At 40.0% G+C, this 50,628-nt stretch carries 42 protein-coding genes, 1 tRNA gene and 1 pseudogene (1 of these 44 cut by a window edge); 19 read left to right on the plus strand and 25 right to left on the minus strand.

From position 1 onward, the window contains the following. A protein-coding gene (gene porU2, locus AC04NP_RS22500; protein WP_482862207.1) for a putative type IX secretion system sortase PorU2 crosses the window boundary here: on the plus strand, window positions 1–4,504 show its 3' portion. It extends 611 nt beyond the left edge of the window; 4,504 of the gene's 5,115 nt are visible here — the last part of the coding sequence; its start codon lies beyond the left edge, outside the window; the stop codon is at window positions 4,502–4,504. Window positions 4,505–4,677: 173 nt separating this feature from the next. Here porU2 and AC04NP_RS22505 read toward each other — a convergent pair whose 3' ends face one another. The 9 genes from AC04NP_RS22505 to pdxA all read right to left on the minus strand — a co-directional run bounded on the left by AC04NP_RS22505 (window position 4,678) and on the right by pdxA (window position 12,372). Beyond that, window positions 4,678–5,400, minus strand: coding sequence for a head GIN domain-containing protein (locus AC04NP_RS22505; RefSeq protein ID WP_482862208.1), 723 nt, complete (start codon window positions 5,398–5,400; stop codon window positions 4,678–4,680). Window positions 5,401–5,771: 371 nt separating this feature from the next. Further along, a complete protein-coding gene (gene accC / locus AC04NP_RS22510; protein ID WP_482862209.1) occupies window positions 5,772–7,121 on the minus strand; it encodes an acetyl-CoA carboxylase biotin carboxylase subunit in 1,350 nt (449 codons plus the stop codon). Window positions 7,122–7,195: 74 nt separating this feature from the next. Next, on the minus strand, window positions 7,196–7,690 hold the full coding sequence (gene accB, locus AC04NP_RS22515; RefSeq protein WP_482862210.1) for an acetyl-CoA carboxylase biotin carboxyl carrier protein: 495 nt from the start codon (window positions 7,688–7,690) through the stop codon (window positions 7,196–7,198). A gap of 5 nt (window positions 7,691–7,695) precedes the next feature. Beyond that, on the minus strand, window positions 7,696–8,259 hold the full coding sequence (gene efp, locus AC04NP_RS22520; protein WP_482862211.1) for an elongation factor P: 564 nt from the start codon (window positions 8,257–8,259) through the stop codon (window positions 7,696–7,698). A gap of 154 nt (window positions 8,260–8,413) precedes the next feature. Beyond that, window positions 8,414–9,409 (minus strand): beta-ketoacyl-ACP synthase III, encoded by a 996-nt coding sequence (locus AC04NP_RS22525; protein ID WP_482862212.1) that lies wholly within the window; start codon window positions 9,407–9,409, stop codon window positions 8,414–8,416. A 127-nt stretch (window positions 9,410–9,536) separates the two neighbouring features. Then, window positions 9,537–10,478, minus strand: coding sequence for a phosphate acyltransferase PlsX (plsX, locus tag AC04NP_RS22530; RefSeq protein WP_482862213.1), 942 nt, complete (start codon window positions 10,476–10,478; stop codon window positions 9,537–9,539). A 4-nt stretch (window positions 10,479–10,482) separates the two neighbouring features. After that, window positions 10,483–10,674, minus strand: a complete 192-nt coding sequence (gene rpmF, locus AC04NP_RS22535) for a 50S ribosomal protein L32 (RefSeq protein ID WP_482862214.1) — start codon at window positions 10,672–10,674, stop codon at window positions 10,483–10,485. Between the two features lie 12 nt (window positions 10,675–10,686). Beyond that, window positions 10,687–11,250 (minus strand): YceD family protein, encoded by a 564-nt coding sequence (locus tag AC04NP_RS22540; RefSeq protein WP_482862215.1) that lies wholly within the window; start codon window positions 11,248–11,250, stop codon window positions 10,687–10,689. A 75-nt stretch (window positions 11,251–11,325) separates the two neighbouring features. Further along, window positions 11,326–12,372 (minus strand): 4-hydroxythreonine-4-phosphate dehydrogenase PdxA, encoded by a 1,047-nt coding sequence (gene pdxA, locus AC04NP_RS22545; RefSeq protein ID WP_482862216.1) that lies wholly within the window; start codon window positions 12,370–12,372, stop codon window positions 11,326–11,328. A gap of 83 nt (window positions 12,373–12,455) precedes the next feature. Between pdxA and rsmA the strand changes: the two genes are divergently transcribed. The 5 genes from rsmA (at window position 12,456) to AC04NP_RS22570 (ending at window position 18,587) form a co-directional block, all read left to right on the plus strand. Next, window positions 12,456–13,232 (plus strand): 16S rRNA (adenine(1518)-N(6)/adenine(1519)-N(6))-dimethyltransferase RsmA, encoded by a 777-nt coding sequence (gene rsmA / locus AC04NP_RS22550; RefSeq protein ID WP_482862217.1) that lies wholly within the window; start codon window positions 12,456–12,458, stop codon window positions 13,230–13,232. Further along, window positions 13,229–14,599: a magnesium transporter gene (mgtE, locus tag AC04NP_RS22555; RefSeq protein WP_482862218.1), complete on the plus strand. Its 1,371-nt coding sequence runs from the start codon at window positions 13,229–13,231 to the stop codon at window positions 14,597–14,599. Before rsmA ends, mgtE begins: the two co-directional genes overlap by 4 nt. Before the next feature lie 18 nt (window positions 14,600–14,617). Continuing rightward, entirely contained in the window at window positions 14,618–15,568 is a 951-nt protein-coding gene (locus tag AC04NP_RS22560) for an NAD(P)-dependent oxidoreductase (protein WP_482862219.1), read from the plus strand. Between the two features lie 188 nt (window positions 15,569–15,756). Then, entirely contained in the window at window positions 15,757–16,581 is an 825-nt protein-coding gene (locus tag AC04NP_RS22565; protein ID WP_482862220.1) for a pentapeptide repeat-containing protein, read from the plus strand. 602 nt (window positions 16,582–17,183) lie between these two features. Then, a complete protein-coding gene (locus AC04NP_RS22570; protein ID WP_482862221.1) occupies window positions 17,184–18,587 on the plus strand; it encodes an MBL fold metallo-hydrolase in 1,404 nt (467 codons plus the stop codon). A gap of 11 nt (window positions 18,588–18,598) precedes the next feature. On the opposite strand, the gene AC04NP_RS22575 is transcribed toward AC04NP_RS22570, so the two are convergent. Beyond that, a complete protein-coding gene (locus tag AC04NP_RS22575; RefSeq protein ID WP_482862222.1) occupies window positions 18,599–20,158 on the minus strand; it encodes a hypothetical protein in 1,560 nt (519 codons plus the stop codon). A 166-nt stretch (window positions 20,159–20,324) separates the two neighbouring features. Here AC04NP_RS22575 and AC04NP_RS22580 point away from each other — a divergent pair, with 166 nt between their 5' ends. From AC04NP_RS22580 to AC04NP_RS22615, 8 genes are all read left to right on the plus strand, one after another. Then, entirely contained in the window at window positions 20,325–21,488 is a 1,164-nt protein-coding gene (locus AC04NP_RS22580; RefSeq protein WP_482862223.1) for a 2-isopropylmalate synthase, read from the plus strand. A 170-nt stretch (window positions 21,489–21,658) separates the two neighbouring features. Then, complete coding sequence (gene leuC / locus AC04NP_RS22585) at window positions 21,659–23,056, plus strand: 3-isopropylmalate dehydratase large subunit (RefSeq protein WP_482862224.1); 1,398 nt, start codon at window positions 21,659–21,661, stop codon at window positions 23,054–23,056. Between the two features lie 18 nt (window positions 23,057–23,074). Next, window positions 23,075–23,668 carry a 3-isopropylmalate dehydratase small subunit gene (gene leuD / locus AC04NP_RS22590; protein ID WP_482862225.1) on the plus strand — a complete coding sequence of 198 codons (594 nt, stop codon included), beginning with the start codon at window positions 23,075–23,077 and terminating at the stop codon, window positions 23,666–23,668. 14 nt (window positions 23,669–23,682) lie between these two features. Beyond that, window positions 23,683–25,203 (plus strand): alpha-isopropylmalate synthase regulatory domain-containing protein, encoded by a 1,521-nt coding sequence (locus tag AC04NP_RS22595; RefSeq protein WP_482862226.1) that lies wholly within the window; start codon window positions 23,683–23,685, stop codon window positions 25,201–25,203. Window positions 25,204–25,211: 8 nt separating this feature from the next. Continuing rightward, window positions 25,212–26,294 (plus strand): 3-isopropylmalate dehydrogenase, encoded by a 1,083-nt coding sequence (gene leuB / locus AC04NP_RS22600; RefSeq protein WP_482862227.1) that lies wholly within the window; start codon window positions 25,212–25,214, stop codon window positions 26,292–26,294. 270 nt (window positions 26,295–26,564) lie between these two features. Beyond that, complete coding sequence (locus AC04NP_RS22605; RefSeq protein WP_482862228.1) at window positions 26,565–27,467, plus strand: DMT family transporter; 903 nt, start codon at window positions 26,565–26,567, stop codon at window positions 27,465–27,467. Window positions 27,468–27,590: 123 nt separating this feature from the next. Then, on the plus strand, window positions 27,591–28,037 hold the full coding sequence (locus AC04NP_RS22610) for an SRPBCC domain-containing protein (RefSeq protein WP_482862229.1): 447 nt from the start codon (window positions 27,591–27,593) through the stop codon (window positions 28,035–28,037). Between the two features lie 60 nt (window positions 28,038–28,097). Next, window positions 28,098–28,481 (plus strand): hypothetical protein, encoded by a 384-nt coding sequence (locus AC04NP_RS22615; RefSeq protein WP_482862230.1) that lies wholly within the window; start codon window positions 28,098–28,100, stop codon window positions 28,479–28,481. 36 nt (window positions 28,482–28,517) lie between these two features. On the opposite strand, the gene AC04NP_RS22620 is transcribed toward AC04NP_RS22615, so the two are convergent. The 3 genes from AC04NP_RS22620 to AC04NP_RS22630 all read right to left on the minus strand — a co-directional run bounded on the left by AC04NP_RS22620 (window position 28,518) and on the right by AC04NP_RS22630 (window position 32,597). Beyond that, entirely contained in the window at window positions 28,518–31,061 is a 2,544-nt protein-coding gene (locus AC04NP_RS22620; RefSeq protein WP_482862231.1) for an ATP-dependent Clp protease ATP-binding subunit, read from the minus strand. 109 nt (window positions 31,062–31,170) lie between these two features. Continuing rightward, the gene (locus tag AC04NP_RS22625; RefSeq protein ID WP_482862232.1) at window positions 31,171–31,836 is read right to left on the minus strand and encodes a WbqC family protein; all 666 of its coding nucleotides are present in this window, start codon (window positions 31,834–31,836) and stop codon (window positions 31,171–31,173) included. A gap of 131 nt (window positions 31,837–31,967) precedes the next feature. Beyond that, window positions 31,968–32,597, minus strand: coding sequence for an L-threonylcarbamoyladenylate synthase (locus tag AC04NP_RS22630; RefSeq protein ID WP_482862233.1), 630 nt, complete (start codon window positions 32,595–32,597; stop codon window positions 31,968–31,970). 159 nt (window positions 32,598–32,756) lie between these two features. Between AC04NP_RS22630 and mltG the strand changes: the two genes are divergently transcribed. The 4 genes from mltG to AC04NP_RS22650 all read left to right on the plus strand — a co-directional run bounded on the left by mltG (window position 32,757) and on the right by AC04NP_RS22650 (window position 35,385). After that, entirely contained in the window at window positions 32,757–33,791 is a 1,035-nt protein-coding gene (gene mltG / locus AC04NP_RS22635) for an endolytic transglycosylase MltG (RefSeq protein WP_482862235.1), read from the plus strand. 3 nt (window positions 33,792–33,794) lie between these two features. Beyond that, window positions 33,795–34,205 carry an acyl-CoA thioesterase gene (locus AC04NP_RS22640; RefSeq protein ID WP_482862236.1) on the plus strand — a complete coding sequence of 137 codons (411 nt, stop codon included), beginning with the start codon at window positions 33,795–33,797 and terminating at the stop codon, window positions 34,203–34,205. Window positions 34,206–34,220: 15 nt separating this feature from the next. Beyond that, window positions 34,221–35,189 carry a YihY/virulence factor BrkB family protein gene (locus AC04NP_RS22645; RefSeq protein WP_482862237.1) on the plus strand — a complete coding sequence of 323 codons (969 nt, stop codon included), beginning with the start codon at window positions 34,221–34,223 and terminating at the stop codon, window positions 35,187–35,189. A 111-nt stretch (window positions 35,190–35,300) separates the two neighbouring features. Then, window positions 35,301–35,385, plus strand: a tRNA-Ser gene (locus tag AC04NP_RS22650). 739 nt (window positions 35,386–36,124) lie between these two features. Here the strand turns inward: AC04NP_RS22650 and AC04NP_RS22655 are convergent. From AC04NP_RS22655 to AC04NP_RS22665, 3 genes and pseudogenes are all read right to left on the minus strand, one after another. Further along, a pseudogene (locus AC04NP_RS22655) lies at window positions 36,125–36,970 on the minus strand (recombinase family protein); the annotation flags it as partial. Continuing rightward, on the minus strand, window positions 36,963–37,151 hold the full coding sequence (locus tag AC04NP_RS22660) for a hypothetical protein (RefSeq protein WP_482862238.1): 189 nt from the start codon (window positions 37,149–37,151) through the stop codon (window positions 36,963–36,965). The pseudogene AC04NP_RS22655 and the gene AC04NP_RS22660, both read right to left, overlap by 8 nt. An 81-nt stretch (window positions 37,152–37,232) precedes the next feature. Then, a complete protein-coding gene (locus AC04NP_RS22665; protein ID WP_482862239.1) occupies window positions 37,233–38,126 on the minus strand; it encodes a MerR family transcriptional regulator in 894 nt (297 codons plus the stop codon). Window positions 38,127–38,848: 722 nt separating this feature from the next. On the opposite strand from AC04NP_RS22665, the gene AC04NP_RS22670 reads away from it, so the two are divergent. Beyond that, window positions 38,849–39,013 carry a hypothetical protein gene (locus tag AC04NP_RS22670; protein WP_482862241.1) on the plus strand — a complete coding sequence of 55 codons (165 nt, stop codon included), beginning with the start codon at window positions 38,849–38,851 and terminating at the stop codon, window positions 39,011–39,013. A gap of 196 nt (window positions 39,014–39,209) precedes the next feature. Here the strand turns inward: AC04NP_RS22670 and AC04NP_RS22675 are convergent, their stop codons facing one another. The 9 genes from AC04NP_RS22675 to AC04NP_RS22715 form a co-directional block, all read right to left on the minus strand. Continuing rightward, window positions 39,210–39,473: a hypothetical protein gene (locus tag AC04NP_RS22675; protein ID WP_482862243.1), complete on the minus strand. Its 264-nt coding sequence runs from the start codon at window positions 39,471–39,473 to the stop codon at window positions 39,210–39,212. Window positions 39,474–39,512: 39 nt separating this feature from the next. Further along, on the minus strand, window positions 39,513–40,013 hold the full coding sequence (locus AC04NP_RS22680; RefSeq protein ID WP_482862244.1) for a hypothetical protein: 501 nt from the start codon (window positions 40,011–40,013) through the stop codon (window positions 39,513–39,515). Window positions 40,014–40,110: 97 nt separating this feature from the next. After that, on the minus strand, window positions 40,111–42,195 hold the full coding sequence (locus AC04NP_RS22685) for a DEAD/DEAH box helicase (protein ID WP_482862245.1): 2,085 nt from the start codon (window positions 42,193–42,195) through the stop codon (window positions 40,111–40,113). A 47-nt stretch (window positions 42,196–42,242) separates the two neighbouring features. Beyond that, window positions 42,243–43,556: an ATP-binding protein gene (locus AC04NP_RS22690; protein ID WP_482862246.1), complete on the minus strand. Its 1,314-nt coding sequence runs from the start codon at window positions 43,554–43,556 to the stop codon at window positions 42,243–42,245. A gap of 12 nt (window positions 43,557–43,568) precedes the next feature. Next, the gene (locus AC04NP_RS22695) at window positions 43,569–46,226 is read right to left on the minus strand and encodes a tellurite resistance TerB C-terminal domain-containing protein (RefSeq protein WP_482862247.1); all 2,658 of its coding nucleotides are present in this window, start codon (window positions 46,224–46,226) and stop codon (window positions 43,569–43,571) included. Between the two features lie 277 nt (window positions 46,227–46,503). Further along, window positions 46,504–47,232, minus strand: a complete 729-nt coding sequence (locus AC04NP_RS22700) for a hypothetical protein (protein ID WP_482862248.1) — start codon at window positions 47,230–47,232, stop codon at window positions 46,504–46,506. 164 nt (window positions 47,233–47,396) lie between these two features. Further along, window positions 47,397–48,155 carry a DUF2971 domain-containing protein gene (locus AC04NP_RS22705; RefSeq protein ID WP_482862249.1) on the minus strand — a complete coding sequence of 253 codons (759 nt, stop codon included), beginning with the start codon at window positions 48,153–48,155 and terminating at the stop codon, window positions 47,397–47,399. 217 nt (window positions 48,156–48,372) lie between these two features. After that, entirely contained in the window at window positions 48,373–49,248 is an 876-nt protein-coding gene (locus AC04NP_RS22710; protein WP_482862250.1) for a TIR domain-containing protein, read from the minus strand. Window positions 49,249–49,757: 509 nt separating this feature from the next. Further along, window positions 49,758–50,171 (minus strand): helix-turn-helix domain-containing protein, encoded by a 414-nt coding sequence (locus AC04NP_RS22715; RefSeq protein ID WP_482862251.1) that lies wholly within the window; start codon window positions 50,169–50,171, stop codon window positions 49,758–49,760. Window positions 50,172–50,628 lie beyond the last annotated feature (457 nt).

Here is a 50,628-nt window from a genome sequence, read left to right on the forward strand (position 1 = left end):
TGATATGGGAGAGGGATGGATCGGACCGAACATACAACTCGGTCAATTCCGGGATTTTTCCTTTAATCTTACCAACAGTAATCAGGCCGGGTCCAAACCGAAGTTAAATTTACTACTGGTGGGTAATAACAACCGGGAGCATCATGTGAGTATATTGGTCGGGCCTAACGCCGGGTCCATGAGAACCTTAACAACTGCCGAATTTAATTTTTATCGCAAATATTTATTACTGGAGGAGCTGGCATGGTCTGATGTAGGCGCTGATGGCGCGTTGATTGTGAGGGTTTCAGTTTCTCCGGAGGGCGGCCCGGATGTTGTCGCTCCCGGCTTTATTAAGATAACCTATCCTCAGAATTTTGACATGGCGGGAGAAAATACCAAAATTTTGAACCTGGCAAACAATCCTTCCGGAAAGTCTTATGTGGAAGTGACCGGCGCACCGGCACAGGTCGATCTTTATGACATTACCGGTTTAAGCGATATCAGGAGAATTGGATTCAATAATCAGTCAGGTCTTTTGGATTTTGTGGTGGATAACAGCGTCTCAGGCAGAAAAATTCTCGTCAATGCCAACGGATTTTTATCCCCCAACATCCAAAAAATAAATTTTCGCGCCATTGATCCCTCCGATCATGATTACATCATCATTTCTCATCAGGACTTGCGCCAACCAACATCAGCGGTAGACGATCCGGTTGAGAACTATGCAGCATACAGGGCCTCGCTGGCAGGAGGGGAATTCGATACATTACTGGTTAACATTGATCAGCTTTACAACCAGTTCAGCTATGGCGAGCAAACACCATTGGCCATCCGGCGATTTGCAAATTTTATGTTGCAGTCGGGAAATCTCCGGTACATATTTTTAATTGGTAAGGCTTTATCGCTGGAAACCAGGATCAGGCGTACCAATGTTTACTACCGAAAGTCTCCTCAATCATTTTCGTTGAGTAACCTGGTGCCCACCAGCGGTGTGCCTGGTTCAGATGCAGCGCTTATTGCCGGGCTTGGTGGTAACGTCGACCTGGCGCCTGTGCCTATCGGCCGTTTAAATGCGCGTGAACCTGAGGAAGTATTGGTATATCTTAACAAAGTCATTGAGATGGAAGCAGTTCCTTTTGATGATCTCTGGAGGAAAAACATCATTCACTTAAGCGGTGGACAAACCGCATCGGAGCTGGTATTGTTTGCCGGTTTTGTAGATAGGTTTAAAAATATAGCCGAGGATGTTTATTTGGGAGGGAAAGTATCGACAATCAACAAAAGCGATAATAGTGTAGTGCAGCTTTTTAATATTTCCGAGCAAGTCAATAAAGGAGTTTCTTTGATCACATTTTATGGGCACTCGTCCGCATCGGTCACTGATATTGAAATCGGAAATGTGTCTAACGAATTGATGGGCTATAATAACAAAGCAAGATACCCTGCCATCCTGGTGAATGGTTGTGATGCGGGGGACATCTTTAACACTTTTTTTACCTTTGGCGAGGATTGGATATTCACCCCTGGAAAAGGTGCATTGAATTTTATGGCCCATAGCACCACTGGTTTTGTTAGCCAGCTTAAAAATCACACTAATATATTTTACAGCACTGCCTATGGCGATTCGACCTTTTTCGGTCAGTCCATCGGAAATATTATCGTTGAAACCAATAAAAGGTTTTTGGAGAACTTTGGTAACTCCAAGGCAAATATTACACAATCGCAGGAGGTTATTCTACAGGGTGACCCGGCCATAAAGCTTTTTGGGGCAAGTCAGCCGGATTTTTCTGTAAAAAAGGAGGATGTCTTTTTCCAATCTGTGGATGGGGGAGAAGTTACGGCGGCAGATGAAACGCTTCGCATAGGTATTATTGTGGAAAACTATGGACGGGTCAGCACTGATTCCATCGCCATTAATGTAAACAGAACCTTGAGTAACGGTGTCAATTTTAACTATGATACTTTAAAATTTGCACCGGTTTTTTATCAGGATACAATTTTTTATGATGTTCCAATGGGTGGTAACGCATTTGGCGATAACTCCTTTGAGATACAGATAGACGCAAGGAATCTTGTGCCGGAAATGAATGAGGGTAATAATACTGCTTTTACTACGTTTTTTATTCCTTTATCCGGTACGGCCAATATATTGCCGCACAATTATGGCGTCATTAATTCACAGCCTGTTATGCTTATTGCGCAGTCGACAGATCCCTTTTCTGAAACCAGGTTGTTTTTGTTTGAAATTGACACAGTAAGTACCTTCGATAGTCCCTTTAAAAAGACCCACTCGGTAGAAGCCAGGGTAGTTGCCCGTTGGCAGACTGATTTGCTGGGAGATGTTCCGGCCCATGATAGCACAGTATATTATTGGCGCACCAAATTTGCCAACCCTCAGCCGGGTGAAGAGGATAGCTGGTCGGAGAGCTCCTTTATTTATATAAAAGATAGCCCCGAAGGGTGGTCTCAGACAAGGTTTGATCAGTTTTCAGAGGCTGTGGTTACCGGTCTGGACAGCAATGAAACCACCCAATCCTGGCAATTTAAGGAAAGCCAAACCAGTCTTGAGGCGGTTACCTATGGTGAACTTCACCCTGATAGTAATCCTGTCAATATAAAATTAACCGTACAGAATATTCCCTTTATTATCAGCAGTCCTGGCAATAGAATTTGCAGGAATAACAGTATGAATGCCCTGGCTTTTGACCATCAGACCGGATTGCCCTATGTGGTGTTATCGTTTACCAACAGGGATGTATCGGATTTAAGGCGTTGTGGCCGGTTACCACAATTGATTAATAATTTCACCAACTCCGATATAGTCAATAACCTTTTCATGGATCAATATATAGACGGCGTATCGACTGATGACTATGTGTTGATGATGTCTCTGGGTTCCGTATCTTACAACACCTGGCCAGCTACTACCATAGCAAAAATGGAAGAAATAGGTGTTGCCAGCGCTACCATTTCGGCCATGCAGGCCGGAGAGCCCCTAATCATTTTAGGCAAAAAAGGAGCCGCACCGGGTACAGCCACTGTAATTACTGCCGACGGCGCGTCTGCTATACCTGCCAACGAACAGCAGATTTCCCTGAATGAGATGCTTCTTTCAAAATTCAAGCAGGGGTCTATCGGCTCTACCCTAATCGGCCCTGCATTAAGCTGGAATAACTTTGTGAACAAAGTCAAGATTTCAGAGCAGCCACAAACGGACCTTTTTGATTTTGACATATATGGGATTGACTTATCGGGTAATGAGACCAAACTGTTTGACAATATACAGGCTGATGAAATAGACATGACCGGAATAGATGCGACAGCCTACCCCTTCCTGAAAATAAGATATGATATCAAAGATGAAGTAAACCTTACCCCCTCTCAGTTAAAATCCTGGCAGGTATTTTATGAGCCGACTCCCGAAGGAATCCTGTACCTAACGGAGGAAGCTATGGAAAACTTTGACAGCGACAGGCAGGAAGGGGAGTCGGTTGAGACGGATTTCATCTTTGAGAACATCTCCACCAGGCAGTTTACCGACTCATTGACAGTGAGCTATTCTTTGTTTAATCAAAGTAATAGATCCGCCACCGAGTCAAGCTTTAAAATAAATGAACCGGCGCCGGGACAGGCGACCCCATTTCGACTATCTCTCGACACGAATGATAAGGCAGGAAAAAATAATCTGAATGTATTTGTCAACCCCAGGTTGGAAGTAGAGCAAAGCTATAACAACAACATTATTGACATCACCAATGCGTTGATTGTTAATAAAGATACGATTAATCCTATCATTGATGTGGTTTTCGACGGAATTTACATTTTAGACGGTGAGATAGTTTCTCCCAGTCCGCTTATATCCATTTCTTTGAAAGATGAGAACAAAACCTTGCTGAAAAAAGATACGGTGGGTATAGCCGTTTTTCTGGGTGTTCCATGCCAGGATTGTACGCCGGATGATGGTTGTCAGAATTGTGAATTCACTAAAATAAATTTTTCTGATCCGACTGTGCGCTACTTTGAAGCTACTGAAAATTCGGACTTTAAAGTTGAATATCAGCCGGAACAACTGGAGGATGGCCTGTATACCCTCCTGGTTCAGGCAGCCGATGCCAGCGGAAATCAGTCTGGAATAGAACCCTACAAAATCAGGTTTGAGGTGATCAATGAGTCAAGTATTACCAATTTTTACCCCTATCCAAACCCATTTTCTACCAGTACCAGGTTTGTATTTACGCTAACCGGAAGCGAGATTCCGGATCAGATTAAAATTCAGATCATGACGGTTACCGGCAAAATTGTCAGGGAAATTACGCAAAATGAGTTGGGGGCCATAAGGGTGGGAAACAATATTTCAGACTTTGCGTGGGATGGAAGGGATGAGTTTGGTGATCAACTGGCCAACGGTGTGTACTTGTACCGGGTAATCATGGGTGGGAATGCCGCTGACATAAAAAAACGTGAAACTGCTGCCGACAAGGCCTTTAAAAAAGGTTTCGGTAAGTTATACCTGCTTAGGTAAAATCCGTTACTTTCCCATCTGGCGCATGCGTCCCGTGGCTGTTGCACAACTTAAGACGGTGCTTGTATTTTTATTTTACAGGCGAAAATCTCCGTGTCTCTTTGTGTCTTGGTGCCTCCGTGGTGAAAAGTGGTTAACCACCAAGACACACAAAGGGGACTCGGTGGTGGTGGTCAGTTGTCTTCAAATATCCTTCCTGACCCGGAGATGGCGGAGCTGACTGAAGGGTTGCCCCTGTAGAAAACAGATCCGCTTCCGGAGATTTTTACATCCAGTTTTTGTTCCACAGTCACCTCACACCGGCCCGAGCCGGAAATGCTGACGTAGGCTTCATCACTCCTCAGGCCAAAACTATTCACCCGGCCCGACCCTGAAATCCGGATATCCTGAAAGGTGCGCTTACCCGTTAACCTGACGTTCCCCGATCCTGTGATTTTGTATTCAAGATTACCCACCTCCATATCGGCTTTGATATCCCCGGAACCTGTAATGGACATATTCAGGTCATCACTTTCCCAGATGTTGTCACTAAAAATACCACCTGATCCCAAATTGGCAATACTTCTGATAGCCGGCATGGTGATAAATATATCTACATCCCCACCTTTCAAACAATACCGGCTTTCTATACTCAATGCATCGCCGTCAACTGTTGTACGGATTTCATCTACCACATCTTCTCTACCTTCTATGGTCACTTGGTAAGGTTCGCCTTGAGCAATGTGCACATTGGCACTGATGCCATTGTATACACTGTTAAAACCGGTGACGTTTCTTTCTACCCGGACGTTAGGACCGTTTCCACGGATACAATCATGGAAATGGTTGTCGCAAGCGGTAATCAGAAAAAATAATCCTGTCAGGGTTAGGTAATAGTTTCTGTTTTGCGTTTTCATGCAACTTACATTGGTTAGTAAATAACTGTATTTTACTACCAAAGACAACCTGATACCCGGAAGGTTACCATTGGTTGGCTTTTTAAAATTGGGGCGCTTCTGAGGGCTAAATACGTTTTAAATGGAAGGTATAAACGGAGCTGGACGAAAAACTTAATGTCCATGCCATAAAATATATATGGATTCATGGCTGGCAGTTACTGAGAACTGTCAACACACGCTTAGCATTTCCGTTCATCTCAACTACCGGTAAGTTCCTGTCTTCCGGCTACGCACAACGGGCATGATTGGATGTAGGATCCGGGGAAAGCCCCATCCTTTTTACAAAGCACGAGGATAGATCTTAAATCCTGATTTATTCTTCTCCTGATTTATTCTTCGATCTGGCTCAGGTCGAAAGTATTCATAAAGGCGGTGGTAAACTTGCCTGATTGAAATTGTGGGTCTTCCATCAGTTTAATGTGAAATGGGATGGTGGTTTTAATACCCTCGATAACAAACTCTTCCAGGGCCCTCTTCATCCTTACAATAACTTCTTCTCTTGTTTGTGCGGAGACAATCAATTTCGCAATCATAGAGTCATAATTCGGTGGAATGGTGTAGCCAGCATATACGTGGCTGTCTACTCTCACTCCCTGACCTCCCGGAAGATGCAGGTTGGTGATTTTCCCCGGGCTTGGCCTGAAATCCCTGGCAGGGTCTTCTGCGTTGATGCGGCACTCCATGGAGTAGAGATGTGGATAATAATTTTTACCAGAGATTTCAATACCGGCGGCCACTTTAATCTGCTCTTTGATAAGATCAAAGTCGGTTACCTGCTCGGTAATAGGGTGCTCCACCTGAATCCTGGTGTTCATTTCCATAAAGTAAAAATCCTTGTTTTTGTCGACCAAAAACTCAACAGTTCCGGCACCCTCATAGTTGATAGCTTCGGCCGCTTTAACAGCGGCCTTGCCCATTTGATCGCGCAGCTTTTTGGTCATAGCAGGCGAGGGAGTCTCTTCCACCAGCTTTTGGTGCCTCCTTTGTATGGAGCAGTCTCTTTCCGAAAGATGGCAGGCCTTACCGGTTTTATCACCTACTACCTGGATTTCGATATGCCTCGGTTCAACAATAAACTTTTCAAGATATAAGCCATCGTTGCCAAAGGCCGCCCCTGCTTCCATCCGGGCATCGTCCCATGCTTTTTTAAATGCTGTTTCATCCTTAACGATGCGCATTCCTTTTCCGCCGCCACCTGCGGTGGCTTTAAGCATTACCGGATATTTGATTTTTTTGGCGATCGCCATGCCTTCTTCCACTGTTTCCAACAATCCGTCCGAACCCGGTATGGTAGGAACACCTGCTTTTTTCATGGTTTCTATGGCGGTAGCCTTATCGCCCATTTGGTTGATCATTTCTGGCGATGCGCCGATAAACTTGATATTGTGTTCCTGACAAACCCTTGAAAACTCGGCATTTTCAGCCAAAAAACCATATCCCGGATGAATGGCATCGGCATTGGTAATTTCTGCCGCTGCGATGATCTGAGGGATGTTCAAATAGGAAAGGTTGCTCGGAGGAGGGCCTATACACACGGCCTCGTTGGCAAATCTCACATGCAAACTATCTTTGTCCGCCGTTGAGTAGATGGCCACCGTATCGATTCCCATTTCTTTACAGGTTCTGATGATTCGAAGGGCTATTTCTCCTCTGTTGGCAATTAGTATTTTTTTAAACACCTTATAATTCTTTTTACAATTACACTACGGCCAATGCATTGAACCGGCCTATAAACTGATAAAGGCTTCTTGATTTAAGAAGGGTCGATAAGGAAAAGCGGTTGATCATATTCTACCGGAGAGGCATTTTCAATCAAAATTTTAACTACGGTTCCCGATACTTCCGATTCAATTTCATTAAAAAGCTTCATGGCCTCCACGATGCACACCGTCTGTCCGGTAGCTACTTTATCACCTACGTTGACAAAAGCGTCGGAGTCAGGATTTGCGGACCGGTAAAATGTACCGATCATGGGTGATTTTATAGTGATATAATTACTTTGGCCCCCTTGTTCAACAGCCTCCGGCGTTGGTGCGGCTGGTTGAGTCTCACTTTCCGGAGCAGGGGCCACATGGTTTTGTGCAGGCGGTACCGAAGTGATTGCTGCTGCGCTGGTTTCTATAATTCTTGTTTTGGGTTCTGCGGTTTTTCTGACTTTGATCTTGTATTCTTCAGTTTCTATATTTACCTCATCAAGCCCGGACTTTGCAATGAAATCTAATAGGTCTTGTAATTCTTTCGCTTTCATAATACTTATTTTACGCGTTCCGAGTAGGAACCTGTTCTTGTATCTACTTTAATAACCTCGTCCTGATCTATAAAAAGTGGTACCTGGATTTCTGCACCGGTTTCGAGTGTCGCGGGCTTGGTGGCATTGGTGGCGGTGTCTCCTTTCAGCCCTGGTTCCGTATAGGTGATTTTCAACGTTACAAATGGTGGTAAATCACAGTTAAGCGGACTCTCCGTTTCCGCGTGGAATAGTATTTCCACTTCCTGTCCATCTTTCATCAATTCATGGGCACTAATCAACTCTTTTTGAAGTGTGACCTGTTCAAAGGTGCTACTATCCATGAAGTGAAATCCGAGATCGTCTTTGTACAGAAATTGATGTGGCCTGCGTTCAATCCTGGCGGTGGTAACTTTTACCCCGGCGTTAAAGGTATTTTCTATAACTTTTCCGGTATTCAGACTTTTCAGCTTTGTTCTGACAAAAGCCGGTCCCTTTCCTGGTTTTACGTGTTGAAATTCGACAATCGTATATAAATCCTGATTGAATTCAATACACAAACCATTCCTAAAATCTGCAGTTGTTGCCATTTAAAATAAATTTAAGCTAAGTTACAAATCAAATAGACAAATGAAACATCCCTATCCATTTTTTCAGAAATTCTATCAAAAGAAATAAAGTAATATTTAAGAAATGTTAAAAATATTTTACAAGGTAATTTTCTTTGATTTGTTAGGTGATCAATTAAGTGTCATAGCCCCATTTTAAGTATACTGAGCCCCATGTGAAGCCGCCACCAAAGGCTGAAAGTATTAGATTATCCCCTTTTTTAAGATTGGATTCATAGTCAAAGAGGCAAAGTGGTATGGTACCACTGGTGGTGTTTCCATATCTGTGGATGTTTAACATTACTTTTCCATTGGTAATGCCCATTCTATTGGCAGTTGCATCGATGATTCGCTTGTTGGCCTGATGTGGTACCAACCAGGAAACATCTTCGGGTTTCAGGTTATTTTTTTCCATGATTTCGGCCGAAACGTCTGCCATGTTGATCACAGCAAATTTAAAAACTGCCGCGCCTTCCTGATATACGAAATGCTGCTTTTCTTCAATCGTCCGATGGGTTGCCGGTCTTCTGCTGCCTCCGGCTTTCATGTGCAGATGTGGCTCCCCTGACCCGTCGGATCGCAGGATAGAATCCAGCACACCATAACCTTCTTTGCTTGGTTCCAACAGTACAGCCCCTCCACCATCTCCGAAGATGATACAGGTAGTTCTGTCTTCGTAATCTATGATCGAGGACATTTTATCAGCGCCTACTACTATTATTTTCTGGTATTTTCCTGTTTCAATAAACTGCGCACCGGTACTTAATGCATACAGAAATCCTGAGCACGCTGCCTGCAAATCGTAGCTGAAGGCATTCACCGCCCCCACCTGATTAGCTATGATATTGGCAGTGGCTGGAAAAAGCATGTCAGGTGTAGTCGTGGCGCAAATGATGAGATCAATATCTTCAGCCCTGGTACCGGTTTTTTCCAATAAACCCTTTACAGCATGTACCCCTATCACCGATGTCCCCTGGTCCTGTCCCTTCAGGATTCTTCTTTCCTTGATTCCGGTTCTTGTGGTAATCCATTCGTCACTGGTATCGACCATGGTCGTTAATTCCTCATTGGTCAAAACGTAGTCAGGGACCCAGCCGTGAATACCTTTGATAGCGGCAGTAATTTTACTCATTCCTAAATTTTTAAAATTAAACCTCTCAGAATTTTTGCATTTAAAAGGTAAACTAAAAATATTTTTACAATAATAAAATTAATGAGGGTGCCAGCATAAGGCCTTCAGGCTTTAAGTTCTACAGGTTTTAGGCTCCCAAACTCTCTTTAATTTTAAGGTGTATATTGGATTTTGCCATTTTATGAGCCTGTAACAGCATGTTTTTAATGGCCGTGGGACTAGACACTCCATGACCTATGATTACGTTACCATTGACACCCAATATAGGACTGCCACCAATCGCTTCGTAGTTAAATTTGTCGAAAAAAGGATCCAGTAAATTTCTTTTTTTCAGTAAGTCATAAATTGACTCTGCAAATTTCAGAATAACATTTCCGGTGAAACCATCACAAACGATGACATCCGTTTTATCATTAAAAACGTCTCTTCCCTCGATGTTGCCGATGAAGTTCACCTTTTTGTCAAGTTTAAAAAGCTGAAATGCAGCCTGGGTAAGCAAGGTGCCTTTTTGTTCTTCTTCGCCCAGATTCATCAACCCCACTTTGGGGTTGTCAATGTGAAAAACGTGCTTTGCGTATATGGAACCCATTTCACCAAACTGCACCAGCACGTCAGGCTTGCAGTCGGCGTTGGCACCTACATCCATGAGGACACCATAGTCACCGTTTTCCTTAGGTACAAAACCCGCTATTCCGGGACGAATAATGCCCTCGATTGTTTTGATAGTAAACATAGCGCCAACATGCATGGCTCCGGTATTTCCGGCACTGCAAAAGGCATTTACTGCTTTTTCTTTCAGCAACCCAAAACCTACGGCAATACTTGACTCCGGTTTTTGTGTCAGTGCCCTGGTCGGATGTTCGCCCATGTGAATTACATCGTTGGCGTTGAACACCTCGAGTAAGGAGTCATCTATGCCCTTCTCTCTAATTAAAGGATTGATGATGTCCTTTTTACCAATCACGACAATACGGGAATCGGGCGGCATTTCATCAATGGCTAACCTTACCCCCTCCAGGGTTGCTTCAGGGGCAAAATCTCCACCCATTGCATCTAAGGCAATCCTCATATATCTATACCAATACCTCTTTTTCCATTACCACTTTTCCTTTGTAATAGAGCTTACCTTCGTACCAATGAGCTCTGTGAGGCAAATGCATTTCTCCGGTGGCAGGACAAATCACAAGGTTTTTTTCTGTAGCCTTGTAGTGTGTTCTACGCTTGTCCCTTCTGGCTTTTGACGTTTTTCTTTTAGGATGCGCCATTGTTTCTTAATTTTATCGTTTAATATTTTTTAATTCAATTAGTTTTTTCCATCGTGGATCGATATCGTCCTCATTCATTTGCTCCGGATCGACGATACCTTCGCCTGCAGATTCACTGGCTTCGGACGAATAAACCAGGCTATCCCCATCTTCCTCCGCATCCATAAATCGGGGATGCAGTTTTTTCATGGGTAGGGCCAGGCTAATGAATTCGTAAATATATTGCCCCAAATCAATCCTTTCGGTTTGCCTGGTAATTTGTATCATAAAATCATCCAGTTCCTTTTCCTCATGGCCAAATTTGAAAATCAGCTTAGGATCGAGTGCCACCGGATAATCAAATTTTTCCAGGCTCCGGTCGCAGGTCAGCTCTACGATGCCATCAATATGTATACTGACCTCAATAAAAGTCTCTGATTTGCTGAGAGAAACCTTGATTGTAGCCCTACCTTTGTTGATAAAACTATCTTCAAAGCTTTGAAAGAATCGATCGTCTATTGCAAAATCATAATCATAGGATTTGTTTTGCAAATTAAATATGTCAATGTACAATTTCTTTACTTCATACGCTCCCATACCCTTAGAAATTAAGACCGCAAATTTAAAAAGATAATTATAATTTTAAAAAAATAATGTGAGCTACCTGGCAACTCAATTAACCGTTGCAGCACCTTCCATTCTTTTTTTGGTAATGTCAAGTGCCAAAAACAAGGCGTGTAACATAGAGTCTTCACTGGCTTTATTTTTTCCGGCAATACTATAGGCGGTTCCGTGGTCAGGCGAGGTTCTTACCACCGGGAGTCCGGCTGTATAATTTACACCCTCATCAAAGGCCAGTGTCTTAAATGGGATCAGACCCTGGTCATGGTACATGGCCATGACCGCATCGTACTTTTTATGCTCCATTTTTCCGAAAAACCCGTCGGCCGGAAATGGTCCGAAGACAAGGCTCCCCTTCTTTTTGCACGCATTGATAGCCGGGATGATGATCTCTCCCTCTTCACCCCCCAGCAGTCCGTCTTCTCCCGCATGGGGATTGAGACCCAGCACGGCAATCTTGGGTTTCGAGATGCCAAAATCCTTTTTCAGGCTTTTATGCAGGAGGTTGATTTTACTGTCAACCACCTCTTTGGTAAGGTTTTTTTTGACATCACCCAGGGGAATATGACTGGTCACCACGCCGATTCTTAATTGATCACTCACCAGTAACATCAGACTGTCTTCGTTGTCAGTATTGAATTTACTGGTAAGGTATTCGGTATGTCCGACAAAATTAAAACTTTCACTCTGAATGTTCTTTTTATTGATGGGCGCCGTCACTAGAGCTTGTATTTTTCCTTCTTTCAGGTCATTAGTGGCGGCTTCAAGGGCCAGATAGGCGTATTTTCCACCTTCGGAAGTAACCTGGCCGGGTTTTAGCTCAACGGTTTCCTGCCAGCAATTTTTCACATTGATTTTTTTTGTGTGTATGTCAAAATTATTGTTGACAGGATGGTGATTAAATGGCTCGAGGCCCATTATTTTCCTGTAATAAGATAAAACTTTTGTCGAGCCATAAACAACAGGTGTTACCATTTTCAGCAACCTGTTATCAGCCAGGGATTTAATGATTATCTCCGCGCCGATGCCATTGAGGTCACCTATGGTAATGCCAATTACAGGCTTGTTTTTATTGACTGTTTGTGCAGTTTTATCCATTTTATCAAAATTGAAAGTTAAACCGTCTATTGAAATATTATTACCTTAGAATTTGGTTTGCAATTTATAGAGATTTGAATAATATGACTAAAGTGAGGCCGAAAAAGTATTTAGGGCAACATTTTTTAAAGGACTTGCAGGTAGCGGAAAACATCGTCAATGCCCTTACTTTTTCGCCACCTTATCAGGATATCCTGGAAATTGGGCCTGGTATGGGTGTTTTAACTGGTTTTCTTCTAAAAAGGGCGGAGGTGAATACCTATGTAATCGATATAGACAGGGATTCTGTCAAATACCTCGAACAAAACTTTCCAGGGTTGAAGGAACGGGTCATTCAGGGGGATTTTTTGAAATGGAATCCAGCGACCGTTTTTCAAAATAAATTTGGGATCATTGGAAACTTCCCCTATAATATTTCGTCCCAGATTTTTTTCAGGATTCTGGCGTTCAAAAACCAAATTCCGGAAGTGGTTTGTATGGTGCAACATGAAGTGGCCAAAAGAATTGCTTCTCCACCTGGCAGTAAGGCGTATGGCATTCTCAGTGTGTTGCTTCAGGCTTTTTATCATGTAGACTATTTATTTGTTGTGGAGCCCGATGTATTCCAACCCCCACCGAAAGTCCGGTCGTCCGTATTGCGTTTTCAAAGAAACGAGGTGGTGCAATTACCATGTGATGAGGATCTCTTTAAAAAGCTGGTAAAAGCAGGATTTCAAAATCGGCGAAAAACATTGCGGAACGCTTTAAAAAGGATAAATTTGCCGGAGAAAATTCGTGACCTTTCTATTTTGGATAAAAGGGCCGAGCAACTTTCTGTTGATCAATTTATTTCCCTAACTCAAAAAATCGAGGAATCTTGAGCCTATCTGTGCAATTTGAACTTTCTAAGGAATATCTCGAGAAATTAAAGCTGGCTATTGAACAAGATGATGGAGCCTTTGTCCGGGAAACTATGGAAGGTGTAAATCCCGCCGATATATCGGCAGTTTTGGAAGAATTTAATGCTGAAGAGTCCAAATATGTACTGGATCAGCTAGATACCGGGGTAGGCGCCCAGATTATCAGCGATCTTGACAATGACACAAGAAAGGAGTTTTTAAAAGTTTTCGGGCCGGAAGAAATCGCAAAATACATTGCCATCATAGATTCTGACGATGGGGCAGACATTCTCAATGAGCTTCCTGTCAAAGACCGGGAAAAGATCATTGCCGGCCTTGATCATGAAGAAAAAGTGTCCTACCTGTTGGATTTACTAAGGTATGAAGAAGATACGGCGGGAGGATTGATGGCCAAGGAACTGATCAAAGCCAATATTAACTGGACAGTGATCCAATGTATCGATGAAATAAGGCGCCAGGCGGGAAATGTGGAAAAGATTTATTCAATGTACGTGGTGGACGACCGGGATAAGCTGTTGGGCAGGGTTTCTTTGAAAAAGATTATACTCTCCGACGATGCAACCAGAATAGCTGATATATATTCCGATGACATTATTTCGGTACAGACCTTTATGGAAGATACCGAGGTAGCGTCCTTGATGCAAAAATATGATCTGGTTGCTGTTCCTGTGGTCAACCTGCAGGGCAAGCTGGTAGGGAGGATTACCATCGACGATATTGTAGACGTTATTACGGAAAGCGCTGAACAGGAGCGGCAAATCATGTCGGGTATATCTGAAGACGTGGAAGAGGATGATAATCTTTGGGTGTTAACCCGCGCACGGCTACCCTGGCTGATTTTTGGGTTGTTCGGGGGATTACTGGGGGCTAAAGTGATCGGTTTTTTTGAAGCAGATATCAGAAGGATTACTGAAATTGCTCTTTTTATACCGCTCATCATGGCCACAGGGGGTAATGTTGGTATTCAGTCTTCATCCATTATTGTACAAAGCCTTGCCAGCCGCTCAGTGTTTGAGGAAACTACACTGAGGAGGCTTTTTAAAGTGCTGATAGTTGCTTTGGTCAATGGCCTCGTGCTTGGCATTGTGGTATTGGGCATCAGTTACTGGATCCTGGAATGGGAGAATCTGAAATTTGCGGTAGTCGTTTCCATAGCCCTTTTTTGTGTGGTATTGCTGGCCTCTTTTATGGGCACTGCCACTCCGTTGCTGTTAAATAGGTTTAATATCAATCCAGCCCTTGCTTCCGGCCCTTTCATCACTACCGCCAATGACATTCTGGGGTTAGGGGTATATTTAGTTGTTGTACGTTTGTTTTATACCATTTAACGCTGCCAATCAGGATTTATGAAATCAGTAAGTATGAAAAGGGCATGCCTTATAATAGATGACATCCATACCGCTATCATTCCGGAGCTGCAGGATCTGGGATATTCGGTAGATTACAGGCCCGACATCAGAAGGGAGGAGATCCTGGCGACAATAGGCAAATACGATGGTATTATTGTCCGTAGTAAAACCCATCTGGATGAAGCTTTTTTTGATGCTGCCACAAGGTTAAAATTTATTGCGAGGGCAGGTGCTGGCCTGGATCAAATCAATGTGGAACAGGCCACTGAACGAAACATTGTCATCATCAATGCACCGGAGGGTAACAGAGATGCCCTGGCTGAACATTGCCTTGGGCTGTTGCTGTGCCTGTTAAACAAAATCCATATAGCCCATCGGCAAATACGCGGCGGGGTCTGGAACAGGGAAATCAACAGGGGGGTGGAGATAGCCGGTAAAACATTAGGCCTCATAGGCTTTGGTTATATGGGACAGGCTTTTGCGAAAAGGTTAAGGGGTTTTGGCTGTAAGGTTCTGGCCTATGATAAATATAAAACCGGCTTTTCTAATGAACTTGTCAGGGAGGCTTCTTTACAAAATATTTTTGATGAATGTGACATTCTGAGCCTTCATGTGCCTTTAACGGAGGAGACAAATGCTATGGTGAATGCGGAGTTTATCTCGGGTTTCAAGAAGAATATTTATATTATAAATACTGCCAGAGGCGAAATTTTGCCCCTTGATAACCTGAAAATACAATTGTTAGGGGGCAAAATCCTGGGAGCTGCCCTTGATGTGCATGAATTTGAAAAGAGAAAATCGCTCAGCGCCAGAGAAGAAGATTTACTGGATTTTTTTAAAAATGCTGAAAATGTGTTGCTTACCCCTCATGTCGGAGGTTGGACCTATGAATCATATATGAAGATAAGCCAGGTGTTATTTGAAAAAATCAGGAAGCTTTCTTTCTAAAAGCAAACACCTTCACAATTGCTGACCTGCACAAATCACCCATCGATATCCGGTGTTATCTGAAAATATCCCGGATACGTTGTTAATGTAATTTTATACCGGTTATTGAATATTAATTGCCTTTTCATTCTTCTAATTTTAGGTGCTTGATTGGGATTATATATCTGAAAGAATGTCTTAGCTTATATATGGGTAAAATAAGGAGAGTTTTCGAGAGCATAATTGAGAAGCCAATACTCACCTCCTTCCTGGTTTTTCTGCTGTTGACCTTATTGGTCATAGGGCTGAGTCTGCGTTTTTATATTCACGATTTTGAGGAATTTTATCTGAACGTATTGGCTGAGGCCCATGGTATGCTGTTCGATATCCTGGTGATCGGTATATTGATTTTCTGGTTAAACAAAAGTGGTGAAAAGCGGTTGAGAATCAGAACGTATAAAGATGAGATCGATGACTTCAGACTGTGGGAATCCGATGAAGCAGCTTTCAGAAATGTGGGTAATATCAAGCGGTTGAACAGACATCATATATATAATATCAACCTGGTTAACTGCTATCTTGCAAGAACCAATCTGAATTATGTAATTTTAAAAGGATCCAACTTAAACTCCGCCAATCTCAACGGCGCTAACCTCATTGAAGCTAATCTCGAGGAAGCCAGGCTTAACCAGACCAATCTCGAAGCAGCAACGCTCAATCAAAGCAAGCTGAACAGCGCTTATGCCAGCGGTGCCAAGTTTACCGATGCATTTTTGATCAAGGCCAGTCTTACCAACGCATTTTTGATAAAAGCAGATTTCAGGAGTGCTTTTATGATGGAAGCGGATTTAAAGGGTGCTTATCTTACCGGTGCTGATTTTACTGATGCCAATTTGTACCGCGCCGATTTAAGAAATACCACAGGGATTACCCTTGAGCAACTCCGCAAAGTGAAAACGCTGTATTTGGCTAAGTTTGATGAAGACATGCAGGAACTGGTCAACCGGGAATGTCCCGATCTTGTCAGGCAGTAGGTCTTTTAATAAACAAATTTCCAGGGACCTCTTCAACATGCTGGCTTTTTGCTTTCTGCTAAAATTTATATCTTGCTCATTGTTGCAATACGACTGATGCAATTGGTAATGGACAGTTGACAATGAACAATTGACAATTATTTTATGGTATGCACCCTTGGGACGACGATTATGAAATCATCGCATCCTCTTATCATTAAGGCCATCGGATAGGGCAAGCGTCTTTTGCTCTCCTGTCGTTAAAAGGCACAAGCGCCCCGTGGGTGTTGCACAACATTTTGGACAAAATTCTTTGTGCCTCTTTGTGCCTCTTTGTGTCTTGGTGCCTCCGTGGTGAAAAATGGTTAACCACCAAGGCACCAAGACACAAAGAGACACGGAGGTTTTTGCCTGTAAAATAAAAATACAAGCACCGTCTTAAGTTGTGCAACACCCCTGCCGGATGAAACACCGGAGATCACCAGTCAGTCATAGTATGACTTTGAGTCATACTATGACTAAAACGAAAATAAATGCGGCACCTGTAATGAGTTGTACAACACCCACAGGACGCTTGTACCAGTTGTTTTTTTATGATTAATCGATGATTAAAATCTTATTAAATGAAAATAAAATTTTGTGGGGCCGCCCGAACCGTAACCGGAAGCAGCCATCTTTTAACCCTTGATAACGGTTATAAAATATTGTTGGATTGCGGGCTGTATCAGGGGCGTGAAGAAGGTTACGAAGATTTTAACAGAAAGTGGCTGTTCGATCCCCGGGAAATAGACTGTGTGATTGTATCACACGCCCATATTGATCACATTGGGCGGGTGCCAGCACTGGTAAGGGACGGTTTTGAAGGAAATATTTTCTGTACAAGTGCTACTCGCGATTTGGCAGCCATTATGCTTCTCGACAGTGCGTATATTCAGGAAAAGGATGCAGAATACACTAACAAAAGAAGGGCCAGGGAAGGCAAAGCCCCGGTGGAACCTTTGTATACAGCCTTGGATGCCAGTAAATGCCTCGACAGTTTTGTGGGTATTGGCTACAACCGGTGGCTCCGGATCAATGGTAATGTTTCGGTAATTTTCAGGGATGCAGGCCATATTCTGGGCAGCTCCAATATAGTGTTGAAAATCAAAGTGGATGATTATCACGAAAAATTTATTGGATTTACCGGCGACATAGGCCGGCCAAACCGTCCGATTTTAAGAGATCCTGTCCCCATGCCGGACTGTGATTACATTATCTGCGAGTCGACCTACGGTGGTCAGTCCCACAAGTCCGAACCCGAGGACGAACATGAACTGCTTAAAATTATTGATCAGACCTGTATTAAAAACAAGGGGAAGTTATTGATTCCGGCTTTCAGCGTGGGAAGAACCCAGGAGTTGGTGTATATAATGGACAAACTGGAGTCCAGTGGCAAATTGCCGATGATACCCGTGTTTGTCGATAGTCCGTTGGCGGTAAATGCCACCGATATTTTCGTGATGCACCCGGAGTGTTATGATGAGGCTTTGCTTGAATACATGGATACAGACCCCGACCCCTTTGGGTTTGGCCATCTGAGCTATGTGCGTAAGGTTGAAGACTCTAAAAAAATCAACGACCTGCAAGGGCCGGCAATCATCATCAGTGCTTCAGGTATGATGACGGCCGGCAGGATAAGACATCACCTGTTTAACCACATGGAAAACCGCCGGAATACTATTTTAATTGTCGGTTTTTGCGCACCTGGAACGCTTGAGGAAAGGATCCGGAACCGTCCTGAAACGGTCAGGCTGTTTGGTGTGGAAAAAAAACTAAAAGCCCGGGTAGAAATCATGGACTCTTTAAGTGCGCATGGCGATCACCGGGAAATGCTGGATTTTCTGAAAAATCAGGACCAGAAAAAATTAAAAAAGATATTTTTAGTTCACGGAGCAATTAGCCGGCAGGAGTTGTTCAGGGCGTCGTTGTTGGAAGAAGGTTTCAGGGAGGTGGTGATTCCAGGGCTGGGGGAGGAGGTGGGAGTGTGATGCCTGCGGGTTCAAACCACCTGCGGCTCATTTCTTTTCAAAGCCTTTTCCCGGATAACTTTCCCTACAGGGCGGTTTTCGATTTTACTTTCCAGCCAGGAAACAATGTCAAAATACAAAAATGCCCGTTTTTCATAGGGACTGCTTTTCAGAGACAACATCTGCTTGCGCAACTTTTTAAAGGCATCCATGAGCTGATTTGGTTTAATGCTGTTCAGATCCTTCAAAAATTTCATGATATATTTTTGAAACATATATAAGTCATCCTTTTTGATTAAAAATCGGTAGGTTGAAAGGATGTAATAATCTACCAGGTCGGTGTTTTCAAGCTCATAATGACTGATCAGGTTTAATATCCTGGCAAAACACTGAATATCGGAGCGCAGGTCGACATTGGTAGCGTTGATAATTTTATTAAGCCAAAACACGGCATCCTGCCATTGGTTGTTACCAAAATACATGCAGGCAAACTTATAATAAAATATCAGGATGTGGTGCATATCCAGCTTATCCATAAATTTGTTCAAACCACTGGCAATCTCAGGTACAATTTTGACCCCTTCATCAAAGGCACCCAGTAAAAAAAAGTGGTTAACCCGGTGGGTGGACAGGTATTTAAACAATTGCAGTTTTATGTTATCGGTTAAGTGAAGGTTTTTGATTTTGTGGATGTTATCCAATTTTTTAAAAGTGGTGACAAACTCCTCAAACTTTCCGAGCTTATTTTGTGCAATCAGCAGATTGTTGAAGGCCTTTATGTATAACTCGATTTTAGGGGCGATTAAAGAAGGATTGTCGTTAAACAATTGCACCCATTTTTTGGCGTACTCATAAGCGCGGTTATCGTCCTGGATAAAAAAGTAATAACCTACCATGGAATTAAACAGGTAGTTTTTTTCATTAAAAGATAAACGCTCTTCCTTAAATGCGGGTATGCTGGAGAAATAAAAGCTGTTAACAATTTCGAAGTCTTTATGATCCCTGATAAAACCTATATTCATGTAAAATGAATACAACTTTAGCGAGAGGTTGGAGAAGGTATGGAGGCTTTTCAACTGCTCTCCGATTGCTTCCGACTCCTTCATCAGTTCATTCACCCTGCCTTCTACTCGTGGGTCAGCCAGTTTGGTAACCAGTCTTTTCCCGAATTCAACGATTTCCAGCAACAACAAAGGAAAATCATTCTTTTCAGCCAATGTTTTGGCTTTTTCAAGAATTTTGAAGCTCTGCTTATACAAGCATTTGTCATACAAAATAGTAGCCTGATCTATACAGTCACGGATTTGCATGGGCACATCATTGCCCGATTTGCTGCTCCTGAGACTTTGCAGAATTTGTTTGTAGAGATTGGCTTTCAGGTTGCTAATCTGAGAGGCTTTAATGGCGGGCGCTTTTTGAATAATTTTACCTTCATCATAGTGTTCCTGCTTGTCCATCCAGTCAAACAATTTCAGAAACTTGGCATTTTCCCCACTTTTATGCCTGGACACGAAAAGTTTAAAAGAGCGTTTTTCGGCCTTGGTCAATGACTTTATTAGTTGGAACAACGGCTCGTTATTTTTGTTGGACATTGTAGGAAAAATTAATTTAAAAATCTAATAACCAGTATTTTATAATATGAAAAATCATTTTAGATATTGTAAATTTAATTTATAATTATTTTAAATCATACCTCTGAGGGATTACTTTTAGCGTTAGTAGTGATATGATTTTTTCAAAAAGGCTTAATAGACTACTATGAAGGATAAAGTTTATATTTTCGATACTACGCTGAGAGATGGTGAGCAGGTTCCCGGGGCAAAGTTGGTGACTGATGAGAAAATAGCGTTGGCGAAACAACTCGAACTGCTGGGTGTCGATATTATGGAAGCGGGTTTTCCCATTTCTTCGCCGGAGGATTTCAATGCTGTCAGGAAGATTGCAAACACTGTCAAAAAGTCAACTGTATGTGCTCTGGCCCGAGGACTGGATGAGGACATAGATGTTGCGGCCCGCTCAATAGAAAATGCGGCTTCTCCGCGTATCCACACTTTTATTTCGGCTTCAGACATACACATCGAAAACCAAATGCGCAAAACACGTGATGAAGTCCTCAAAATGGTAGACAGAGCAGTGTCGAGGGCCAAGTCATACCTGGATAATGTAGAGTTTTCTCCCATGGATGCATCACGGGCGGATTTTGAGTACCTGGTAAAATTTACCCAGGTAGCCATAGATGCAGGTGCCACCACCATTAACCTGCCCGACACAGTTGGCTACGCATTGCCGGAAGAATGGGGATTCATGATCAAAAGCCTAGTGGAGAGAATTCCTGCATTCAAAAACGACGTGGTACTGAGCATGCATACCCACAATGACCTGGGGCTGGCCACTGCCAATGCCCTGGCGGGAGTGGTAAATGGTGCCAGACAGGTTGAATGCACCTTAAACGGGGTAGGCGAGCGTGCTGGTAACTGTTCCCTGGAAGAGGTAGTCATGACTATAAAAATGCGTTATCAGGACCGTTTTTATACCCAAATAAATACCAAAGAGATTTGTAAAACCAGCCGGTTGGTATCGGAAGTAATGGGCTTACTTGTACAGCCTAACAAAGCGGTTGTGGGGGCCAATGCCTTTGCCCACTCTTCGGGTATTCATCAGGATGGTATTATTAAACACCGGGATAATTTTGAAATCATGGATCCTGATGATGTAGGTGCCTCGGGATCTGCTATTGTACTGACGGCACGAAGCGGCCGGGCGGCTTTAAAGCATCAACTCGAAAAACTGGGTTATGTGTATGAAAAAGCAAATCTTGAACCCATCTATTTAAGGTTTCTGGAATGGGCAGATGAGAAAAAACAGATAAGCGACGATGATCTGCATGCGCTGGTGGAAAATGTGGAGGCCATTTCAAAGTGAGAAAGGTAAAAATGAAATTATAGATTAATTTTCTTCAAACGAGGCCTTCATCTTATTTGAAAAAGTTGAAGCTTAGTTTTGGTTGTTGATAATCCCCTCTTTAGAAAGAGGGGAATTTTAGTATATGGTAGAAATAATATATAATATTGTGAATAAAATAACAGTGACAAATGTCTAAAACCTTGTTTGACAAAATCTGGGACGCCCATGTGGTCAGTGAAATCGAGGATGGCCCCAGTGTACTTTATATAGATAAGCATCTTGTGCATGAGGTGACAAGTCCCCAGGCCTTTGCAGGTATAGAAAAAAGAGGGATTCCGGTTTTCAGGCCGCAAAATACCGTCGCCACCCCCGATCATAACGTGCCTACGATAGATCAGCACCTTACTATTAAAGATGAATTATCCCGGTTTCAGGTCAACACACTTACAAGAAACTGTGAAAAACATGGGGTCACACTATATGGCTTAAACCACCCATTCCAGGGCATTGTGCACGTAATAGGCCCGAAGTTGGGTCTGACACAGCCAGGAATGACCATAGTTTGTGGTGATAGCCATACCTCTACACATGGGGCGTTTGGTGCGGTAGCCTTTGGCATTGGTACCAGTGAGGTGGAAATGGTGCTGGCCACACAATGCGTGCTACAGCCCAAGCCCAGGAAAATGAGAATAAATGTAAATGGCAAACTGGGAGATGGCGTCACTGCCAAAGATGTGGTGCTTTACATTATTTCAAAAGTCACAGCCAGTGGGGGCACCGGCTATTTCGTGGAGTTTGCCGGAGATGCGATAAAGGGCCTGAGCATGGAAGGAAGAATGACAGTGTGTAACATGAGTATCGAAATGGGTGCTCGCGGAGGGCTGATTGCGCCGGACCAGGTTACTTTTGACTATATAAAAGACAAGGAATTTGCTCCCAAAGGTGCTGAATTTGATAAGGCTTTGAAGAAGTGGAAGACACTATATACAGATGAAACGGCGGTGTTTGATAAGGAGCTGACCTTTGACGCTGCGGATATTGAACCCATGATCACTTACGGAACCAATCCGGGAATGGGGACAAAAATTGTGTCAAACATTCCTTCTTTGGAGGAAATTCATGAAAAGGAAAGGTTAAGTTTTGAAAAATCAATGAATTATATGGGCTTTAAAGCAGGGGAGGTGCTGGAAGGTAAACCTGTGGATTTTGTTTTTGTCGGTAGCTGTACCAATGGCAGGATAGAAGACCTCAGGGAAGTGGCCCGGTTTGTAAAAGGCAAAAGGAAAGCCGATAACATTACTGCCTGGATTGTACCGGGTTCCAAACAAGTGGAAAAACAGGCCTATGAAGAGGGGCTTGTGACCGTTTTGGAAGAGGCAGGGTTTAAATTGAGGCAGCCGGGCTGTTCTGCCTGCCTGGCGATGAATGATGATAAAATCCCGGAGGGGAAGTATGCAGTTTCCACATCCAACCGGAATTTTGAGGGAAGACAGGGCCCTGGTGCCCGTACACTGCTTGCCAGCCCCCGTACTGCGGCGGCAGTGGCGGTGACCGGTAAGATTATCGATCCCAGAAAAGTTTTGTAAATATTAAAGAATTAATAAATGGCCGTAGAAAAATTTAAAACGATCATTTCACGGGCGGTGCCGCTGCCCATCGAAAATGTCGATACCGATCAGATTATTCCGGCGAGGTTTCTGAAAGCCACGACCAGAGAGGGATTTGGCGATAACCTGTTTCGTGACTGGCGTTACAAAAATGACGGGACAATCAATGAAGATTTTGTACTTAACAACCCGGCTTACTCTGGCAAAATCCTGATTGCAGGAAAAAACTTCGGCAGTGGCTCCAGCAGGGAGCACGCAGCCTGGGCCATTCACGATTACGGATTTAAGGTGGTCGTGAGCAGTTTTTTTGCAGATATTTTCAGGAACAACGCACTGAACAACGGCGTACTGCCCGTAGTGGTTTCGGAGGAATTTTTGGCCCGGCTATTCTCTGTGATCGCCGATGACGCCAACGCGCAATTCAGGGTTGATCTCGATGCCCAAAGCTTTGAAATAGTCGCGACCGGTGAAAAAGTGAATTTTGATATTAATACTTACAAAAAGCAGTGTCTGCTTAATGGCTATGATGATATAGACTATCTGCTAAGTATCAAAGATAAAATCGAAAGATTTGAAAACGAACGGGTTTAGGGCTTATATAAATAATGAAAATTTCAATTTTAGATACTACGCTCAGGGACGGTGAGCAAACTTCAGGGGTGTCATTTTCCGATAGCGAAAAATTGACCATGGCCAAATTGCTGCTGGAGGAGTTAAAGGTTGACCGCATAGAAGTGGCCTCAGCAAGGGTATCCAAAGGGGAATTTCAAGGTGCAAAGAAAATATTGCAATGGGCCAAAGGAAACCGGTGCCTGGACCGTATAGAGATATTAGGTTTTGTAGATGGGAAAGCTTCGGTTGACTGGATCAGTGAGGCAGGTGGCAGTGTCATCAATTTGTTATGTAAGGGCTCGTTGAAACATTGCCGGCAACAATTGAAAAAATCGCCGGAAGCGCATTTAGCTGACATCGAAAAGGTAATCACATATGCCAAAAAAAAGGGAATTACGGTCAACATTTACCTTGAAGACTGGTCTAATGGTATGAGAAACTCACCCGGCTATGTGAATCAGATGATAGCCGAGCTTCATAAAAATGCTGTCAACCGGATCATGTTACCCGACACTTTGGGTATATTAAACTATGAAGAGTCCTTTTCATATTGCCGGCAAATGCTTGAGACATTCCCGGATTGTGCGTTTGATTTTCATGCACACAATGACTATGACCTTGCTACTGCCAATGTTTATGCAGCCATCAAAGCGGGAATGAAAGGAATTCATACGACTTTAAACGGGTTGGGAGAACGGGCAGGGAACGTACCGTTGTCGAGTGTGATCGGGGTGGTAAAAGATCACTTTCATTTTCAGATGAATGTCGATGAAAAAAAGCTCTATACAGTCAGTAAAATGATTGAATCTTTTTCAGGTGTTCGCATCCCCCCCAATAAACCGCTGATCGGTGAGTTTGTTTTTACCCAGACCAGTGGTATTCACGCTGACGGTGATAACAAAAACGACCTTTATCACAACGACCTGAAACCGGAGCGATTCGGTAGAAAAAGAACCTATGCGCTGGGGAAAATGTCGGGAAAGGCTAACATTAAAAAGAACCTGGAGGCCCTGGGGATGGAGCTCGATCCTGAATCTATGAAAAAGGTCACCGAAAAAATCATTGAACTGGGCGATAAAAAAGAGACAGTTACCAAAGAGGATCTGCCCTACATTGTGGCCGATATTTTGAAAAGTGAGGAAATAAAACAAAACATAAAAATAAAGAATTACTCACTTTCCGTAGCAGAAGGCCTAAGGTCGGTGGCCACATTGAGTATTGAAATCGACAACCAAACCTATGAGGAGACTTCCTCCGGTGATGGGCAATACGATGCCTTTATGAAAGCTTTATGGAAGATATATAAAAGGCTGAACAAATCGTACCCCACCCTGATTGATTATGCTGTTTCAATACCTCCCGGCGGAAAGACCGATGCTTTTGTGGAAACGATTATTACATGGGACTACGGTTATCAGTTCAAGACCAGAGGGCTTGATTCCGACCAGACGGTGGCTGCTATAAAGGCAACCATCAAAATGTTGAATATCATTGAAAATAATAATAACAAATAACGAAGAATATGGAATATCGGATAGCGACGTTACCTGGTGATGGCATTGGTCCGGAAATAGTAAAACAGGCCGTTAAAGTACTGGAAGCTGTGGGTGGTGAATATCGCCATGATTTTAAATTTGAATATGGGCCGGTGGGTGCCTGTGCCATTGATGAGGTGGGCAACCCTTTTCCGGATGAAACCCTGGAGCTTTGCATGAAATCCGGGGCGGTGCTTTTTGGCGCCATTGGCGACCCGAAATATGATAACGACCCGAAAGCCAAGGTGAGACCCGAGCAAGGCTTGTTAGCCATGCGGAAAAAGCTCGGGCTTTTTGCCAACATCAGACCGGTCACTACTTTTGCCTCACTGATTCATAAAAGCCCGCTCAGGGCCGATATCATTGATGGGGCCGACTTTGTCGTGGTCAGAGAACTTACCGGAGGCATTTATTTCGGTGAGCCAAGGGGCAGATCCGAAGATGGTAACAAGGCATTTGATACCTGTGTTTACACCAAAGAGGAAATCGAGCGCATTATTAACCTGGCGCTCGACTATGCCGGTAAAAGAAATAAAAAGCTGACCGTGGTGGACAAAGCCAACGTTTTGGCTTCCTCGAGGTTATGGCGCGAAACAGCACAGGCGATGGCTGAAGTGCATCCTGATATTGCTATAGACTATATGTTTGTGGACAACGCAGCTATGCAACTGATCCAATGGCCAAAACAATTTGACGTCATTGTTACCGAAAACATGTTCGGTGACATTTTGTCTGATGAAGCCAGTGTGATTACAGGGTCTCTGGGATTGTTGCCATCCGCATCAGTAGGTGTCCACACCTCGGTGTTCGAACCTATTCACGGTTCCTATCCCCAGGCGGCGGGCAAGGATATTGCTAATCCCATTGCTACGGTTCTCTCGGCAGCGATGATGCTCGAATTGTCATTTAACTTAACTGATGAAGCCAGGGCTATCAGGCAGGCCGTAAGCGCTTCGCTGGAAGCAGGCGTTGTTACCGAAGATATTGCGAAAGGAAAAGCTTATAAAACTTCTGAGGTAGGGGATTGGCTGGCATCCCATATTAAATCTTCTCAGGAGATGAAAGTTTAATCCCTGCTATCATTTCCTTACATGAATCCTGGCAGTTAAGCTTTTAGTATTTCTAAACCAAAATATAATTGCCGTACGCACAGGCATAGTGTGGAGAGAAGGATCGTGTTGAATTCAACATGTTTACCTTGTAAATAAGATTCCAAAGCCGTCTGAGGCTTACTGTCTTAGAACGAAAACATAAATAATTTATGAGACCGGGCCGGGATATAAGTTCCGGCTCTTTTATTGCAAAACTTCTTTCACACTGAATCCTTCTTCCCGGCACATATGTCAAAAAACAGGTACTTAACTGGCGCAGTGATGGTCTTCACAGGGGCTGTTATGTTCTCTGCCAAAGCGGTTTTGATTAAGTTGGCTTACCGCCATCCGGTAGACGCCATTTCCCTTTTGACATTGAGAATGTTAATGGCTTTACCTTTTTATATCGCCGTTACTTTATTCCTCTCTGCCAGAAAGAAACAATCGAGGCTTGACAGGAAAGATTACTTATCGGTAGTTATTTTGGGTGTACTAGGTTATTACCTGGCTAGTTTTTTTGATTTTTATGGGCTTAAGTTCGTCACTGCCAGCCTCGAGAGGCTTATCCTTTTTGTTTATCCCACATTTGTGGTGCTGATTTTAGCTATGGTATTCAAAAACAAAATTTCCGGACTGCAAATACTGGCTATTTTGATGACCTATGCCGGAATTATTGTCATTGTCGCTAATGATTTGAATATGGACGATCAAAAAGATGTCTGGCTGGGGGGTGGTTTAATTCTGTTGAGTGCGCTTACCTTTGCCATTTACCTGGTAGGCAGTGGCGAAATCATTCCGCGTATAGGTTCGATCAGGTTTACGGCTATGGCAATGTCGGTATCTGCGGTATGTGTGATCATTCATTACCTGATAGGGCATCCTGCGGCAGGAATCTTCGTTTTCAACCGGGAGGTATACCTGCTGGCCCTCACCATTGCATTGTTAAGCACAGTTCTGCCTTCTTTTTTACTTTCTGAAGGTATCTTGCGTATTGGTTCCTCAAATGCCTCTATCATTGGTGGTATCGGACCGGTTTCTACTATTGTACTTGCTTATTTTTTTCTGGATGAAAGAATCACATGGTTGCAGATCATCGGTACCTTATTTGTCATTTCAGGGGTTTTACTGATTTCTTTGAAAAACAAAAAATAATTCATATAAATTTTGAAGATAGAACGTTTACATTATACGTATCATCTGTTATTTAATTTGATATTTTATTATTTAAAGACTATCTTCTGATCCTAGATGACCGGGGTTTAAAATGACGGCCGGATGAGAAAAGTTGAAAATACGATAAACATCAACGTAAAACCTGAAAAAATCTTCACGGCTTTTTTGGACCCTAAAATGTTGAGGGATTGGTGGGGTGTGGAAAAGACCCTGATAGAAGCCAGGGCCGGAGGGAATTATGCCTTAGCCTGGGGGGTATCTGAAAATGGTTTCGGATATGTTACCACGGGAAGGTTTGAAACATTTGAGCAGAACAAAGCGTTGAAAATAAGTAACTTTCTTTATTTCAATCCAAAAATGGAAATAATAGGGCCGACTTGTCTTAGTATAAAGGTGACTGATCAAGGCGAAACACCTGCTTTGACGGTTTGTCAGTCGGGCTATCTTTACGGTAAACAGTGGGATTGGTATTATGATGCGGTGTATGAAGCCTGGCCCGCTGTTTTAAGGCACCTGAAAACATACCTGGAAAAGATAACCAGGAAATAGCAGGTTGAATATGTTAAAAAACTCAAAATAGGATTACTTTTTAAATTAAACGAGAAAAAAATGACTGGGCGAGTAATAGGAACAATGGTAATTTTACTGACCTCCACCTGCCAGATAGCTGCTCAAACGGCGATGATCAAGTGGCATAATCCCAAAAATGAGGAAGTACTTACCTACCATATAGATTGCATGGGACAACTGTATAAAGGATCAAAATACACAAAATGGAAAGCCGAACTGGTCAATACGCAAGCCCGGACGATCAAATGTGAGGCAGTAATGGTTAATAAGGAAAAATTTGAGGTAAGTGAAGCCCTCGTGGTGACCATTGATCCCGGTGAGCATGAGGAGGTCATATTTATGAGAGCTAATGCCGGATGTGATGAATCGCCTCAATTAAATTTCAACCATTTTTTGTACAGAAAAACAAAAAGGGGCCTCTAACCCCTTTCAATATTTATTTCCCTTTTTGTTGATTACTTATTTTTCACCTTGCTCTTTTTTCACCTTCTTGGCTTTGATCTTGAACTTTAGTTCATCACTCTTCCCGTCATGGTCAGCCACGATTACATCTCCATCGGCCAAGTCTCCTTTCAGTATCTCTTCCGCAACCGGATCTTCCAGGTATTTCTGAATGGCCCTGTTCAGAGGACGTGCCCCGTATTGGGGATCGTATCCTTTTTCAGATAGAAAATCTTTCGCTTTATTGGTTAATTCCACCGCGTATCCCATGGCATTGATTCGCTCAAACAATTTACCCAATGAAAGGTCGATGATCTGATGGATATGCTCTCTGTGCAGTGAATTAAACACGATGACATCGTCCAGTCTGTTTAAAAACTCAGGTCTGAAAGTTTTTTTCAAAGCATTCTGAATGGTGCTTTTCATGATTTCGTCGGTGTTATCTTGCTTGGATTTAGTGGCAAATCCGATGCCTGAGCCAAAATCTTTCAGGTCTCTTACACCGATATTGGAAGTCATAATAATAATGGTGTTTCTGAAATCGACCCTTCTTCCCAGACCATCGGTAAGAATACCATCGTCCAAAACCTGTAAAAGCAGGTTGAACACATCGGGGTGAGCTTTCTCGATTTCGTCCAGTAACACCACACTATATGGTTTTCTCCTTACCTTTTCAGTCAACTGACCACCTTCTTCATAGCCAACATAGCCGGGAGGCGCTCCTACTAACCTGGATACCGAGAATTTCTCCATGTATTCACTCATATCGATTCTTACCAGGGAGTCTTCCTTGTCGAAAAGATAGCGGGCCAGTTCCTTGGCTAATTCTGTTTTTCCAACTCCGGTAGGTCCCAGAAACACAAATGAACCGATAGGCTTTTGGGGGTCTTTCAATCCCACTCTTGTACGCTGTATAGCCTTTACCAGTTTTATAATCGCTTCATCCTGTCCGATTATTCTGTGCTGTAATTCATCCGACATACCCAGAAGTTTGACCCCTTCTTTTTGGGCAATCCGCTTGGTGGGAATCCCGGTCATCATACCGATCACCTCAGCTACATTTTCTTCGTTGACCGTGTATCTTTTTGTTTTTGTCTCATCCTCCCACTTATTCTTAGCCCTTTCAAGCTGTTCGATTAGCTTCTTTTCTTTGTCCCTCAACTGGGCAGCTTCTTCGTATTTCTGACTTTTGACGACCTTATTTTTTTCCTTTTTAATATTGTCAATGGACTCTTCGAATTTGGTGATTTCAGCAGGTACATGAATGTTTTTTATGTGTACCCTGGCGCCAGCCTCATCCAGCACATCGATAGCCTTGTCTGGCAAATAACGGTCGCTGATATACCGGTCTGACAATTTCACACAGGCATCGATGGCCTCTGGTGTATAATTGACATGATGGTGTTCTTCGTATTTTTCTTTGATATTTTCGAGTATTTGAACAGTTTCTTCCGGCGTGGTGGCATCCACCATCACTACCTGAAATCTTCTGGCCAACGCACCGTCCTTTTCTATATACTGACGGTATTCATCTAAAGTCGTAGCGCCAATACATTGAATCTCACCCCGGGCCAGTGCCGGCTTGAACATGTTTGAGGCATCCAGCGAACCAGAGGCACCTCCCGCACCAACAATGGTATGTAATTCGTCTATGAAGAGGATTACTTCAGGGGATTTTTCCAACTCGTTCATTACCGCCTTCATTCTTTCCTCAAACTGTCCACGATACTTAGTACCAGCTACCAGCGAGGCCAGATCGAGGGTAACTACCCTTTTTCCGAACAAAACCCTGGATACTTTTTTCTGAACTATTCGCAAGGCTAATCCTTCAGCGATGGCTGTTTTACCCACACCGGGTTCCCCTATCAGAATAGGGTTGTTCTTCTTTCTTCTGCTCAGGATTTGAGCGACCCGCTCAATTTCCTTGTCGCGCCCCACAATCGGATCCATTTTATTCTCCTCCGCCAACTTGGTCAAATCCCTGCCAAAATTATCCAGTACCGGTGTTCTTGACTTTTCCGAAGATTTGGTAGATGATTCTTTTCCGGACGATGAGCTTCCGCCAAACATTCTGGCTGAATCCTCGTCGCTGTCGTCAGTGTCGGATGATGAACTCATGGGGTTTTCTGTTTGGTATTCCAAAAGTTCTTTCACAGTTTCGTAATTGACATCAAATTTCTCTAACAACTGCGAGCTGATGTTATCCTCATCCCTTAAGATCGATAACAAAAGATGCTCAGTACCTATCAACTGGCTTTTAAATATTTTTGCTTCCAGATAAGTTATTTTTAAAACTTTTTCAGATTGACGAGTGAGTGGGATATTAGCAAGGTTTTTAACATTGTTGGTTGCTGAACCCTTAGTGGCATGTTCGATGGCAGCCCTTAACTCATCCAGGGATACGCCAAGCTTCTTCAATAAGCTTATTGCTACCCCTTCACCTTCCCTAATCATGCCCAACAATAAATGCTCTGTGCCAATATAATCATGACCAAGGCGGAGTGCTTCCTCTCTGCTAAGTGAAATTACTTCCTTTACCCTATTTGAAAATTTTGCCTCCATACGCTATGGTGTAGTTTGTTGTATATAAATCTAAATTATTTTTACTAATTATTTAATCTTCTTTTTAAGAATTTCTTATTTAGATAGTGTCCATGTAATAAAAACGAAATTAATTCTTTATTTGTTCAACCACCACCCTTGCCGACTTATTCAAAATTGAAAGGGCCTGCGGTCCTTCACAAAAAAGCAGATCGACAATACTGAGATTCCCGGCAAAGTCTTTGCCAAAAATTTGATTGTAAACCTGTGCTTCATAAATTCCCCGGTCTCCGTAACTTATTTTTGGTAAAATTAGTGATCTTAAATCTAAAACGGGACTTTTTGGTTTAAATTCATAATTATCGGTAAATTTTACATCTTTTTCAAGGCCCAAATATTCAAGACACTTTGTCAGTAACTTTAGGTTCAGGTCAAACAAGTGTGTCTCTTTTGCCAATAAGATCTTTTCAAAACCATCACGGTAATACTCAAAAAACGGTGATTTTCCATAAGCGGAGGTAATGGTCCTCCAATGATCTTTCAGCCAGCTTTGCCGGTAATCGATCTTAACATTTTTGATTTGTCTGTGATCCTTTTTTACCGGAATACTCATAGTTTCGATTTTATTGGGCAACCTGATGTAGCATCTGTTGCGATAGGTCTGTTTAACAAAGTTTTCATTCGCCTCAATAATCACCTGACTGCACTTCATGAGAATGATAAAGTATTCCAGATTTGGCAGATAATGTAATTCAATTAAGACAGGATTTTTTTCTATTAAACGGATGTCAAGCAAACCCTTACGTATTTATCTCTGTTTTATGTGTAATGTAACCTGAAAGATACTACTATTTATTCATTAAGTAGATGGAATAATGATTGAATTTGTTTCAACTTTGCAACAAACTGACATCGAATAATCCGGTATCACAGATATATCTCCAGGTCGCCAAGTCCCTGTCTTATTATTTTCAGCTCATCTCCGGTACAATCGATCACGGTAGATGCCCTATTTTTACCCATACCGCCGTTAACTACGACGTCTACCTGGTGTTTGAAATCTTCATAGATCAACTCAGGGTCTGTGGTATATTCAATGATCTCGTCCTCGTCTTTTATAGAAGTGGTCATGACAGGATATTCCAATTTCCGAACGATCATTCTGGGAATGTTATTGTCCGGAATTCTGATGCCGATTGTTTTTTTCTTGACTTTCAGGATTTTGGGTACTGCGCTGCTTGCCTCCAAAATAAAGGTGAAAGGCCCGGGCAAAGACTTTTTCATTAATTTGAAAACCGGGGTCGACAGGTTTTTGACATATTTTGAAGCTTCGCTGATGTCAGAAAAAATAAAGGAAAACCGGTACTTGCCGGATTTTATCCCTTTGATCTGGCATAGTTTTTCTACTGCCCTGGCATTGGAGATATCACAGCCAATACCATATACGGTGTCGGTGGGATAAATAATGATCCCTCCGTTTTGCAGGGTTTTAACTATTGAATTGATTTTTCTCTGATCGGGATTGTCCGGGTAAAGTTTTAAAAGCTGTGCTGACATGAGTCGCTAATTTCGTTTTTTTGTACTGAAAGTTTAGCAAAATATAAATCTTTGTGGCTAACTTCAAACTGGTTTGAGATATATTAGTAACTTAATTATATTAGCTAATGGGTTATTTTTATAAAGATACTTTTTGTCAAACTATTTAAATAGGTTTTAGTGAAGCGAAGGAATGTTTTTCTGGTATTATTTCTAACCTTTTGGGTAGTAGTAACTTCCCTGGGGTTTTATGTATACCAGGTATTTAAATCAGCGAACGTTTTAGTGGGAAGGGAGGCCCGGGTATTGCTCATTTCCAAAGGGTCTGATTTCAAGGCCGTTCAGGACTCATTAAGGACAGGTGAATTTCTAAGGGATCCGGTTTCTTTTGGTTTACTGGCAAAATTGTTGAGATACAACCAGCATATTAAGCCCGGGAGGTATCTGCTGAAGCCAGATATGTCCAACCTTTCGGCCATTCGGTATTTGAGGTCAGGAGATCAGTTGCCGGTAGATATCACTTTTAACAATATCAGGCTAAAAAAAGATTTGGCCGAAAAAATCACGGCCAACCTGGAAATAACCCAGGCGGAGTTTTTGAAAGCACTAAATGATCCTGCTACTGCCGGAAAATATGGTTTTGACCTTGAAAATTTCATGGCTATGTTTATACCCAATACCTATGAGGTGTATTGGAACATCGGAGTGGAGGGACTTTTTGATCGAATGCACAGGGAATACAGCAAATTTTGGCATGAAGAAAAAAAGCAAAAAGCAGCAGCAGTAGGGTTATCCCCGGTCGAAGTATCCGTGCTGGCTTCCATTGTCTATGCTGAAAGCTCCAAAAATGAGGAGATTCCCAAGATAGCCGGGTTATACATGAACCGGCTCAAAAGAAACATAGCCCTGCAGGCCGATCCGACACTGATATTTGCCGCACAGGATTTTACCATTCAAAGAGTCCTTAATAAACATAAGGAAATTGAGTCACCTTACAACACTTATAAATATACCGGACTTCCACCCGGCCCTATTAATTTGCCTCCTATCATAGCCCTGGAAGGCGTGCTTAACTATGAGCAACATCATTATATCTATATGTGTGCCAGGGAAGACTTTTCGGGTTATCATAATTTTGCCACCAACCTGAATGATCATCTGAACAATGCCCGCAGGTACCAGAGGGCTTTGAACAAAGCGAAACTATTCAGATAAGGTATGTACGAAAGTTCAGTGAAAATACGGGTAAGGTACAGCGAAACGGATCAAATGGGCTATGTTTATTACGGCAACTATGCCGCATATTATGAAGTGGCCAGGGTGGAAAGCCTGAGAAATCTCGGTTTTGCCTACAAGGAACTGGAAATGCAGGGGGTGATGATGCCTGTACTCGAAAACAGTACCAAGTTTCATCGACCAGCCAGGTACGACGAGTTATTAACCATAAAGGTGAAAATTGTAAGCCGCCCGGCGGTAAGAATCATTTTTCACTATGAGATTTATAATGAGGAAAATAAACTCATCAATACCGGTGAAACTATTTTAGCGTTTGTAAACATGCATTCAGGCCGGCCGTGCCGTCCTCCCCGGGTGATGCAGGATTTGTTTGATCCGTACTTTAATGGATGAATTAATAATCAGGGAATGAAAAAAAAGATAATCTCTTATATTATTAATTCTCCCTTATTTCATTGGATCATTGATCTCCTGAAAAAAATCCGCTTTAAAAAGGCCGATGTTTCTTTGTATGAGGTGATTAAGATCTTTCTTGAAAAGCTGACTCAGGATGATATCATCGAAAGGGCAGAGGCTGTGGCATTTAACTTCACGCTTTCGATTTTTCCTGCCGTGATTTTTCTTTTTACGTTAATACCCTTTGTGCATACCTGGATACCTGATGTCAGTACCGAAAGCATCATGGAATTTATCGGTGATATGATGCCGGTTAGTATGTATGATGTGATTTCCCATACTGTGGAAGATATTATCAGTAAACAAAGAGGTGGGCTGTTGACTTTCGGGGCCTTGTTTTCTTTGGTATTGTCTACCAGTGGCATGCTGGCTCTGATGAAGGCCTTCAATGCCTGCTACAAAACCGTGGAAAAGCGCGGCTTTTTTAAGACCAGGTTCATAGCAACCGGCCTTACCCTGATGCTCGCATTTGTGCTGATCCTGGCCATTATACTGCTGATCGTGGGAAACTTTGTGATTAATTTAATCAACACGGAACTAGCCTGGCTGCACCTCGATGACTATGTGGTTACTTTGTTGCTGATGTTGAGGTTTGTAGTGATTTTTATCGTTTTCTTTCTGGCGATTTCCTTCATATATTACTTTGGCCCGGCAGTGCACTACAATTGGCGTTTTTTTTCCATCGGTTCTTTTGCATCCACCTTGTTATGCCTGGCCGTTTCGTATTTATTTTCATTTTACATCACTAACTTTGGAACCTACAACAAGTTGTATGGCTCCATTGGTGTGTTAATAGCGTTAATGTTGTGGCAATTTATTCTGGCTATCGTTTTGTTGGTTGGTTATGAATTGAATGCCAGTATTCACAAGGCACATACTATAGGCGAGGCTGTGGAGGACGAATGGTCTAAGGCTTCATAGCGCCGTAAGCTGTCAGGTCTCTTCAGCCACTGCATAAAATTTTATGCCTCCATCTTTGTGAAAATAAAATAAAAATCTACATTTGCAATCCGAAAATACTAATCGACCCAAAGAGGAGTGGCGGAGTGGTCGAACGCGGCGGTCTTGAAAACCGTTGTACCGCGAGGTACCGGGGGTTCGAATCCCTCCTCCTCTGCATTGAGGGACATTTCACCAAAATCGTAGAAATGTCCCTTTTTCATTGCTCCATAAATATCTGATATTCTTTTAGTTACCTCGAATAGCGTGTTAACTCTTGCGGTTCGAACTTCGTCAGATTTGCGATCATAGAAAATTCCCTCCGGAAACACCAAATGTTGCAGTTTTTCCCTAGCCTTTAGAGTGCCGGAGTCCCACAAATTTGCCAAATCAGGCAACATTTCAAGGAATTTGTCAATGAATTTATCAAGGTTCGAACTTTTTTTGCTGAGCTTCTGAATTTCAATTAGAATCTGGCTCTTTTCCTGCCGGTATTTCGGCATATATTTTTCATAAACCTCCTGATCTATCTCCCCAAAAAAATGCTTTTCCTGGGCTACTTCTATCTTCTTTTCAATCTCATTTAACCGCTCTTTCAAACGCTCCTTTTGCTCCATACTATCCTTTATCAACTCATTGATTTTAAAATAAAGCTGTTCCCGGATAGGATTAATAAGTTCTCTATTTATGGTATATTCATTAAGAAGCTCTTTGAATTTTAAATGGAAGACTTTGGCGCTACGATTGGTATTGCATCCTTTTACACCGCACTTGTAGTAGTACAGTCCTTTTTTCTTAACAAGGTAGCCGGTCAAAATCCTGTTAGTGTGAGTGGCACATTTTACAAAATGTTTCAATGGCACTTCAGGCATTTCCTTTGAATGTTTTCCCTTAAATCTTTCCTGATGTAGTATATTATTTACTTTGAGAAAAATCTCTTTGGAGATTAGGGCGGGATGTTTTCCTTCAATTACTTTTCCCTTCAACGCACCATGTGCGATCAGTCCGCAGTAAAAAGGGTTGTGAAAAATCTTGGATAACTTTTGAGGATACATATTTAATCCGAGCTTTCTGAGTTTGACAACAATCTCAGTACTTGGCATTCTATAGTAGGCCCTCCAATGAAAAGCTTTCTTAATGAGCTTTCCCGTTTCATTGATCACGATTTTTTCCTCTTTATTAATCTTGATCTTATCATATCCAGGAGGAACTGCTCCGATCCAATATCCCCTTAAAAGCTTTTCCCTAGTGCCGGCCATCGTACGTTCCCTTCTTACCTCATTGTCATACTGGCTGAATATAAAATGAATGTTTTGCTGCAACCTTCCGCTTGGTGTATCGGTATCTGCCGGTTGGGTGACAGATAATACCGAAATGCCCTGCTTCTTTAACTCATTGGCAATGTATATCCCATTTGCCCCGGTACGGGAAAACCGGTCTACATTGTACACAATGATCCATCCGATTCTTTCTTTACTTCTTTTGACAAAAGACAACATACGGTTAAACTCTTTCCTTTCATCTGTTTGTGCACTTTCGTAAGTACCACCGAAGTAATTGACAATGTTGAAGCTGTATTTTTGGGCATACTCCTCGCAAGCCTTCATTTGCGTGCCAAGACTTAGGTTATTGTCAGCCTGTTCCTTGGTAGATACCCTGGTGTAGATCACACAATTATTTTCGTTGGGCTTGGTCTGTTCATTTTTTGAGTTTACCCCAAACTGTTGGAAAATGGCTAAAGATGGGTTTTCCATGTTATTCATTCTTTGTGTCAAAAGCGTCCTTAAAATATTCGTAAAATACCACTGCCAATTGATCAATGTTTCGGATCAACTCTTTGGCTTCTTCATCACCGAGGTTTTTGAACCCTTGGTATGTTTTTAATTTTTCAATAGTTAGCCCTTTGTTTTCTTCTTCCTGGTTTTGCTTATGTAAATTGTTCAATATTCAACTTAACATAGACAAGCCTCTTGCTCTGTTCAGTAGCCTGCCCGATTAGAAAGAATCCCTGAATAAGGGTAGTTATTAATCTAACATCATTTTTATTGTGTTTTTTATGGTGGTAACCACCCCCTGGTGGCTTTTGATTATGATATCTTGATAGTCATTTTCTGAAAGAATATCCACTATCTTTCTTTTCACCTCTTGAGCCTTCACCATTTCCAGGGCTTTCATTTTCTTGTTTCTGAAGTGAATGGTGATACTTTCATACTCCCCTGAGTGAATGATCTCCAGCAGTTTGACTTCCTTTGGCGGCAAAACATTGAGTTGTGGTAGTAGATATATCGATCTTTCATCGCCGAGGAATGATTTGACAATTCCTGTTAGTGATACCTGAACGTGGGTATCAAAGGTTTTTCTTTCCAGATCGTCATTTGAATATGCCACCTCTATTCTTTCGTCCCAGGGAAACCAATAACCATCACTGAATATTACCAGGGACAAAGATGTCTTGTTGATGATAGTGTGACAAATGAATAACTGCAACAAGCTGATAGGTTTTCCCCATTCCTTTAGTCCATTTTCAAGGACTTTCTTAAGTCGATCTCTTTCGCCTCTTTCAGACAATCTATCCTTTAATTGCTGACTTTTCATGAAAAGGTCATAAAACTGCTTTGCAGTTATCTCTATAAAAATTTCTCGTTTAACCTGGGTAATAAGTGGAATGGATATACCAATACCCCGGAGTTGTTCAATGACTTTAAGCCATACAAAATCCACAAAACTGAACCTGCGCCATTTCCCTTCTTGAGACCGTTGAGAAACTAATAAATCCTGTTTGTCCCAATGATTAACATTCCGGTATGATACACCCGTATCTTTGATATCAAACAAGCCTTTTTGGGCAATCGTTTCTGTAAGTTCAAAAGTTTTTGCCAGACTATTAGTACCCAAAAAGTAATCAAGAGAAAAACCCATTTAAAATATATTTGTACACTAATGTATAAAAAATATTGGTTGAATTGAAATATTGATTAATTATATCCAATCATTTTCAGCTCATACACAATTATTTTTAATTAATTCACAAATCATTCCCTATCATCAGTAGGTTGTTTGTATGGCAGACTGGTTACATCTGTAATTTGTTTAGAAACGAGAGTAAACTCCAGAAGCCTATGCGGACCTTTTCAGTTTAGACAAACCCTCTATCGGAAGTTGTATTTGCTGCTGCCAATACAAATTTTGGGATTACCATCAACTATCTAATCCAAAACCATATGAGTTAAATTCCTGATAACCAGTTTTTTATTTTAAATGACCGAAATCGATAAAATTCTAAAATTATATCGACTACAACGGCTATGCCATTATAAATAATTGATATTCAATATATTATATAGAATAATAATATAATTAAATGTAGTTATTGTAGTTGATGTAGCAGTGTAGGCGTAGTCGTTCGGGGGAAAAATGTATTTCTTTCAGTTTGCATAAAACTGCTCATCAAAATCCAACAAATTCGTTTATAAGTTTTCAATTCCGGTTGAAAGTTTTCAAAACCGGTTCAAAGCAGCTATTTTCTGATGGATTCTAACTAGATTGATCATAAACATCCTTATTTAGCGATAATATTTAATTTCTCTCGCCTTCGTTTTCTAACCGGAAAGTACTGAAGAACCAATACCTATTTTCAATGTATGAAACCAGAAAAGATCGACACAACAAGAACGGTTAATACCCAAGAAGGAAAGGAGCTTGAGGACTGGCAGTTTTTGTTGACGGCAGGAATTAAAGTGGGGTGTGGCTATGAATTGTTGAAGATGCTTCGTGAAGAAAAGTCCAACAATCCAAGCAAAAAATAATACTTTTACTAACCACCCCTGTGATCATGCTAGTTAAAGAGTTTTGTACAGCTAGAATGCAAATGCATGGTGGCACAGCTTGACTCTACCTATTTTACTTTTTACTGTTCTTAATTTCCTAAATAATATCGATTTGCATAGGCCCTTGCAAGTATTCTTTTACTGCTTGGAATGGGTATTTGTCATAAGTATAGGCTTATAACAAATGATTAATAAAACCGAAGCTAAAACCGGAATCACTATTTGGAAAATCATAAAGCTCTAAAAATGCAGGGGGCATATCATTTCCAACTATTAGATCATCAGGATTGGCTCTGATATATTCTTTAAATGGCCGGAGTTGTTGAGGATTACCCCAAATAACTGGTATCAGCCAATATGTTAAAAGCGTATCGTCTCCACCTGTCTTGGAATAGTTTTTGTCATCAAGTCTTTTCTTTAAAAAATCGTGAACGTCCAAGTTTCCCAAATCTCTTGACTGAAGTTGTATATTTAAAACCTACATCTGCTCAATCTTACTGTCTTCGTTCTGTCTTACCAAGTAGTCAATTTTTTTACCACTAGGCAATTCATACTCTACGTCTAACAAAGTGTAAATACTATTTGAACAAAATAAACAAAGGACAGAAAATTCACCCAAAAAGTTTAAGTACTTATGATCAAAATTTATCAGTATATCATAAACCTTACATCTGAGTAGTAATTTTTCGTTTGCAATAAGGTATTTATTTAAATTTTCAAACAGCTTCCTAATATAATTGAGCAATAAAATAGCTGACCTTTCTTTAAGGACGATTGCTATTAAAATAACATCAAGCAAACTGCATTCATTAACCATTGTGTTATCGTAAACATAATTTTCAATCTTTTTTATATGGTATTTGTTAATTTTTTTGTTCAACGAAGCCCAGGAGAATGAAGTATCTTCACCTACAAACTTTAAAAGCTCTGGGATTCTGTTTCTTAGTACATCTTTTAGATTTATGTTTAAGTCATTCATCTCCTTGCTTCAAACTTCAGGCTATGAATAGTGCCGGATATTGAAAGAAAATTGTATAAGTTTACTAATGAGGAGAAACATTATTTCAGGTTTTAAATTAATTTATAGCCACAGGTTTAATTTTATTCACAAATGAAATTGCACTTTCAAAATTGAAATAGCGTTCCTTTACAATTTCAACTTGATATTTAATGGGCAGGAATGATCCCCATTTTGAAAACCCAAGTATTGTTTCATTTTTCATTATCTCCTTCTCAATGTGAAAATTAATCCTTCCGTATTCTTTGTTAATTTTAGATTTTAATGTTTCAAATTCACGTAGTTCTATGGCAATCTCTAATGAACTGCTACGATCATCAAAAATCACGTCAATGTCGGTCAGACCAACGAGAAAACTAAGGCTTCTATTTACTTTAGTTCCGGAAAAAGTGTAAAGAAGTGATTTACCCTCTGTTAAAATCACGGGCCTTTCATATTCAAAATCGTTAATCGAAAAATTTTCAAACTCTTGCCGTAATTCTAGCAAAACTGATAAGCATTCTTCATTTATCTCATTATATTCATTTTTTCTTTTTATAATTCTTAACATCTCCTCCCTTATCCTTGGATGTACGTTTCCTCCAACTCCAAAAAAAATAGGCTTTTTACCGTCTTTTGCTGGAACTACTTCGATTTTAGCACTTTTAAAATCAATAACTTTAATTTTCCATATTTTAGCTGCAAGTAAAATATTTTCATCTATTTTAACCTGAGGCGAAAATGGAATATCACCAATTTTTCTGCCTGAACATATTACCTTAAAATTTGGCTCTGACTTAAAAACACTATAAAACTCTTTTGAATTGACTATGTTTTCTCCTTCCAAACCTAGAATAATCTCGTTTTGAACAACTTCGAGATAATCAGAAGTAATTGATTCATCAATAATTGTTCTTAAATCATTTGTTTCGACTCTATTAAATGCACGATTTTCAATTAGGCGCCTAATTAACTCTTCCTTTGTACAACCAGACATCTGCTTAACTATTGAAAGCATCTGATGTAGTAATATATCATAAGGTTTATGTGCTGTGTTAATAGGTTCCAAGAAGTCAGTTTTGTATAGTTGCCAGCATGCAAGAGCTTGCAAGAAACTCCACTTATCCGTAGCATACAATGTGACATTGCTATTATCATTATCTTTTCGACCACTACGACCAATTCTTTGGACTAATGAAGCAATTGAATGAGTTGAATCAATTTGCACTATTTTATCAACAGTTCCTATGTCAATGCCGAGTTCTAAAGTTGAGGTGCAGGAAATGCAAAAGTTAAATCGTTCATTGTTTTTTGCAAAATATTCAATGCTCTCCCTTATCTCCTTATCCACAGATGAATGATGGGAAAAATAATTTTTATGTCCATTTAGGTGATCAGATATTTTTCTTAATTTGACAGCAATTTCTTCTGTTCTTCCGCGGCTATTAGGGAAAATTAAGACTTTGTTATTGTTAGTCTCAACATATAAATCTTTAATCAAATCAAGAGACAACTCTGCTGTGCTATTTTTAAAATATTTAAATTTAGCAATGACATCTTTTTTTGTCCTGTCCAATAAAATCTTGGTGTTATCAATATCACCAATAATTTTTTTTGCTTCAATATAGTTTTCGTCTCCAATCGTTGCTGATAAACCGATGGTAATAATTTTACTATCATTTACTTGTTGGATACGAGATAGAATTGACATCAATTGTATGCCCCGATCAGTTCCTATAAAAGAGTGAATTTCGTCTATTACGATGTATTTTAAATTTCCAAAAAGCTTGGAGATGTTGTAAGGAGCATTAACAAACATCGCCTCCAATGACTCAGGTGTAATTAGTGTGATCCCATTAGGGTTCTTAATAAGTCTGTTTTTTAGTGATTTTTTAGCCTCACCGTGCCATTTTGTGACTTGTATTTCTAAATTTTTGCAAAGTTCTTCAATTCGATAGAATTGGTCATTAATTAAGGCAATTAGCGGAGAAATATATAATACCTGAACTCCACTTTGAGAAAAATTTGTTTTTGATAGTATCGGTAGAAAGGCAGCTTCTGTTTTACCGGATGCAGTTCTTGAGGCTAGTATGTAATTATATTCAGTAGAGATGATTCTTGATATCGCAGCCGCTTGAATTGGGCGTAATGACTCCCATCGCATATAACGGACACATTTTCTTATCGGTTCAGATAATAATTTATAGGACACTATAACTCTTCTATAGAATCGATAGCTAATTCGTTAGGTCTTTCATCGGTGATTTCAATATTTGAAATCAACTTACCTTTATCTGCATTGGGGTTTTGCCTAAGAATACTTAGAATATTTAAAAAATCTCTAATTACTTCACGAGGGGTCAAAAATTCATCAGCACCTGGCTTATTAAACATTTCTTCCATATACAGATGGATATCTTGCTTTGAAATGTTTAATTCAGTGTTAAAATTAAAATCAAAGACCTCTTTAAGTTTCTTAAGTAAGACAAAAATTTCATTGTGACCTAAAGGTAATAATTTTATAACAGGCTGCGCGAAATCACGAAGTTCTAAGGTTTCAAATTTATTTGTTTCTAACCTTGTCTTTAGAGCTTCATAACTAAATAAACCTCTTCTTTCATTTTCCAGAAACTCTTTAGTTCCAGCAAAATTGATAAAAAGGTTTGATATCCTTCCTTGAAAACAATCATTAAATATTGTTAGTACTTTTTCATAATTCTTAGCCCTCATAGTTGAAGTTGATATTTTGTAAAGATTTATTGCCTCGTCAATATTAATCATAAAACCATTATACCCCATACTGACGAATAATGCACAGAAATTCTTAAGCATATCGTAGTAGTTCACATCACTTATTATTTCTCTTACACCTAAATCTTGGCGAGCTTCAGTTTTTGTTCTATATCCACCCTTTAACCATTTCAATGCACTGCGCCTTAAATGATCATCATTCTTTATGTACCCTTCGTAATATTTCATAACAACAATCCCGAAGTCAAAACTACCGGTATCAGTAACCTCATTTACAGTATGGATAATGTCTTCCTGAATCAGGCTAAAATACTGTTCATTCCTGATCTCCGAGATTGGAATATTATTCATTTGAGCTGTTTTCCCTACAACTTGTTCTATCCATTTGTCGAGTAAGGTTGGTAGGGCACCGCCTTCAGGTTTTGTCTGTATTGCGATATTATCCATTATTGCGCTATATAACGCTACGGCCTTCCCATCATTTGAATAAAGTCGATTTTCAGGAGTAAAATCGGCATTGGCAACTACAAATTTTTGTTTTGTGGCGACCGTGCTTAATAAATGAAGAATAAATGATTTTCCCGAACCAAAATCACCTATCCAAAATTTCACCATACTGTGTCCATTTTTCACGTCATCAAGTGCCTTAGTAAAAGCCTCGATCTCCAGTTTTCTACCAACTGTAATATGTTGAACGCCAATTCTCGGTACAACTCCACCTGAAAGGGAGTTAATTATTGCGGTTGCTTCCTTGGTTTTAATTTTTAATGCCATCTTAAATGTTGATTACTTTGCAATTTCACGGTAGTAAAATTCTTCCATAATATAAGTTTCTTCATCTTCTTCAATTAAAGCTTCACCATCGAGTATTTCGAAGCATTTTTCATTAATACTATCAATAAGCTGGTTTTTAAACATACCATTTTGTACAGCCATTTTTTCAACTTTATCCTTGTGTATGGCAAATGAGTTTTCAGCTATCAATCGTATTAATTGTTCCTGGACCTCATTTATTTTCAAATCCGAATTGAAAAGTGAATCAGTATTAGTATCTACGCCAAAAGTTATCTCAACTTCATCAGTTTCTGAACTTTCAAGATGCGTTTTGGTTTCCAATTCTGTCTCTTCATCACTTTCCAAATATTCATTCAAGAGTTCTACTGTAACGCTGTGCTTTTGTTCCACATCTTCAATTTCTGATTTATTAAGCACTATTTTCTTTCTTTTAGGAACATATATCTTGGAGATGTTATGTAAAGCCTTGTTGATATCTGAATCAATAGTTAATTGATCTATGATTTTTCTGTAGTCATTTAGTTGCTCCTCAGTTTGAAATAATGATTTTTGTATTGTCTTTGTCAATTGTTTACCATCAATCCTTTTTGATTGTAAGTCGTAGAAAATATATTTCGCATAATGCTTAAGAGCTATAACTCTATCATATTTTGCCATAAATTTTGAAGCATCGAAAAAGATATTTTCAATATTTGGATTCTTTTGGTTTACTTCTTCTAACAAAGTGATACCTTCGGTAAACTTCCATAATTCATCACTTTGAAATGAATTTTTAAGCGTAGAGAACTCATCTTTCCATCTGTTAACATTTTGGGCATTTAATTCTATCTGAGTTGAAATATCTGGTTTTGCAATCTTACTTTTTAATTGAGAAGTTAATTGATTTACTTTTACGCCAATACGTTCTTCAAATTTATTATTCAATTCATTGTTGGTATATGGAAGATCTTCGGATACTTTTCGTTTATGTCTATAAGCTTCCCTAACGGAGTTTTCAACTCGTTTAAAAATGATTAAATACACTTCTGATTCGGCTTGCTCATTTAAATAATTCACGTCATAATATCCCCAGTCATTATTATATCTATCTTTGTATAATTTTTTAATCTCTTCTTTAAAGAAGACCACTTCCTTTGCAACGGAAGTGTTATTTCTCTTTAAAATTCTATTAAGTTCTTTTAGCACGTGTAAATACTGCACTATTGTAGCAATACAGCAACCTTCAATAGAAAGAAAAACGTTAGATGGATCCCAGAACTTATTTAACCACGCAATTTCTTGTTTATTCAATCCTAATTTATTTTTGTATCTTCCACCAAGTTTGTAAGCATCTGGGTTATAATCTGATAAACCTTGCTCGTATCGGTAACTTGGCTCCTGTAAATCTTTAAGGCGTGATAAAGAGTAGGAATCGGTTCTCTTACTTAATAATTGCATTAATAAGGAAAGAGAATAGCTTTTCGTTTTTGGACAACAAGCACCCAAAAGTTTAAATTGCCTTTCAAGTAATTTTATATCCTTGTGTTTTTCATAATCGTTTAGCAACTCAAAATAAAGGATGAAGGCATAATTTGTGTTTCCTTGAATATCAATCAATTTTTCTTTAATAAAACAATTCCTGAAGTAATCATAGAATTCTTTTTGCTGTTTTGAGGCGTGTTTTATGTCATCGTAGGAATATATATACATATGGTGCCAATAAGGCACATCCTTTTGAATATCAGGGGTAATAATATCGTTCTCAATTCGTAAGTCGGATGATTCGGCATTAACATCAATTATTGAGTTGTCAATAGTTTTATTAAGTGTCTCTGACCTATTGAGTAAAGGCTCACTCCCTACTGCGGATTGAGTTTTTTCGTTTTCAATGTTTTTCGCGGTAATTTTTCTTTTAATGCTGCCGTTGTATTCATAATTAAATTTTTCTTCAGGCATTGATAAGAGATTAAAAAAATCTACAAGGCTTAATACCAATGGAATAAAAGTCCAGCAAAACAACAAAAATAAAATACCCTTGGTGATCTGGCCAAGATAGAATCTATGTAGGCCAATTGTACCGAATAATAATGCAAGAAGAGTGGCAAAACTTTTATTTCTATGCTTCTTGCCTAATTCATTTAAGAAAAGAATAATGCTTAGAGTAAACGCAAGAATAAGCAACCCCACAATACTGTAATTGTGTTTCTGTTGATTAACAATATTTTTTGATGTTTCAATTTTAGTCAGGTACATTCTCGAGGAGTATCCAATTTTTCCATCATATTCTATTTTTACCCAATTAGAGTTGGTGTTTTCTAAAACAATTACAGAATCCCCTTCTTTGATAATGTCAATAGAATCGTATGATGTACCCGGCCCGCTTCTAATATTTAAATTTGATGTGGTTTTATATAAGTCTGATGCCTTTACTGATATTGAAATAGCTAATAATGCAAATAAGGAAAGTAACTTAAAATTCAATCTGCTTTCACTTAAATAGGGGACGGGCTCCAAGGATTGAACTCTTTTGTAACTTTTGATTGGTAGCTCCGCCAGAGCGATTTGAAAACGAATTCGCGATTCTTTTATTATTCCCAAGGGATAAGGTTGGTAGGCTAAGATCCATTTTTTGTTGCTTAATACCCCAATTTTAGATATTTCAATTTTCAATTTCATACCTGGTTATCTTCTCTTGCTTTTCGTTCAAAAACTGCGAATAGATTCACCAATTACGACTACACATCCGATTTTGCCAGTTGATCTCTAAAAATCTTACCAACTAATATACAAATTATTTGCTATTAGCCAGGATTTTACAATTATCAAATTTGAGTCCGGAATTCAATTGTGAACGATATTAGTTCTTAATCTTTGGGATATTGTTTCTGATCCTAATCAGCAATTGATTAGAAATTTGTGAGACTTAACAGTTCGGCCATTTACAAGGTCAGGTGAAATCATTTTTCATAAGTACATGAACCCCAGAATTTTTAATGATATCCCAAAACTCTTCAGTAATTTCAGATAATTGAAAATTGCTTTGTTGGTCGTAAAGCCCATGAATGGTTTTTTGTAACTTAGCGGATTCTACAATTTGTAGATTCTTCAATTTTGCAATGGTGTATTCGCTTATCGTGCCAATAGAATGGACATTTAATTCTTCAAGATTTTGAATACGTGTCCAGTCTTTAATTTTCTCTAGAATTAGAGCTGAAGAGTATAGTTCAAAATCATTTAAATTCTTGAAAGCATTGATAAGAATTAAAATCTTGTTGCTGGATTCATGAAGGTTAGCTACAATGGAACCACATAAATAACCAATACAAGATGCACTATAGATTGAATTTGATTGTACAGCGGAATCTATACTTTCATAGATTAGATTTAGATTACGTTTCTTTTCAAGATGCTTTTTTAGTTTTTCAGCAAACTTATCATCTATAACTCCTTTATTATTCTTTATCTTCCGTCCATATGAATTAAGAAAGGATTTGAATTTTCGAGTTTTTATAAATCTGACAACTGAAACAAAGGACTTAATAGGCCCAACAATATCAGATGCAGTATCGGAGTAATCCTTGATTTCTTTTAAATGACCATCGACCCAATTATCCAAATCTTCGATGTGATCAATTACTTTCCTTGTGAAATCAATTATGTCCTTGTTGTTTTTCATTTTATGATTGCAACCAAAATCTCTACAGAAATAAATATTAGCCAAGTTACCTAAACATGCTTAAAGTAAGAAACTCCTGATAAAAAGGTTCATTATGCAAAATTTATATTCATTTGTTAGTCTTAACGTTTGATATAATAGTGTTGCTACGCAGCCACAAAAGGTTAATTACACACTTTTTCAAATTCTAGTTTAAGGTCTGTGGGATGAGGATATACTACATAAACCGGAACTTTGGGAAATCTGATCTCCTGTATTTCTAATAATAGACGATATGCACTTTTGTTGCCATCAGGAACATTGTATCCGATATAAATACCTTTAACATTTTCGGGTGCATATTCCAAATTTCTACTATTGGATTTTAGTTCCGTGATTATTCGCCATTCCTTTTCATAGGCCCAATGCTTTAATTTGGTCGTGAAAATATAATGTTCAGCAAATGGATAATTCTTTAAAATCTTTGGCGGATTTTCAAGGTAAATTACTCTAGTCAAAGTATGTCTTTTTACTTTCTCTATATTCAAGTTTACTTTGATACCATCACCCATAAACTCAAGTGCAAATCCGTTATAATTGTTAGTATAATGTGCCCACATCAAGTGGTTGTTGATTGTTTCAGAAAATGAAGCTATACCAATATTCTTATATTTGTTTCTTTTAACTGTCTCAAATTTTTTAATCCTTTCAACATCTTCAATTAAATTTATGTTACAATCAAAAGGGTCGTTAAAATTTCCTGGATCAGATAAATAAAAGTAATGATTCAACAGGGCTTCGACATTAAATAAATTCAAGGAATAATATTTGAATAACTTTTCTACTTTTTTAGAAATTAATTCACCACTCTGAAAAGTGTCCCATTGGCCAGTATTTTTGTTCAGTTTTATTTCGTACTCATTGTTAATTTTGAAGTTTTCCATAGTTACTCTTAATTGCTAAGCATGTATGTGTATAAACCATATCTCATGCAATGTTTGTATGTTTTTGGTTTAGGAGTACAAAGCATTAATTTGTAATTGAAATTTTAAAATAGTAATAGCTGCCGATTCCCCAATCTTAAATGCAATTAGTTATAAAATTTGGGAGCTTAGGTCCAAAGTTCCTAGGACAGACAGATTTCAGTTTAGGCTTCAAAATCTAAACTACCAGATTCATATCAACAAAATAACCGCTGTTTTTAAGCTCCTTGGCCAATTCAAGCTTCCAGTCTTCTTCCATGGAGATATAAACTACACCTGAAATATCATTGGGAGTTTCTACATTGCCCTTAACCAATGCCGTAACATTTTCGCGTCCTATTTTACCGATTAGAAACCCATGCTCAAACACAACATTCTGTCTCGCCCTATTCATTAAGCTAGATTCCTGCCCTTTCTTGGCTCCCAAATCACAGGGAGTGTAAAGTACGATTCCAAAACCCACATTCGAATATTTTTCAATTTTTTCTATTATTGTCTTCCCAGAACTGACTTGCTCATGCAGAATAATTGGTTCGAAACCTAATTTCTCAATAAATCTTGCCGTTTCAATCTTAACTGAATTATCATGTCCATGAACAATGAATATTTTGGATTTATCCAATTGGTTTGGAAGGTTTTTCATTTGCATTTCATCAGACTGGCTGGATCTAAGCAGTTCAATTTTTTGAACTAACTTTTCCAAGTTATCCAATTTGGAATTGAACTTGTAACGGAAGTCTTTAATTTCTTGTTCCGAATTTGTCAATACTTTTCTAAGAGTTGAACTTCTTAATTTCCCGGCATTGCTATAATTCTTTCTGTACTCATTGTCCGGCTTATTGAAAGACACTTTTAGCAATTCCAAATTGTAATCATTCCACATTGAGAATTGTTTCCTGACTTTTGCTAAAAGGGACGCATTTTTGACCGAGGGTTTAAGTATTGATTTTCCATCGTCAATCCTTTTCATAAGCTCCTGCCTAAAATCACTCTTTGACTTCATCAAAAATGTCGATTCCGATGGTTCTTGCGCTGTGTGGCTTGTTTTTACCATTGCTGTTAAATTTTATACTCAAAATTATAATAACAATAAGATACTTGAAAATACCTTTTTAGGAGATTGTAAAAAAGATATCTTGTAAGCTTTAATTTTTCATATTTTAAATACTTCTAACCATTTTTTACTATCATACCTACGAACAACAGATTTAATGCCATTGCTAATAATATCCATAAGGGCTTGACCTATCAAATTTCTTGCCTATCTGGCATTTAAAGCTCCCTTATTTTGACAATAGAAATAGCAAAGCGACAGACACGAGCCTAGAACTTTGTGTAATAGCCTAACCAACTGAAGGGCTTAATCGCTGGGATCAGGTAATTGTTGTATCGCGATGTGGTAAGAATGGTGTATTATGCTTTTGGGTCGTAAAAAAGATTGCTCTATGTTAACCTATGGAAAACAGGGTAACCTCTGTTAGAAATAACCGATATACAATCCTCCTGGTCATTACCTATAAAGGTAAAAGGGATCAAGGTTAGAATGATTACAAGTGAGTTAACTCACTTCTTTTCATCCAACATCTTTTGCAGTATCGCTACCTTTTCCCTCTCGCTTTTTAGCAATTCTTCATGCAATTTTTCAATTTTATCAATTGCCTCTACCCACTTATCAATTGGGTTAAAATCGCAATGAAAATTCCGGCCATTAATCGATCCATTATTTGTTGTCACAATATTGTAAACAACGGATTCTTCATCGAAGCTTTGAATGGCCTCTTTGGTGACACCTAATGCTTCGGCCATTTTTTCCAAGGTTTCGTCATCAACGGTTTCGCTTTGCTCAATTTTGGAGATTTTTTGCTGGCTAAGGCCAAGTTTATCGGCAACCACATCTTGTTTAATACCCAACATTTCACGCATCCGGCCGATATTTCTTCCCATGTGTTTTGGCGGTTGTTTTGTTTTATGTTCCATAAACCAAATATATTAATTTCCAGTGTGCTTACAAAGCCTTTAAAGTTTGCATGCACAAGCCGCAAATAGTGTTAAATACCACACTCCGTAGTAAGATACATCAATTCGTGGTAGGAAACCACCTATTATCTCACCTCCTTTGATTTTTTGATCATTATAGTGGTATCGCACAATCCGTGTGATTGTAAAATACAACTAACGCTGTTTTACCAATTTTATAAGTCATGATAGAATATAATCAAAACGAAAATCAATTAAAGATTAAAATTCCGATATCCGGAATTCAAGAATTACGTGACTACAAAAATGCAATCCTTCGGGTGCTTAACAAGATTGAAATTGATGATTGCAGTCCGCAAATGGTGTATAATCTAAAGTCCGTTTACAAGTTACTGGAACACTTGGAATCAGATGAGAGGTTTCTTTCCCAGAATAGAGACTTACATACTTGATTGCT

Source organism: Agaribacillus sp. DX54 (genome assembly GCF_056858335.1).

Coding starts and splice junctions, on each gene's coding strand:
- AC04NP_RS22505 (WP_482862208.1), bottom strand. CDS start 5,400: ATGAAAACGCAAAACAGAAACTATTACCTAACCCTGACAGGATTATTT.
- pdxA (WP_482862216.1), bottom strand. CDS start 12,372: ATGGATAAAACTGCACAAACAGTCAATAAAAACAAGCCTGTAATTGGC.
- AC04NP_RS22665 (WP_482862239.1), bottom strand. CDS start 38,126: ATGGGTTTTTCTCTTGATTACTTTTTGGGTACTAATAGTCTGGCAAAA.
- leuB (WP_482862227.1), top strand. CDS start 25,212: ATGGAATATCGGATAGCGACGTTACCTGGTGATGGCATTGGTCCGGAA.
- AC04NP_RS22645 (WP_482862237.1), top strand. CDS start 34,221: ATGAAAAAAAAGATAATCTCTTATATTATTAATTCTCCCTTATTTCAT.
- AC04NP_RS22560 (WP_482862219.1), top strand. CDS start 14,618: ATGAAATCAGTAAGTATGAAAAGGGCATGCCTTATAATAGATGACATC.
- AC04NP_RS22705 (WP_482862249.1), bottom strand. CDS start 48,155: ATGGAAAACTTCAAAATTAACAATGAGTACGAAATAAAACTGAACAAA.
- AC04NP_RS22685 (WP_482862245.1), bottom strand. CDS start 42,195: ATGCGATGGGAGTCATTACGCCCAATTCAAGCGGCTGCGATATCAAGA.
- AC04NP_RS22570 (WP_482862221.1), top strand. CDS start 17,184: ATGAAAATAAAATTTTGTGGGGCCGCCCGAACCGTAACCGGAAGCAGC.
- AC04NP_RS22595 (WP_482862226.1), top strand. CDS start 23,683: ATGAAAATTTCAATTTTAGATACTACGCTCAGGGACGGTGAGCAAACT.
- leuC (WP_482862224.1), top strand. CDS start 21,659: ATGTCTAAAACCTTGTTTGACAAAATCTGGGACGCCCATGTGGTCAGT.
- AC04NP_RS22680 (WP_482862244.1), bottom strand. CDS start 40,013: ATGAATGACTTAAACATAAATCTAAAAGATGTACTAAGAAACAGAATC.
- AC04NP_RS22630 (WP_482862233.1), bottom strand. CDS start 32,597: ATGTCAGCACAGCTTTTAAAACTTTACCCGGACAATCCCGATCAGAGA.
- AC04NP_RS22610 (WP_482862229.1), top strand. CDS start 27,591: ATGAGAAAAGTTGAAAATACGATAAACATCAACGTAAAACCTGAAAAA.
- AC04NP_RS22605 (WP_482862228.1), top strand. CDS start 26,565: ATGTCAAAAAACAGGTACTTAACTGGCGCAGTGATGGTCTTCACAGGG.
- AC04NP_RS22580 (WP_482862223.1), top strand. CDS start 20,325: ATGAAGGATAAAGTTTATATTTTCGATACTACGCTGAGAGATGGTGAG.
- AC04NP_RS22715 (WP_482862251.1), bottom strand. CDS start 50,171: ATGGAACATAAAACAAAACAACCGCCAAAACACATGGGAAGAAATATC.
- rpmF (WP_482862214.1), bottom strand. CDS start 10,674: ATGGCGCATCCTAAAAGAAAAACGTCAAAAGCCAGAAGGGACAAGCGT.
- leuD (WP_482862225.1), top strand. CDS start 23,075: ATGGCCGTAGAAAAATTTAAAACGATCATTTCACGGGCGGTGCCGCTG.
- AC04NP_RS22670 (WP_482862241.1), top strand. CDS start 38,849: ATGAAACCAGAAAAGATCGACACAACAAGAACGGTTAATACCCAAGAA.
- accB (WP_482862210.1), bottom strand. CDS start 7,690: ATGAAAGCGAAAGAATTACAAGACCTATTAGATTTCATTGCAAAGTCC.
- AC04NP_RS22690 (WP_482862246.1), bottom strand. CDS start 43,556: ATGGCATTAAAAATTAAAACCAAGGAAGCAACCGCAATAATTAACTCC.
- AC04NP_RS22525 (WP_482862212.1), bottom strand. CDS start 9,409: ATGAGTAAAATTACTGCCGCTATCAAAGGTATTCACGGCTGGGTCCCT.
- AC04NP_RS22565 (WP_482862220.1), top strand. CDS start 15,757: ATGGGTAAAATAAGGAGAGTTTTCGAGAGCATAATTGAGAAGCCAATA.
- AC04NP_RS22640 (WP_482862236.1), top strand. CDS start 33,795: ATGTACGAAAGTTCAGTGAAAATACGGGTAAGGTACAGCGAAACGGAT.
- AC04NP_RS22710 (WP_482862250.1), bottom strand. CDS start 49,248: ATGGTAAAAACAAGCCACACAGCGCAAGAACCATCGGAATCGACATTT.
- AC04NP_RS22700 (WP_482862248.1), bottom strand. CDS start 47,232: ATGAAAAACAACAAGGACATAATTGATTTCACAAGGAAAGTAATTGAT.
- rsmA (WP_482862217.1), top strand. CDS start 12,456: ATGACTAAAGTGAGGCCGAAAAAGTATTTAGGGCAACATTTTTTAAAG.
- AC04NP_RS22540 (WP_482862215.1), bottom strand. CDS start 11,250: ATGGGAGCGTATGAAGTAAAGAAATTGTACATTGACATATTTAATTTG.
- plsX (WP_482862213.1), bottom strand. CDS start 10,478: ATGAGGATTGCCTTAGATGCAATGGGTGGAGATTTTGCCCCTGAAGCA.
- efp (WP_482862211.1), bottom strand. CDS start 8,259: ATGGCAACAACTGCAGATTTTAGGAATGGTTTGTGTATTGAATTCAAT.
- AC04NP_RS22575 (WP_482862222.1), bottom strand. CDS start 20,158: ATGTCCAACAAAAATAACGAGCCGTTGTTCCAACTAATAAAGTCATTG.
- AC04NP_RS22620 (WP_482862231.1), bottom strand. CDS start 31,061: ATGGAGGCAAAATTTTCAAATAGGGTAAAGGAAGTAATTTCACTTAGC.
- AC04NP_RS22615 (WP_482862230.1), top strand. CDS start 28,098: ATGACTGGGCGAGTAATAGGAACAATGGTAATTTTACTGACCTCCACC.